Here is a 57,671-nt window from a genome sequence, read left to right on the forward strand (position 1 = left end):
CCACCGCCGCCCTGCGACGAGGAGGGCGCGCAGGCGGTGAGGGACAGCGCGGCCGCGGCGGTGACGGCGGACAGGGTCAGGAGCTTCGTGCGGAGCATGGTGCTCTCCTCTGGTTCGGTGCGGATGGGGTGCGACGGGGGACGGGGTCAGTGCGCGAGGATCTTGCCCAGGAAGTCCTGGGCGCGCTCGTGTCGGGGGTTCGTGAAGAAGGTGTCGGGGTCGGTGTCCTCGAGGATGGCGCCGTCGGCCATGAAGACCACGCGGTCCCCGGCCTTGCGGGCGAAGCCCATCTCATGGGTGACCACGACCATGGTCATGCCGCCCTCGGCGAGCTGGACCATGACGTCGAGGACCTCCTGCACCATCTCGGGGTCGAGGGCGGAGGTCGGCTCGTCGAAGAGCAGGGCCTTCGGCTCCATCGCCAGGGCGCGGGCGATGGCCACGCGCTGCTGCTGCCCGCCGGAGAGCTGGGCCGGCATCTTCCTGGCCTGGGCGGCCACGCCCACGCGCTCGAGCAGCTCCATGGCGTGCCGCTCGGCGTCCGCCCGGCGCTTGCCCTTCACCTTGATGGGCCCGAGGGTCACGTTCTCCAGGATCGACTTGTGCGCGAAGAGGTTGAACGACTGGAAGACCATGCCGATCTCGGCGCGCAGCTGGGCGAGCTGCCTGCCCTCGGTGGGGAGCGGCCGTCCGTCGATCAGGATGCGGCCGCCGTCGTCGTCGATGGTCTCGAGCCGATTGATCGTGCGGCACAGCGTCGACTTGCCGGAGCCGGACGGGCCGAGGACGATCGCCACCTGGCCGCGCGGGATCCGCAGGTCGATCTGGCGGAGGGCGTGGAAGTCGCCGAAGTGCTTGTTGACGCCCTCGAGGACGATCAGGTCATCGCCCGCAGCACCGCGACGGCGCCGCACACCGGCCTCGTCGGGGAGGTGGGCGCCGTGGGGCTGCTCAGGCGTGATCTGCGTCATGCCAGTGGAATATAGCGCACGTCACATCCGGTGCGGTGCGCCGTGGGACGCCGGCCCTGGCGGCCCGCCGGCTCGTTAGGCTGGCGCCATGGCCCCAGACGAGCACCCCCTCGACGGCGACGTCGCCGAACCCGAGCACGTCCGCCGCGGCGGGCAGGTCCTGCGCGGAGAGGCGGAGCGCACCCCCACGTTCGACCAGCTCCTCCTCGACGGCCGGCAGCCCGGCGACGCGACCCAGCCCGCCGCCGACATCGCCTCGACGACGTCCGAGGCCTGGAGGGTGCTGCGCATCCAGGCGGAGTTCGTCGAGGGCTTCGGCACCCTCGCGGGGCTGGGTCCCGCGGTCTCCGTGTTCGGCTCGGCGCGCACGCCCGAGGGCAGCGCCGAGTACGCCCTGGCCCACGAGGTCGGGACCCGCCTGGCCCGGGCCGGGTACACGGTCATCACCGGTGGGGGGCCCGGCACCATGGCGGCCGCCAACCGTGGCGCCCACGAGGCCGGTGGAGAGTCCGTGGGCCTGGGCATCGAGCTGCCGTTCGAGACCGGTCTGAACCCCTGGGTGCACGTGGGGGTGGACTTCCGCTACTTCTTCGTCCGCAAGGTCATGTTCCTCAAGTACGCGCAGGGGTTCATCGTGCTGCCCGGCGGCCTCGGCACCCTGGACGAGCTCTTCGAGGCCCTCACCCTCGTGCAGACCGGCACCGTCACCCGCTTCCCCGTGGTCCTCGTGGACCGCGGCTTCTGGGGCCCGCTCGTGGACTGGATCCGCGGCACGCTCGTGGAGCGCGGCATGATCTCGCCCGAGGACCCGGACCTCGTCCAGCTCGTGGACACGGCCGAGGAGGCCGTCGCGTGCGTGCTCCGCTCGGCGGGGAGGGCCGACGCGTGAGCGGGCCGCAGGGGATCGTTCTCGTGGCCGTGCTCGTCGTCGTGCTGGCGGCCCTGGCCGCCGCCCTCGCGGGCCGGCTCACGCTCCGGGCCGACGACCCGGCCGGGCGGACGCCGGGGCACCCCGTGCTGCTGCCGGAGCGGCCGCGCGCGGCGGATGTCGACCTGCTGCGGTTGGCCGTCGCGGTGCCCGGCTACCAGCGGGACCAGGTGGACGCCGTCCTGCTGCGGCTGCGGGACGCCCTGGCGCAGCGCGAGGACGAGGTGACCGCCCTGCGGGCCCGGGTGGCCGAGCTCGAGGCCGCCGACCCGTCCCGGAGCGATCCGGCGGGGCGTGCCTGAGTCGCGGGCCGGGCTCGGTGCAGGCCATCGTTTGGCGCGAGCACGCGGAATCCGCGATAATGGTGATGTGACCGGCCTCGCGCACGCTCGCGTGCGGGGGCGCCGGAGGCGTCCGGACAGTGCCCGCTCCCGCGGTCGCCGGACGCCGTGACGGGAACATCATCCAGAAGGGAAGTCGCAATGGCCGCCATGAAGCCCCGCACCGGGGACGGTCCCATGGAAGTGACCAAGGAGGGGCGCAGCCTGATCATGCGCGTGCCGATCGACGGCGGCGGCCGTCTCGTGCTGGAGATCAACGCGGACGAGGCCCGCGAGCTCAAGGAGTGCCTCGAGGGCGTCATCCAGGCCTGAGCCCGGACCCCTTCGACGCGGACGCCCCGCGCACCGTCACGGTGCGCGGGGCGTCCGCGTCCCCGGCGACGCCGCGGATCAGCGGCGCACCGCGATCAGCACGCCCGTGCCGGAGGGGACGACGGCGGACAGCCAGTGCTCGTCCTCCCGGATGAGGCGGTCCACCGCCCGGGCGGACACGGTGGACTCGTCGCGCACGGCGGGCCGGGGAACGCGGTCGCCGTCGAGGGCGTCCACCACCACGAGCACGCCGCCGGGGGCGAGCATGCGCGCGGCCTGCTCGACGTCGAACTGACGTGCGGCCGGGTCCCCGTCCACCAGGACCATCTCATAGGCGCCGCTCGTGAGCCGGGGGAGGACGAGCCGGGAGCGCCCCGTGATCATGCGGGTGCGGCTCGTGGGCAGGCGGGCCTCCGAGAACGCCTCGCGGGCCGCGCGCTGTGCCTCCGCGTCCGGGTCCACGGTGGTGAGGACCGTGCGCTCGGGCAGACCGCGCATCAGGGCGAGACCCGAGACGCCGGCGCCCGTGCCCACCTCCACGACCGCCGCGGGGGCACGCGTGGCCGCCAGCACCGTCAACAGGGCCGCCGTCCCCTCACTCACCGGCGGCACCTCCAGCTCGGCGGCGCGCTCGCGGGCGCGCAGGACGACGTCGTCTTCGGTGGCCCGGCTCTCCGACCAGGCCCAGGACGCGTGCTTGACGGTGGGCTGGGGCTGCAGGGCGCTCATGGGTGACTCCGGGACGACGACGGCGGGACCTCGCCCGCGGCACGGGCGACGCGGGCCAGTGTACGGGCCGGCACGCGGCCGCGACCCAGTGTTCTCCCAGGAGGCGGGCCGATGATGGGACACGGCACGAACCGGCTCCCGCCGTGCGGGAGGCCGTTCGCCGGACCGAGGACGCGAGGACCGAGGAGGTGGCCGCATGGGACGTCGACACACCCAGCGCCACATGGACGCCTACCTCGAGGGCTCCCTCCCCGCCGCGTCCCGGGCGCGCATCGCCCGCCACCTGGACCGCTGCCCCGAGTGCCGCGCCACCGTCCAGGCCCGGGCCCGCGTGCTCGACGCCGCCCGCACGGTGCACCAGCGTCCGGCCGGCGCCGTCGTCGCCCCGGTGCTGCGCGCCCGCGGCGTCTCCGGCCGCCTTGTGGTGGGGCTGCTCACCTTCGTCGTCCTGCTCGGCGGGCTGTTCACCGCGGTCTGGGTGGCCGGCGCGCCCCGCACCGCGGCCGTGCGCACGGCCCCGACCCCGACGGACACCGTCGCCCTGCCGGCAGCCGGGACCGCGTCGACGGACCGGCGCGGCACCGTCGCGGAGCTGCGGGGTCAGGGCTGGACGGTGCCCTCCCTCGTGGGGGCCGGCCTGGAGCCGCTCACCGTCGACACCGCCCAGACGGCCGAGGACGTGGAGGTCGTCGTCGGCTGGGGCCGGGACGAGCCGACCGTGACCGTCCGTGAGTGCCGACCCCGGATCGTGGGAGCCACCCCGAAGGGCTGTGCCTCGACCGCGCCCTTGAGCACGGGGGTGCAGGAGCGTCGGCTGGCCGGCGGCGGCGTCTACCGGATCGTCCCGGCGGGGGAGCAGGACGGCTGGACGGCCGAGCTGACCACGCCGCAGGCCTCCTACCGCGTGGAGGCCAGCCTGCCGGACGAGCGCGCCGACGCGGTCCTCACCCACCTGCTGGTCTCCGAGCGGGCACGGGTGCTCGAGCTGGGCGGCGGAGACGCCGTCGAGGAGCGCCTGGAGCGAGGCCTCGAACGCATCGCGGACGCCGTGCCGCGCCCCCGCGGCTGAGCCGCCCCGCCCCCGCGGCTCCGGGCTGTGGGGCGGTGCCGCTCTAGTAGAGTTCGGAGGGTGTTTGGTATCAACGGCAGCGAGTTCATCATCTTGGCGGTGCTCGCGATCGTCATCCTCGGGCCGGAGAAGCTCCCCGAGTACACGCGCGCCTTCACCGACTGGCTGCGCGTCATGCGCGACAAGGCCGAGGGTGCCAAGGCGCAGTTCAAGGAGGAGACCGGCACGGACTTCGACGAGGTGGACTGGCGCAAGTACGACCCCCGCCAGTACGACCCGCGCCGCATCATCCGCGACGCGCTCCGCGAGCCCGCCGGCGGCTCGTCCACGCCCGCGTCCCGCGCGGCGCAGGCGACGGGCATCAGCGCCGAGGACGTGCACGGCGGCCTCACCCGCCAAGACCTGACGGACATGGATCCGCGCACGCTCTTCCGCCGCCCCGCCGGGGCCGGCAGCACCGCCGCCGCGGAGTCCGGCGCCGCCGCCGCACAGACCCGGTCGACCGAGCCCGCCGCGGGGGCGGCAGCCGTGGGCGGTGCCGCCGCAGCCCTGATGGCCTCCGGCCGCGCCGAGGCCCTCACCGAGGAGCGCCCTGCCGCCGTCGAGACCGAACCGGACCCCCTCGAGCTGCTCGGGCTGGCACCCGCCCCCTTCGACGTCGACGCGACCTGACGCCGTCGCGCGCGCCGGCCGGGGCGCCGGCACCCGAGGTCAGCGCGGGGTGACCGGAAGGCGCCGCCCGGCCAGCCCGCGCGGTCGCACGGCCACCCGCTGCGCGATCTGCGTCAGCGCCCGGCCCGCGGGGCTCTCCGGCGCGGACATCACCACGGGTTCGCCGGCGTCGCCGCCCGCGCGCAGCGCCGGGTCCAGGGGAACGGTGCCCAGCAGCGGCACCTGCGTGTCCAGCACCCCGGACAGCCGCTCCGCCACCTCGGCGCCGCCGCCGGTCCCGAACACATCCAGGACGGTGCCGTCTGGCAGGGTCATCGGCCCCATGTTCTCCACGACGCCGGCCACGGTCTGGCCCGTCTGCTCCGCCAGCTGACCGGCGCGCGCGGCCACCTGCGCGGCGGCGTGCTGCGGCGTGGTCACCACGAGCAGCTCCGAGGCGGGCAGCAGCTGCGCCGTCGAGATCGCGATGTCCCCGGTGCCCGGGGGCAGGTCCACGAGCAGGACGTCCAGGTCGCCCCAGTGCACATCCGTGACGAACTGCTCGAGCGCGCGGTGCAGCATCGGCCCGCGCCAGGCCACCGGCCGGTCCGCGTCGAGGAACATGCCGATTGAGATGACCTTCACGTCCCGCACCACGGGGGGCAGGATCATCCGGTCCAGCTTCGTCGGGGTGCCGGTCACGCCCAGGAGCCCGGGGATGGAGTAGCCGTGCACGTCCGCGTCGATCAGGCCGACGGCGAGCCCGCGCGCGGCGAGCGCGACCGCGAGGTTGGCCGTGACCGAGGACTTGCCCACGCCGCCCTTGCCCGAGGCCACCGCGAGGACGCGCGTGAGCGTCCCCTCCCCGAACGGGTTCGTCGGCCGAGTCGCGCGCAGGGCGTCCTGCAGCGCCAGGCGGCGCTCGGGCTCCATGACCCCGACGCGAACGTCCACGGATTCACAGCCGGGCACGACGGCGACGGCGGCGGCCACGTCCGTCTGGATCGTCCCGCGCAGGGGGCACGCGGCGATCGTGAGCAGGACCGCGACCTCGACGACGCCCGGGGCGGTCTCCACGACCGACTCCACCATGCCGAGGTCGGTGATCGGGCGGCGGATCTCGGGGTCCTGGACCGTGGCGAGCCGTTCCAGCACCCGGCGCTCGAGGTCGGTGCGGACCTCGGGCACGGGCAGGCCCAGGGCGCTCATCGGCCGCCCCCGTCCACCGGGCCCGCACCGTCGGCGGGACCGGCCGCCGGACCGGACCCCCCGGCCTCGCGGGCCTCCTGGGCCGCGAGGGTGGCGAGCGTGGTGGTCGTGGGCTCGGCGCCGGCGTCGCCGCGCCGCGCATCCCGGCCGCGGCCCTTGGTCTTCTTGTTCTTGCGGGGCTGGGCCTCGGCGCCCGGGAGGCCGGCGCGCAGCTCCTCCCGGATCTCCTCCCGGATCTCCTCCCGCAGCTCGGCGCGCAGCGCCTCGCGGAGGTCGTCCCTGAGGTCGTCCTGGACGCCGCGCAGCTCGCCGCGCACGAAGTCGCGCGTGGCGACCTCCTGGACGGCCAGCCGCAGACCGGCGATCTCGCGGGTGAGGAACTCGGTGTCGGCGAGGTTGCGCTCGGCGCGGTCACGGTCCTCGCGCAGCGCGACCCTGTCCCGGTCGTCCTGGCGGTTCTGCGCCAGCAGGAGCAAGGGGTGCGGCGTAGGACGCCTGGAGGGAGAGCATGAGCGTGAGCGCGGTGAAGCCGAGCTCGGCGGAGTCGAACCGCCACTCCATCGGGCCGAACGTGTTCCAGCCCAGCCAGGCGGCGCAGAACAGCGTCATCCAGACGAGGAACTGCGGGGTGCCCATGAAGCGGGCGATGCCCTCGGTGGCCTCGCCGAAGGCGTCCGGGTTCGGGGCCAGCCGGGGCACGCGGCGCCCGCTGGCGCTCAGCGGGGTGTCCAGGCCGGTGCCGCGGCCCGGGCGCAGGTCTCGCGCGGTCTGGGTCATGCTCACACCTCCGGTGTCGTGCGGCGGCGGGCCGCGGGGGTCAGGTTGCGGGGCGGGTCTCGGCGTCGTCGAGGTCCATGGCCCGCCAGTCGTCGGGCAGGATGTGGTCGAGCAGGTCGTCCACGCTCACGGCCCCGACGACGCGGTCCTGCTCGTTCACCACGGGGATGCACGTGAGGTTGTAGGTCGCGAGCTCGCGGGTCACATGGGCGATGGGGGCGAGGTCCGAGACGGGCTCGAGGTCCTTGTCCATGATGTTGCCGATCGCCTCCGGCGGCGGGTACCGCAGCAGGCGCTGGAAGTGGACGACGCCGAGGAACCGGCCCGTCGGCGTCTCCAGGGGCGGCCGGGCCACGATCACGAGCGAGGCCAGCGCGGGGGAGATCTCCTGCTGTCGGATGGTCGCCATGGCCTCGGCCACGGTGGCCTCCGGGGGGAGGATGACCGGCACGGGGGTCATGAGCGAGCCCGCGGTGCCCTCCTCGTACTCGAGCAGGCGCCGGACGTCCTCGGCGTCCTCCGGCTCCATGCGTTCGAGCAGCAGCTCCTGCTGGGAGTCGGGCAGCTCGTGGAGCAGGTCCGCCGCGTCGTCCGGGTCCATCTCCTCCAGGACGTCGGCGGCGCGGTCGATGTCCAGCTGGGAGAGGATCTGCACCTGGTCGTCGTCGGGCAGCTCCTGGAGCACGTCCGCGAGGCGTTCGTCCTGCAGCTCGCTGGCGACCTCGACGCGGCGCTTCTCCGACATGTCGTGGAGCATGTCCGCCAGGTCGGCGGGCTTGAGGTCCTCGTGCGCGGCGAGGAAGCTCGTGGCCCCCTGCGGGTCGGCCTGCGCCGTCCAGCGGGCCTCGTCCCAGTTCAGCAGGAGGTGCTCGCCCCGCTGGGCGCGGCCGAAGGGGCCGCGGCCGACGATGCGGCGCACGTACAGGTCCGAGACCAGCCAGTCGCCGTTGCGCTGCTGCTCCAGCCCGATGTCCTCCAGGAAGGCCTCGCCCGACCCGTCGGAGAGGCGCACCTTCCGGTCGAAGAGGTCGGCGGCCACCATCTGCTCGGCGCCACGGCGGGAGAACCGGCGCAGGTTGATCAGCCCGGTCGTGATGATCCGGCCCGAGTCCATGGACGTCACCCGCGTCATCGGGACGAAGACGCGCTTCTTGCCGGGGACCTCGATCACGAGGCCGGTGGCGAACGGGGCTGCGGCGGGGCCGCGGTCCAGCACGACGACGTCGCGCAGCCGTCCCAGGCGGTCGCCGAGGGGGTCGAAGACGTCCAGGCCCAGCAGGCGGGCTACGAAGATCTTGGGGGAGCTCACCGACCCAGCCTACGGCGTGCCGGGCCGCGGCTCCGTGTCCGCGGACGGCGGACCGCCGCCCGCCCGGGCGCCGGGCCGGGCACAATGGGTCCATGTCGTTCATGATGTCCAACCCTCAGCCCGGCGCCGAGCAGGGCCTGCCCCGCGGAGAGCTGCTGGCCACCTACGCCACCTACGCGCAGGCGCGCGAGCAGGTGGACCGCCTCGCCGCCACGGACTTCCCCGTGAGCGCCGTGTCGATCGTGGGCAAGGACCTGCGGGTCGTGGAGCGGGTGCGCGGCCGGCTGAACTACGCCCAGGTGGCGTTGTCCGCGGGAGTGCGCGGCGTGTTCTTCGGTGGACTGATCGGCGTGTTCCTCTACCTGCTGGCCCCCGAGGCCGGCCCGGGGCAGATCCTCACCTCCATGCTGCTGGGCCTGGCGGTGTGGCTGATCTTCGGCGTGATCGGCTTCGCGATGCGTCGGGGCCAGCACGGCTTCGCGTCCTCGCAGGCCGTCGTGCCGACGGCCTTCGACCTCGTGGTCGCGTTCGACCACGCCGCCCGCGCCCGCCAGGAGCTGGGCCTGGGCGGTGCCGCGGCCCCGACGCCGCAGCCGGCCCCGCAGCCGGCGCCCGCCCCCGCCGCGGAGGAGGCCGGGGGCGGGTCCGTGCAGGCCACCCCGGCCGCCGCGCCGTCGTCGGGCGGGTCCCACGCGGCGCCGGCCCCCGGCGGGCCCGAGGCGTCGGCCCGGCCCACTCCGGAGGCGGACACCGCGCCCACCGGCCTGGACCGCTCCTACGGCGTGACCCTGCCCCCGGAGGAGGTCGCCAAGCTCATCGAGGCGCGCGGCGGCCACCCGCCCCGGCCCCAGGACGAACCGCGCGGCTGAGCCCCGTCAGAGGGACCAGGACTCGAGTCGCCGGAGCATGTCGCGCTTCTTGCTCGCATGACCGTGCATCCGGCCCAGGATGTCGCCGAGGACGGTGACGGCGCGGTCGATGTACGGGCCCTTGTTCAGCATCGCGGCCTCGGCCCGCTGCGCCATCGCGGCGTCCGTGATCTCCGCCCGTGAGGGCAGGCCGGTCTTGGCGAGGGACTCGAGGACCTGGGTGGCCCAGATCGCGGGCACGTGCGCGGCCTCACACAGCCACAGGATCTCCTCCTGCAGCTCGGCCATGCGTGCGAAGCCGGCCTCCACCGCCAGGTCGCCCCGGGCGATCATCACCCCGACGTCCCGCCAGCGCATCGCCTCGAGCAGCATCCGCGGCAGCTGCCGGAAGGCCTCCACCGTCTCGATCTTCAGCGTGATGTCCACGTCCGGCGCGTCCTCGGCCTCGAGCGCGTCGATCAGCTGGGCCACGTCCTCGGCCGAGCGGACGAAGGACATGTTCACCATGTCCGCCTGGCGGGCCGCGAACGGGATGTGGGCGAGGTCCTCGTCCGTGAGGGCCGGGATGTCCAGGTGCGTGTCCGGGAAGTTCACGCCCTTCTCCGCCTTGAGCTTCGCCCCGCGCGGGCCGGCCTGGGTCACCTCGAGGGTGATCTCGTCGTCGGACACCGCCGTGATCCGCGCGCCGATCCGCCCGTCGTCGAGGGAGACCCGGTCGCCGACCGCCGCGTCCGCGAACGCCTGCGCCAGGGTGAGGCCGATCCGGTAGGGCGGCGTGTCGACCGCGGGGACCGGCTCGAGCGAGCGGGCCAGCACGATCTCCTCGCCCTCGTGCACGCGCATGGACTGCTCGAGCGGGGGCAGCGGCCCGACCTCGAGCGGCCCGTGCGGCGTCGTCAGCGCCGTGCCCGTCGCCCAGTAGACCGTCTTGTCCGCCTGCACGAGCACGCCCTCGCCGTCCACCTGCTCGACCTCGAGCCTGCGGTGAGCGCCACGCGCGTCGGTCAGCTCGATCTCGTCGCCGCGCTGCAGGACCGCCAGGGTCTTCCCCTCCGGGTCCGCGAGCGGCACGACGACGGCGCCGTCCGGCCGGTCCGCTGTGGCCACGGCGTCGTGGGGCCCGGCGGCGAGCCACACGCGGGAGGGCTCGGTGACGATCCCGGAGGGGTCCCGGGCGGGCTTCACCTTCACGACGCGCGGTCCCGGCTCGATGGGGCCGGTGCGCACCTTCGGCCCGGCCAGGTCCATCGCGACCAGGGGTGCGGGCCGGCCCGCACCGGCACACCGGCGGACCGCCGCGATCATGGCGGCCCACGCCTGCTCGTCGTCGTGGGCGCAGTTCACGCGCGCCAGGTCCATGCCGGCCTCGGCGATCCGGGCCACGAGCTCTGGGTCCGTGGCGGCCTCGGAGGGCATGGTCACCATGATGCGCGCGTCCCGGTCGCCGCGGGCCGGACCGAGCAGGCTCGCCGCGTTGCGGGCGAGGATGGCGCGGCCCTCGGCGGAGGTCAGGGCGTCGTCCTCGGGCGCGGGGGCGGGGTCGCCGTCGAGCGCGCGGGCGGCGGCCAGCACCGCGTCCACGTGGCCCAGCACGCCGGCCTCCATGCGGCCCAGAGAGGACAGTCCGGCGTCGCTCAGCGCCTCCTGCAGGGGCCGCAGGTCGGTGCCGCGCAGGGCGACGTAGTGCACGAGGTTCCGGGCCGAGGCCCGGTGGCGCTCCCGGACGCGGGAGATGAGGTCGGCGTGCTCCGCCTCGGCGGAGAGGAGGCGGTCGCGGAGGGCGGTGAGCTCGGTGGTCAGGTCGATACCCATGGTCCGAACCCTAGGGGCGCCCTCCGCGCCGGATCACGCCTGGAGCCGCGCCATCCAGGCCTCGATCTCGTCCGGGGTGCGGGGGAGGACCGCGGAGAGGTTCTCGGCCCCGTCCTCGGTCACGAGGATGTCGTCCTCGATGCGCACGCCGATGCCGCGGTACTCCTCGGGGACGGCCAGGTCCTCCTCCTTGAAGTACAGACCCGGCTCGATCGTGAAGACCATGCCCGGCTCGAGCACGCCGTCCAGGTAGAGCTCCCGCTTGGCCTGCGCGCAGTCGTGCACGTCGAGGCCGAGGTGGTGCGAGGTGCCGTGGGGCATCCAGCGCCGGTGGTGCTGGCCCTCGTCCGAGAGCGCGACCTCGGCCGAGACCGGCAGCAGGCCCCAGCCGTCGAGGCGGTCGACGAGCACCCGCATGGCCTCGGCGTGGAGCTCGCGGAACCGGATGCCGGGGCGCACGATCGCGAAGGCGGCGTCCGCGGCGTCGAGGACCGCATGGTAGATGCGGCGCTGCACGTCCGTGAACGTGCCGGACACGGGCAGGGTGCGGGTGATGTCCGCGGTGTAGAGGGAGTCGTCCTCGACGCCGGCGTCGAGCAGCAGCAGCTCACCCGGGCGCACGGCGCCCGTGTTGCGGATCCAGTGCAGGATCGTGGCGTTGTTGCCGGAGGCCGCGATCGTGTCGTAGCCCAGGTCGTTGCCCTCGAGGCGGGCGCGGGCGAAGAAGGCGCCCTCGACCACGCGCTCGCCGCGGTCGTGGCCCACGGCGCGCGGCAGGGCCCGCACGACGTCCTCGAAGCCCGCGATCGTGGCGGCCACCGAGGCGCGCATCCGCTCGATCTCCCACGCGTCCTTGACCAGGCGCAGCTCGGAGAGGAACTCGGCGGTCTGGGCGTCGGCCTCGGCCGCGGCGGCCAGGTCCACGCCGGCCTCGGTCCGGACGGCGGCCAGCAGGGCGTCCACGTCCTGGTCGGTCTCGGCCAGCAGCCGCACCGCGGTGCCGTCCGCGGCCACGTTCTTGGTGACGGCGGACTCGAGCTCCTCGAGCCCCGCCGTGCGCAGACCCGTGCGGGCGGCCAGGCCGGCCAGGGTCGGACGGGGGCCGATCCAGAACTCGCCCGAGCGCGAGTCCGCGTAGAACTGCTCGGTGTCCCGGCCGGCCAGGGGACGGAAGTACAGGGTGGCGGTGTGGTCCGTGCCGTCGTCGCCGGCGCCCGGGTCCGTGGGCTCGAGCACGAGCACGGCGTCTGGCTCGTGGTCCACGCCGAGGCCCGTCAGGTGGGCGAACGCGGAGTGCGCGCGGAAGCGGTAGTCGGTGTCGTTCGAGCGGACCTTGAGGCGGCCGGCCGGCACCACGATCCGCTCGCCCGGGAAGCGCGCGGACACGGCGGCCCGCCGCCGGGCGGCGTACGGGGCCGCGGCGTCGGCGTCGGGCAGGGCGTCCGACGACGGCGCCCAGTCGGAGGCCATGAAGTCGCGGAAGGCGTTCGAGGCGGGGCGCTGCGAGCGGTTGTCGACGCGCTCGGCCAGCGGCTGGGGGTTCACCGCGCCGGTGCCGTCGGCGCCCGCCTCGGGGGTGGCGGCGGGCTGGTCGGGGGCGGTCTGGGCGGGGTGCTGTGCGGCATCGGTCATGCCCTCCATCATGGCACCGGTGGGCGCGGGCGGGTCGGGCCGCCGCGCGCGGGTCTCGGTACCATGGCCGCCATGGCCCGCTATGACCTGCACACGCACTCGACCGAGTCCGACGGCACCGAGCCGCCGGCCGACGTGGTGCGTGCGGCGGCGCGGGCCGGGCTGGACGGCCTCGCGCTCACCGACCACGACACGACCGCCGGCTGGGCCGAGGCCGCCCACGCCGCGCGGGAGACCGGGCTGACGCTCGTGCCCGGCATGGAGATGTCCTGCACCTCCGCCGACGGCGTGAGCGTGCACGTGCTCAGCTACCTGCACGACCCCGAGGACCCCGCCCTGCTGCGGGAGGTCGGCCTGGCCCGCGACGCGCGGCTGATCCGGGCGCAGGAGATGGTGCGGCGCCTGGGCGCGGACTTCCCGATCACGTGGGAGCTGGTCCAGGAGCACGCGGCGGAGAACGCGACGATCGGCCGGCCCCACCTGGCCGACGCCCTCGTGACGATCGGGGCCGTCCCGGACCGGTCCGCGGCGTTCCGGGAGATCCTCGCCGGCCGGTCCAAGTACTACGTGCCGCACTTCGCCCCGGACCCGGCCGAGGCGGTCGCGCTCATCCGGGCCGCCGGTGGGGTGCCGGTGTTCGCGCATCCCCGGGCGCGCATGCGGGGCCGCGTGGTGGGCGACGAGGTGTTCGAGCAGATGGCCGAGGCCGGACTGGCGGGGGTCGAGGTCGAGCACCGGGACAACCCGGCGGAGGAGCGCACCTGGCTGCGCGCGTTCGCGGACCGGCACGGACTGTTCGTCACCGGCTCGTCCGACTACCACGGCACCGGCAAGCCCAATCCGATCGGCGAGCACACCACGGGCGCGGAGGTGCTCGCCGAGATCGAGCGGCAGGGCACCGGCACGGCGATCATCCGCGGCTGAGCCCGGACGGCCCGGGCGACGGGGAAGGATCCGTTGCGCGAATGACCCTTCCAGCCGCCGCGCAGGCGGTCAGAAGGGTCATTCGCGCAGAAGATTCCCGGGGCCCGGGAGGGACGGTCAGCCGTCCACGACCTCACCGTTGCTGCGGCGCGTGCGGGTGCGGCCGCCCCGGCGACGACGGGCCTCGGCCCGGGCCTCGGCGCGCTCGGCCCGGCGGGCCTCCGTGAGCTCGACGCCGGCCACCGGCTCCGGCGTCCGGGCCGCGGGGGTCTCGGGGCGTGAGGCGGTGCGCTCGCGGCCCTCGCCGCGACCACGGCCCCGGCCCTCGGCGCGCTGCTCGGCGGGTGCCTCACCACGCCCGCGGCCCTCGGCGCGCGCCTCGTCACGACCGCGAGGAGAACGCTCGGTCCGTTCGCCACGGCCTCCGCCGCGCGCCCGGTCACGGCCCTCGCCGGAGCGCCCGCCCCGGCCTCGGCCGCCGCGCTCGCCGTCACGGGACCGGCCGCCCTCGCGACCCCGTCCGCGGCCGCCGTCGCGCTGCTTCGCCTCGGGTCCGCCCAGGTCCTCGAGCGTCTCGCCCTCGAGGCCCTCGAGCACGCGCTTGGCCTGGGGCAGGCGGCCCTTCGTGCCCTTCGGGATGTCGAGGTCGGAGAACAGGTGCGGGGAGGAGGAGTAGGTCTCCACCGGCTCGGGCTGGCCGAGGCCCAGCGCCTTGTCGATCAGGGACCAGCGCGGCATGTCCTCCCAGTCCACGAGGGTCACCGCCACGCCCTTGTTGCCGGCGCGGCCCGTGCGGCCCACACGGTGCACGTAGGTCTTCTCGTCCTCCGGCGCCTGGAAGTTGAACACGTGGGTGACGTCGTCGACGTCGATGCCGCGCGCCGCGACGTCGGTGGCCACGAGGATGTCCACCTTGCCGTTGCGGAACGCGCGCAGCGCCTGCTCACGGGCGCCCTGGCCGAGGTCGCCGTGCAGCGCGCCGGCCGCGAAGCCGCGCGCCGTCAACTCGTCCGCCACGCGAGCGGCCGTGCGCTTGGTGCGCGTGAAGATGATGGTCCGGCCGCGGCCCTCCGCCTGCAGGGCGCGAGCCACGAGCTCGTCCTTGTCCATGTGGTGGGCGCGGTAGACGAGCTGACGGATGTCCTTCTTCGTCAGGCCCTCGTCCTCCGGGTCCGCCGCGCGGATGTGGGTGGGCTGCGTCATGTAACGGCGCGCCATCGCGACCACGGGACCCGGCATGGTGGCCGAGAACAGCATGGTCTGGCGCACGGCCGGGACGGCGGCGAGCAGGGTCTCGACGTCCGGGAGGAAGCCGAGGTCCAGCATCTCGTCGGCCTCGTCCAGCACCACGGTGTTCACCAGGTCCAGGCGCAGGTGGCGCTGGCGCATCAGGTCGATGAGGCGGCCGGGGGTGCCGACGACGATCTCGACGCCGCGCTGCAGCTCCTCGATCTGCGGCTCGTAGGCGCGGCCGCCGTAGATGGTGGCGATGCGCAGGGGGCGCCGGGCCGCGGCGGCCGTGAGATCGCCGGCCACCTGGACGGCGAGCTCGCGCGTCGGGGCGACGATCAGGGCCTGCGGGGCGCCCGCGGTGCCCTTGGCCTCGAGGCCGTCCCAACCGGGCTCACCCGGGCCGATGGCGCGCTGCAGCGCGGGGATGCCGAAGCCGAGGGTCTTGCCCGTGCCGGTCTTGGCCTGGCCGATGATGTCGTGGCCGCCGAGGGCGACCGGCAGGGTCATGGCCTGGATGGGGAAGGGGTGGACGATGCCCTTGGCCTCCAGGGCCTCGACGATCTTGGGGTGCACCCCGAAGTCGGCGAAGGTCTGCTCGGGGGCCACGGGGGCGGCGTCCTCGGTGACGATGTCCTCCGCGATCTCCGCGACCGTCGGGTCGACGTCGGCGGGGGCGGGGGTGTGCTCGGAGTTCTGGGTCATGGCGACTCGCGTTCCTGGTCGGGCGTCGTCACGGCGGGCGGAAGGCCCGGCTCCGCCGTGCGCGCGGTTCAAGCGGAAGCCGATCGCGAGGCAAGCACGCGGAGCGGCCGACGGGCGGCGCCCCGTGGAACCGGGCCGGGCGCGCCGTGCGAGGCGGGCCGTGCCGGATCCGGCAGGTCATGGTGCCGTCCCGGGCGTCAGGGGCGCGGGCGGCGGGTCAGGGTGATCAGAGAGCGACCGGTCATCCTGGGTCAGCGTGAGCTGTGCGACCAGTCTACCCCCGCGGCCGTGATCGCACCCGAGGCGCGGTCCACGCCCTCGATCCGCACGCGCACCCGGGTGCCCGCCGGGACGCTGCCCGGCACCCGCAGGCTCACGGCCGGGTCGAGCAGCCACACCTCCGTGCCGTCCTTCGCCTCGCGCACCGCGATCCCCTCGAGCTCCGCGCCGACGCGAGACTCGAGCGCCGCCGCCTCCACGAGGTCCGCCGCTGTCCGGCTCGCGGCCGAGGCCCGGCGCGACGAGTCCGCCATGAGGGCGGGCAGCTCGGGCAGGGCGCTGCGGACCCACGCGGGGGCGGGGGCGCCGGAGGCGTGGGCGTGGCACAGGGCCAGGACGAAGCGGTCCACGAGCCGGCGCAGGGGAGCGGTGGCGTGGGCGTAGGGGGCGGCGAGCGCGGCCTGGGCCGGTTCGGCCGGCGGCGTGCGCAGGGCCGGGTCCTCGGCCTGCGCGTCGAAGGCCGTGTACCCGGCGCCGCGGAACAGCCCGGTCGCCGCATGCAGCACCGCCAGGTGCCGTGCGTCGGCCGGGTCGAGGGAACGCAGGTAGGCGCCGTAGTCCTGGCCCTCGTCCCACGGGACGCCCAGGGCGCGCGTGCGCTCTCGGAAGGCGGCGACGGCGTCGGCGTCCGGTGCCGGCATCGTGCGCAGGATCCCGACCCCGGCGGCCAGCATCAGCTCGGCCGCGGCCATGCCGGTCAGCAGGGAGAGCTGGGCGTTGTGCTCCTCCGCCGGCAGCGGCGCCCGGTGCACGAGCTCGTGCGCCCCGTCCTCGGTGACAAGGACCTCCTGGTCCGGCAGGTTCAGGGAGGCGCCGCCGCGGGCGGCCTCCTGCGCGGCCCGCCGTCGGCCCACCTCCGGCAGCAGCGCCAGCGAGTCGCGCACCTCGGCCGGCCACCCCTCGGCGGCGGCCCGGTCCGCGTCGGTGACCCCGGGACGCGGCGTCGCCGGCGCCTGCGCCCCCGGCCGAGCGTCGAGGAAGGCCTGCACCTGCCCGTACGTCAGCTGCGCCCGGGAGCGGACGCGGGCGCGTTCGAGGCCGGTCTCGACGACGGCGCCCGCGGCGTCCAGCAGGAACGTCCACACGAACGCCGGGCGCTCGCGGTCCGGCAGCAGGGAGGCGGCGTCCTCGCTCAACACCTCCGGGTGCAGGGGGACCCGGCCGTCGGGCAGGTAGACGGTCTGGCCGCGGCGGCGGGCCTCGGCGTCCACGGCGCCGCCCGGTGCCACGAAGGCGGGCACGTCCGCGATCGCGTAGCGGACCAGGATGCCGTCGTCGTCGGAGGGGGTCAGGAGCAGGGCCTGGTCCAGGTCCGTGGCGCCGGCGGGGTCCACGGTGACGAACGGCAGGGCCGTGCGGTCCGCGTGGTCCGGGCTCCCGGCCAGGCCCACGTGCACCCCATGCGCGGCCGCCTCCGCCTCGGCCAGGACGGGGGTGGGGAAGGCCGACGGCAGCTCGAGCTCCGTCCGCAGGGCGGCGAGGCGCTCGAGCAGGGCCGGGTCGGCAGGGCCGCGGAGGCCGAGGGCGTGGGAGGACATGGCGATGCTCCTGGGCAAGGGGGCCGAGACGACGCACGCCCCGGCGGATCACCGGGGCGTGCGGGGCGGGTCAGGAGGCGGCGAACCCGAGCGGGCCCGACTTCTTCGCGCCGATCTCCACGAAGCCGATGCGGTCGCCGGGGACGACCACCTGGCGGCCCTTGGCGTCCGCCAGGACCAGCGGGGTGCCGTCGGCGACGGCGGCGTCCACGAGGGAGCGGACCTCGTCCGCCGACTGCTCGCTGTCGATGACGACCTCGCGGCCGACGTGCTGCACACCGATGCGGATCTCCATGGGGAACCTCTTCTCTTCGTCGCGTCCTGTGCGGTCCGCCGTCAGCCTACGGGACCGCTCGGCGGGGTGGACGGGCGCCCACGAGGTTCACCCGCGGGCGAAACGGGCCGGACGGCCGGGTCAGCGCGGCGCGTCGTCCGCGGAGGGCAGCGAGGCGAGGCCGCGCCAGACGAGCGCGTCCACCGTGCGGGCCATCTCGGCGGCGGCGGGGCGGGCGTCGGCGTCGAGCCGGTCCGCCCAGTGGCGGGCGGCGCCCAGGAGATAGCCGACGAGTCCGCGGGAGAGCACCTCGGCCTCGGCCTCGGCTACGGTGGTGTCCGCGCGGATGGTGCGCGCGACCTCGGAGGAGAGCAGCCGGTGGACGGCCTCGCTGCGCGTGCGCACCTCCGGGTCCGCGTCGATGCCGGAGTCGAAGATGAGGCGGTGGGTCCGCTCGGGGGAGGCCATGTACTCGAACACGGCGGCGACGGTGGCCCGCACCCGTTCGCGGTTGTCCCGGCGGGTGTCCATCGCCGCCTCGAGGAGCGCGCGCAGGCTCGCGACCTCGGCGTCCAACAGCTCGAGGAAGAGCTCGTGCTTGCTGGGGAAGTGCTGGTAGAGGACCGGCTTGGAGACCTCGGCCCGCTCGGCGATCTGCTCCATGGAGGCCCCCGCGTACCGCTCGGCGGCGAAGACCGCGCGGGCGCAGTCCAGCAGCTGGCGGCGACGCTCGTGCCGGGGCAGACGACGGCCTCGCCCGGGCTCGTCGGGCGCGGTGGCGGCGGGGTGGGCGGTCACGGGGTCTTCCTGGCGCGGGGCGGGCTCACGCGATGCGCGCGGCGCCGCCGTCGTCCTCGTGCGCGGGGCAGGCCGCCTCGACCGTGCCCACGGCGGGGGCGGGGCGGCCGGGGGCCTCGATCCCGAAGACCGCCTCGAGGGCGTCCTCATAGCGGTCGAGCCGGCCCTCGGCGGCGAGTCGCTTGGCGCGCACGCTGGGTTCGTGCAGGAGCTGGTTCACCATGCGGCGCAGGGCGAACTCCACCTCCTCGGCGGCCGCCGTGCAGCCGTGGCGGGCGCGCACGCGCTCGAGCTCCCGGTCGAGCACGCCGAGGGTGTGGCGGCGCAGGGCCTTGATGGCCGCGTCGGCGCTGCGGCCGCGCTGCGCGGCGCGGTACTCCTCGACGGCGTCGTCCACGAGCGCGCGGGCCTCGGCGACGGCGACCTGGGCCTGCTCGGGGGCGGCCAGCCGCACCGACTCGAGGGTGATGAGGTCGACGTCCGGCAGGTCCGCGACGGCGGGGTCGAAGTCGCGCGAGAGGGCCAGGTCGACCACCGTGAGCGGGCGCCGTCCGCCCTCGCGCAGCTCCTGCAGGCGCTCGGGGCTGATCTGGCGCTCGCCACCGGAGGAGCCGATGATCACGTCCGCCTCGGCGACGGCGCCGGCCACGGCCTCGCCGCCGAGCGCGAGGGCCCAGCCGCCGCGGTCCGCGACGAACTGCTCCGCGCGGCCTGAGGCCGAGTGCACGCCGACGGTGGTCGCACCCCGGTCCGCCAGCTGCGCCAGCGTGGTGCCGGCGTAGGCGCCCGTGCCGATCAGCAGGATGGTGGCCCCGGCCCAGAAGTCGCGCTGGGCCGCGGCGTCGGTGAGACCGCGCAGCTCCTCCGCGAGGTCCAGGGCGACGGAGACGACCGAACGGCCGGCCGCGCCGAGCGCCGTGCGGGAGCCGACGTCCTTGGCCGTGCGCGTGGCGGACTCGAAGAGGCGGACGAGCGGGCCCGAGGCGGTGCCGGCCTCCTGGGCCGCCGTCAGGGCGCGCCGTACCTGACCGGCGATCTCGCGCTCGCCCACCACGGCGGAGTCCAGTCCGGCGCCGACCTCGAAGAGGTGACGGGCCGTGGCGTCGGCGTCGAGCGTGCGGAACGCGGTGTGCACGTCCTCGTCCGGCAGGGAGGTGGAGGCGGCGACGGCGGACAGCAGCCCCGTGCGGGCGGCCTCGACGCCGGCCCCGTCGGCCTCGGCGTAGATCTCCACGCGGTTGCACGTGGCCAGCACGATGGCGCCCGCCGCGCCGCTGCCGGGCAGGGCGGGCCCGACCCCGGTCGCGCCGGCGCTGAGGCGGGCGACCGTGTCCAGGTCCAGGTCATGGTGGGAGGCGACGAGAGAGAAGACAGTCACAGCGGGCCAAGTCTAGCCCCGACCGCCCCGCCCGTCCGGGAAGGCGGGCCTGACCCGGGTGCCGTCGGCCAGTGTGACGGCGCTCACGGAGGACGCGGATGTGCCACCGCGACACGACCGGTGGGACACTGGGGGCATGTCCGCCCTGTCCCAGACCCCCGAGACCCCCGCGGCCGTCCCGGCACTGCCCGCCGAGCACCCGCTGCGCACCGAGGATCCGTCACGCTCGACCGTGGCCAGCCCGCTCCTTCGCGCGCTACGCGGCCAGCGCCCCGACCGCCACCCCGTGTGGTTCATGCGGCAGGCCGGCCGTTCGCTGCCCGAGTACCGCCGGGTGCGCGAGGGGATCGGGATGCTCGACTCCTGCCTCATGCCGGACCTGGTCCGGGAGATCACGATGCAGCCGGTGCGCCGCCACGACGTCGACGCGGCGATCTTCTTCTCGGACATCGTGGTCCCCCTGCGCCTGGCGGGCGTGGACGTGGAGATCCAGCCCGGCGTGGGCCCCGTGCTCGGCCAGGCCGTCCGCACCGCCGACGACGTCGCCGCGCTGCCCGTCCTCGAGGACGCCGCCCTGGACGTCATCCGCGAGGCCGTCGCGGCCACCGTCGCCGAGCTGGGCCCGCGCCCCCTGATCGGCTTCGCCGGTGCCCCCTTCACGCTGGCGGCGTACATGGTGGAGGGCCGTCCCTCCCGCGACCACTTCGGCCCGCGGCGCATGATGCACGCCGACCCCGAGACCTGGGCCGCCCTGGCCGGCTGGGCGGCCACCGTGTCCGGCCAGTTCCTGCGCGCCCAGCTCGAGTCCGGCGCCTCCGCCGCGCAGCTGTTCGACTCGTGGGCCGGTTCGCTCTCGGCGGACGACTACCTCGAGCACGTGCAGCCGCACTCGACGGCGGCCCTCGCCCATGTCGCCGACCTCGCCGGGCCCGGCGTCCCCGACGGCGCCCCGCTCCTGCACTTCGGCACGGGCACCGGAGAGTTCCTGCACCACATGCGTGACGCGGGCGCGACCGCCGTCGGCGTGGACCACCGCCTCACGCTCGCCGAGGCGCACCGCCGTCTCAGCGCGAACCCCGGCCCCGACGGACGCGGCGCCGTGCCCCTGCAGGGCAACATCGACCCGGCCCTGCTCGCCGCCCCGTGGGAGGTCCTCGAGGCCCACGTGCGCGACGTCGTCGCCTCCGGCGCCGTCGCGCCCGGTCACGTCGTCAACCTCGCCCACGGCGTGCCGCCGGAGACGGACGCGGCCGTGCTGACCCGCGTGGTCGAGCTGATCCACTCCCTGCCCGTGCCGGAGCGGGAGGGCCAGGACCCGGCACCGGGGGCCGAGACCGCCGAGCGGGAGGAGCGCGCATGAGCGGCACGGCGCTCGTGGTCGGCGGCGGCATCGCCGGCCTCGTCGCGGCCCACCGACTGTCCGCGGCGGGCTGGGACGTGACCCTCGCCGAGGCCACCTCCGTGCTCGGGGGCGCGGTCTCCCCGCGCTTCCTCGACGTCCCCTCGCACGGCGAGACCGGGGCCCCCGAGACCCAGACCCTCGAACTCGACGGCGGCGCCGAGTCGTTCGCCGTCCGCGGCGCCGCCGTGCGCGCGCTCGTGGAGGAGCTCGGGCTGGGCGAGAAGATCGTCGCGCCCGAGCCCCTCGGCTCGTGGCTGCACGGTCCCGCCGGCCCCGTGCGCGCCCCGCGTCTCGGCATCGTCGGCATCCCCGGCGACCTCGACGCCGAGGACCTCGCCGCCGCCCTCACGCCGGCCGGCCTGGAGCGCGCCCGGCAGGACGCCGAGGCCCCCATGGATCGCTGGGCCGCCGCGCTCGCGGCCGGCGAGCCGGTGACCGTCGCGCAGGTCGTGGCCGACCGCCTCGGCGACGAGGTGCTCGACCGCCTCGTGGCCCCCGTCGTCGCCGGAGTCCACTCGGCCGACCCCGCGGTCGTCGAGCTGGAGCGCGTGGCCCCCGGCCTGCTCGCCGCCGCCGTGGAGCACGGCGGGCTGGCCGCGGGCGTCGCCGCGCTGCGGTCCACCGGGACCCCCGGCTCGCTCGTGGCCGGTCTGGACGGCGGCATGGTCCGCCTCACCGGCCGGCTCGTCGAGGCGCTGCGCGAGGACGGGGCCACCGTCCTGCGCGGTGTCCGGGTGGCCGCCCTGTCCCGCGTGCCCGCCACCGGCGGCTGGTGGGCCCAGATCTCGGACCGGGACGACGAGGTCGTCCGCGGGCTCGACGTGGACCGCGTCGTGCTGGCCGTGGACGGCGTCACCGCCTGGGACCTGCTGGCCCCGCTCTCGGCCGAGGCCCTGGACCCCGACGCCGGCCCCGCCCTCGGCGAGGGCATCGCGCTGGCCACGCTCGTCGTCGAGGCCGCGGGCCTGGACGACGCGCCACGCGGCACCGGAGTGCTGATCGGCGCCGGGACGGACGTGGCCGCCAAGGCCCTGACCCACGTCACCGCCAAGTGGGCGTGGCTGCGCGAGGTCGTCGCGCGTCCGCAGGAGGACGGTGTCGCCCGCCATCCCCACCGCCACGTGCTGCGCCTGTCCTACGGCCGCCAGGGCGGCGGGCCCGAGGCCCTGGGCCATCGCAGCGCGGACGAGGAGCTGCTCGCGCAGGCGCTCGTGGACACGGCGACTCTCACCGGGGTGCCGCTGGCGGAGGAGGACGTCGTCGCCCGCACCGTCACCCGCTGGCGCCGCTCCATCCCGCCGCAGGCCGGCCCCGACCGCGCGAAGGCGGACACGCTGATCGACTGGGCACGGGACGTGCCCGGCCTCGACCTCGTGGGCAGCTGGGTGCACGGCACCGGGCTGGCCGCCGTCGTCGCCGGCGTGGACCGCACCCTCGGCGCCGACGCACCGCCCGCCGGCTGACCTCGCCCCCAGACCACCCCTGACGCAATCGGATCCCAAGGAAGAGGACCATGACCAAGGACAGCACCACCACCCCTGCCGAGGCCGGCAAGGACTGGTTCACCACCTACACCGTGTTCGCCCGCCCGCAGGGCGAGCCAGGCTGGCTGGGACTGGAGGGCCGCGACGCGAAGAAGGCCGCCAAGGAGTTCGACGAGGCCGTCGCGCGGGTGGCCCAGACCGGCGTGACCGTGCGCGGCGTCTACGACGTCTCGGGCATGCGCGAGGCCGGCGACGTCATGGTGTGGATGTACGGCCAGGTGCCCGAGGACCTGCAGGCCGCCATCCGCGAGCTGCGCCGCACCCGTCTGCTCGAGGGCACCACGATGGTGCTCTCGGCCATGGGCGCAGATCGCATGGCCGAGTTCAACAAGGACCACGTCCCCGCCTTCGCCATGGGCCGCAAGGCCCTGAAGTGGCTGTGCTTCTACCCGTTCGTGCGCTCGTACGACTGGTACCTGCTGGACCCGAAGGAGCGGGCCCGCATGCTCCGCGAGCACGGCCAGCTCGGCCAGGACTTCCCGCAGGTGTGGGCGAATACCACCAGCGCGTTCGGCCTGAACGACTGGGAGTGGCTGCTGGGCCTCGAGGCGGACGAGCTGACGGACCTGGTGGACATGATGCGCCACCTGCGCAACAACGAGACCCGCCTGCACGTGCGCAGCGAGGTGCCGTTCTACACCGGACGCCGTCTGGAGACCGCCGAGATCGCGGAGGTGCTGGCCTGATGACTACCGCCCCCGAGCCCCGCGCCGACGCGCCCGTCCACACCGGCCCGGACGCCGGCGTCGCCCCGGCCCTCCGGACGCCCGAGAAGGCCGCCGCCGGCGTCGACTACGACGTGTGCGGCGTGATGGCCCCCAAGGACTACGACGCCCTGCTGCTCGCCTCCTTCGGCGGGCCCGAGGGCCAGGACGACGTGATCCCGTTCCTGCGCAACGTCACGCGCGGGCGCGGCATCCCGGACGAGCGCCTCGAGGAGGTCGCCACCCACTACCGCGCCAACGGCGGCGTCAGCCCCATCAACGCGCAGAACCGCGCGCTGAAGGCGGCCATCGAGGCCGAGCTGGCCGCCCGCGGCCTGGACCTGCCCGTGTACTGGGGCAACCGCAACTGGGAGCCCTACTTCCCGGACACCCTCGCGCGGATGCACGCCGACGGGCACCGCCGCATCCTGACGGTCACCACCTCCGCGTACTCCTGCTACTCCTCGTGCCGCCAGTACCGCGAGGACATGGGCATGGCCATGGAGCAGACCGGCCTGACCGGGAAGGTGGACCTGGACAAGACGCGCCAGTACTTCAACCACCCCGGCTTCATCGAGCCGTTCCGGGACGGCCTGCGCGCGGACCTGGCCTCGCTGCGCGCGGAGCTGGGGGACGACGCGCGGATCCACGTGCTCTTCGCGACCCACTCGATCCCCACCTCCGACGCCGCCGCCGCCGGCCCGCGCGGCCTCGCCGCCGACCTGCGCGCGCAGGCGGGGGCGGAGCCGGGCGATGAGGGTGCGGACGTGTACTCGGCGCAGCACCTCGATGTGGCCCGCGAGATCCTCGCCGGCGTGCCCGAGGCCGCGGACGTGCCGTGGTCGCTCGTGTACCAGTCGCGCTCCGGCCCGCCCTCGGTGCCGTGGCTCGAGCCGGACATCAACGACGCGATGGAGCACCTCGCGGGCGAGGGCGCCGAGACGGACGCGCAGGGGCGCGCCGTGGCGGGCTTCGTCGTCGTGCCGCTGGGGTTCGTCTCGGACCACATGGAGGTGGTCTGGGACCTCGACACCGAGGCCAAGGAGACCGCCGAGGGGCTGGGCGTGGGGTTCCGGCGCAGCCCCACCCCGGGCACCGACCCGCGGTTCGTGGCCGGGCTCGTGGACATCGTGGAGGAGCGGCTGGGCCGGCGCGAGGGTCGCGCCGCGGTCGGCTGCTTCCCGGCGTGGTACGACGTGTGCCGGCCGGACTGCTGCGTCAAGGTGATGCGGGACGGCTCGACGCGGCCGACGACGTCCGCTGTCGACGCCGCCGTGCGCGGGCTGGCCGAGCACGAGGCGGGCGCCGCGGCCCCCGCCGAGGAGGCCTGAGACCGTGACCCCCCTGCGCATTGGCACCCGGGGCTCCGCCCTGGCGACCACGCAGACCAGCCACGTGGCCGACACGCTCACGGAGCGCTCCGGCCTGGCCCACGAGCTGGTGGTGATCCGCACCGAGGGCGACGTCACCACCGGCTCGCTGGCCTCGCTGGGCGGCACCGGCGTGTTCGCCTCGGCGCTGCGGGCCGCCGTGCTCGACGGCGTCGTGGACGCGGCGGTGCACTCGCTCAAGGACCTGCCGGCCGCCCAGCCGGAGACCCTCGAGATCGCCGCGGTGCCGGCCCGGGCCGACCTGCGGGACGCCCTGTGCGCCCGCGACGGCCTCACCCTGGCGACCCTGCCCGAGGGCGCCCGGGTGGGCACGGGCTCGCCGCGCCGCGTGGCCCAGCTCAAGGCGCTGCGCCCGGATCTGGAGCTGGTGGACATCCGCGGCAACGTGCAGACCCGCCTGGCCCGCGTGCCCGGGCTGGAGCAGCACGACGATCACGCCCCGGCCGCCGCGGGTTCGCCCCGCGGTGACCTCGACGCCGTGATCCTGGCCTGTGCCGGGCTCAACCGGCTCGGCCTGGACCACGTGATCACCGAGCGGATCGACCCGGAGGTCATGGTGCCCGCCCCCGGGCAGGGCGCCCTGGCCGTGGAGATCCGGGCCGAGGACGAGTCCTTCCTCGGTCGGGCGCTCCTGGACCCCGAGGCGCCGGTCGGGAGGCTGCACGCCGCCCTCGAGCTGGTCGACGATCGGGACACCCACGTGGCGGTCACCGCCGAGCGGGCCCTGCTGCGCCGCCTCGAGGCCGGCTGCGCCGCGCCGATCGGGGCCGTGGCCCGCGTGACCGACGGCGAGGCCGGCGCGCCGCGCATCGAGATGACCGCGATGGTGGCCGCCCTCGACGGCTCGCGCGTGCTGCGCCGGACCTCGTCCGTGCAGCTCGACCCGGTGCCGACCGACGTGGCCGGCGACCCGGCGGCCGGCGACGAGTGGCTCGAGGACACCCTGTTCGTGGCCGCGGAGGCACTCGGCGTGCACGTGGCCGAGCAGTTCGTGGCCGAGGGCGCCGACCTGCTGCCCGGCACGGTGCGCGGGGTGGACCGGGGCGACGGCGCCCCGCGCCCCGACGACCCGGCCTGAGATGCGCGTCCTGCTCACCCGCCAGCCGGCCCAGGCCGGCGACCTCGAGGCCGGTCTCGCCGGCACCGAGGTGGCGGGGCGGCGGCTGCGGGTCGGCTTCCTGCCGCTGACCGACTTCGCACTGCCCGACGACGACGGCCCCCTGCGCGCGCTGCTCGCGGACTGGGCGGGGGCCGACGGTGATGCGGCCGGGCCGGTGCGCTCGGACGGGTCCCGCTGGCTCGTGGTGACGAGCCCCAACACCGTGCGCGCGCTCAGGGCCGTCGGCTGGGACGGCCATGTCCCGGCGGGCGCGCGGATCGCGGTCACCGGACCGGGCACGGCACGGGTGCTGACCGAGGCGGGCTGCGACGCGGCGCCGTGGCTGCCGCCCGAGGACCGCTCCGCCGAGGGCCTGATCGCCGGACTCGCCGCCCTGCATCCCCGCGGCGCCCGCGCGTGGCTGCCCCAGTCCGATCGGGCCCGGTCCCGCCTCGCCGACGGCCTGCGCGCGGCGGGCTGGGACGTGCGGACCGGGCTCGCCTACCGGACGGTGCCGTATCCGGCGCAGGCCGGCAGGCGGCTGCTCGACGGGGCGGCGGACGAGGGCCGGGGGGACGTCGTGACGCCCGCGCGGCTGGCCGCGGTCGCGGCGGGGACCGCCGTGGTGCTCACCAGCTCGTCCGCGGCGGAGGAGTTCGTGGCCGCGGGTCTGACGCCGCTGGTGGGGGAGCGGGTGCGGCTCGTGGCGATCGGCGCGCCGACCCGGGACACATGCGCGCGGCGGGGTCTTCCCCTGCTCGGGACGGCCCCCACGCCGGATGCGGCCGGAGTGCTGGCCGTGCTGCGCGCTGCGGCCTGAGCCGCCCGTCCGCACTCGAGGCGAGGCTCAGTCGGGGCGGCCGCCGTCCGGGTCGGGCGCGTCGTCCTCCGTCGGCGCCGGGCCGGCGTCGTGCCTCTCGTCCTGCGGCACGCCGGTGGCGGCGGCCATGATGTCCACCCGCGGGCCGCGCAGGATGGCGACCGAGACGTTGGTGAAGCCCGTGTTGGCGAGCAGCTCCGAGGCTTCCTCATCCGTCAGGTCGTACGCGTGCGCGAGCATGCGCACGTTCTCCGTGTAGAAGGCGTGCAGGCGGTCGACGCCGCGCAGGAAGTCCAGAGTGTTCCCCATGCCGGGGAGCCTACCGAACGGGCGTGGTGGGCGGGTGGCCGGCGGGTGAACGGCCGGTGGACCGGCCCGCCGGCCGCGGGGGACGACGGGCCGTGCCGCTCAGCCCTCGGCGCGGCGGCTGCGGCGGCGGACCAGCGAGACCTCCATGGTCCGGCCCTCGGTGCGGGTGCGCAGGTACGGCTGGTCCTCCACGAGGGTGGAGAGCTTGGAGTGTCCGAAGTCGCGCGGGTCGAAGTCCACGTGGGTGCGGCTCAGGTGTTGGCCGATCAGGGACAGCGTGGCCCAGCCGTCGTCGGTGCTCGTGGCGTTGACGGCCTTGGTGAGCGCGGCCTGCAGGTCGATGCGCGGGGCGGCGTCGGCCTCGTCGTGCTCGGGCTCGGCCTCGTCCTGCTCGGGGTCGGCTTCGACCGGCACCTCGGGCGGGGTCGGGTCCTCGGTGACGTCCGACGACGAGGCACGGCGGCCCCGACGGCCGGCTCCGGACTTCGCGTTCGGGGCCTTCCCGTCCTTGCCGGCGGCGGCGTCCCCGGCGGGCGCCTCGGCGGCGGCAGGCGCCTCCTCGGCGGCGGGGGCCTCGGCGTCTGCGTCCGTGGCCTCGGGGGTGTCGGTGGCGTCGGTGGTCTTGGACCCGCGGCCGCGGCCTCGACCGCCGCGGCGGGACCCCGAGCGGCCGGAGCCCTCGGACGCCTTGGCGTTCTCCTCCTTGGCGGGGGTGTCCTCACCGGTCTCGTCGTCGTCGACGTCGTGGTCCGTGGCGGTGCCGAGCAGCTCGAGGTAGATGAACTGGTCCACGGCGTTGCGCAGGGAGGCGGGGGTCTTGCGGGCGCCCAGGCCGATCACGCGCTTGCCGCCCTCGCGCAGGCGGGTGGCCAGGCGCGTGAAGTCGGAGTCGGAGGAGACGAGGGCGAACGCGTCCACGTTGCCCATCCAGAGCAGGTCCATCGCGTCGATGATGAGCGCGGAGTCCGAGGAGTTCTTGCCCACGGTGTAGGCGAACTGCTGGACCGGCTGGATCGCGTGGTGGTTCAGCGCCTTCTTCCAGCCGTTGAGGTTGGTCGTGGTCCAGTCGCCGTACGCGCGCTTGATCGTGGGGGTGCCGTAGGTGGCGAGCTCCTCGAGGATCAGGGGGCGAACTTGGGGGAGACGTTGTCGCTGTCCATCAGGACGGCGATGCGCAGGGATGCGGGGGTGGGTTCGGGCATGTGTCCCACCCTAGTCGGCGGCGGTGCGCCCGTGGCCGGCGGCGACCGGGGTCGCCTCCCGCTCGCCCCGGCGCGGGCGGGGCCGCGAGGCGGCGGCCAGCGTGCCGACGACCAGCCCGACGAGCGCCGGGACCACCCAGCCGAAGCCGACCGCGTAGCCGGGCAGCACCCGGCCGGCCAGGCCCGTCAGGGCGGTGACGGGCGGCGTCGTCGCGAGCGCCTCCGGCAGGGCGCCCAGCAGGTCGAAGAAGGCGGCGAGCCCCGTGCAGGCGACCACCCAGCGGGCCACCGCCGGGCGGTCCCGCACCCAGGCCCAGGCGAGGCCGAGCAGGATGACGACGACGGCGATCGGGTAGAGGAACATCAGCACCGGGACGGACCAGGCGATGATCGCCTCCAGGCCCAGGTTGGCGAGCGCGAAGGACACCACGAGGAAGAGGCCCGCCCACAGCCGGTAGGACCCGGGGAACATCTCCGCGAACATCTCGGCGCACGCCACGATCAGTCCGATGCAGGTCTTCAGGCACGCGACGAAGACGATGGCCGCGATGAGGTACGCGCCCGCCGTGCCGAAGAAGTGGCTCGCGGTGCGGGCGAGGACGTCGCCGCCGTTCGCGGCCTGTGCGAACGCGCCGTGGCTCGTGGCGCCGACGTACGCCAGCGAGGCGTAGACCACGGCCATCGCCGCGCCGCCGAGCAACCCCGCCTTGCCCAGCTCCGCCGCCATGCGGCGCGGACCCGTCACGCCCAGGCGCCGGGCGGCGTCGACGATCACGACCGCGAAGGCGAGCGAGGCGAGCGCGTCCATCGTGGCGTAGCCGTCCAGCAGGCCCCGCACGAGCGCCCCGTCGGCGTAGGCAGGGGTCGGCGAGGGCAGGGCGCCCGTGCTCATCGGGGCCACGACGGCGGCCGCCACCAGGGCGCCGAGCAGGACCAGGAACGCCGGGGTCAGGTACCGCCCCACCCACTCCATGAGCCGGCCCGGACGGAACGCCGCGACCGCGGCGACCGCGAAGAACGCCGCCGTGAAGCCGAGCAGCCGCAGGCCGCCGTCGCCCGCCAGGGGCGCGACACCGATCTCATAGGACACCGTGGCGGTGCGGGGGATGGCGAAGAGGGGGCCGATCGTCAGGTACAGCAGGCATGTGAACGCCACGGCGAAGCGCCGGGAGACGGGCGCCGTCATCTCACGGACCGAGCGCGCCCCCGTCACCGCCGAGGCGACGATGCCCAGGACCGGCAGCCCCACCGCCGTGACGAGGAAGCCGAGCGTGGCCGGCGTGACCGCGGTGCCCGCATCCCGGCCCAGGCCGGCGGGGAAGATCAGGTTGCCCGCGCCGAAGAACAGGCCGAAGACGAGCGAGGCCAGCAGCAGGGTCTGACCGGGGCGCAGACGCGGGGGCATCACGGGCCTCTCGACGGCGGACGGGGCGCCACGACTGTACCCGGCGCGCGGGCTCGTGGAGCGGACTCGTGGAGCGGCGGAGCCACGCCCGGGGAGCGGTCAGCCTCCGCGCCTAGACTGGACGGGTCCCCGAACCAGGAGCGTGTGACCCCGTCATGTCCTTCCCGCTGCACCGTCCCCGGCGTCTGCGCCGGTCCGCCGCGATGCGCCGCCTCGTCGCCGAGACGCGCCTGCACCCCGCCGAGCTGATCCTGCCGGCCTTCATCAAGGAGGGCGCCGCCGAGCCCGTGCCGATCGCCTCGATGCCGGGCGTCGTGCAGCACACCGCGGACTCGCTCAAGGCCGCCGCGGCCGAGGCCGCCGAGCTGGGCCTGGGCGGCATCATGCTGTTCGGCGTGCCGGCCACGCGCGACGCCGTCGGCAGCGCCGCCCTGGACCCGGACGGCGTCCTGAACCGGGCCATCCGGGACGTGAAGGCGGAGGTGGGGGACGGGCTCGTCGTGATGTCCGACCTGTGCCTGGACGAGTTCACCGACCACGGCCACTGCGGCGTGCTCACCGCCGAGGGCGCCGTGGACAACGACGCGACGCTGGAGATCTACGCCCGGATGGGCGTCGCGCAGGCCGAGGCCGGTGCGGACGTGCTCGGCCCCTCCGGGATGATGGACGGCCAGGTCCGCGTGATCCGGGAGGCCCTCGAGGGCGCCGGCCATCACGAGACCGCGATCCTCGCCTACGCCGCGAAGTACTCCTCGGCGTTCTACGGGCCGTTCCGCGACGCCGTCGATTCCCAGCTCACGGGCGACCGCAAGACCTACCAGATGGACGCCGCCAACCGGAGCGAGGCCCTGCACGAGGTCGCCCTCGACCTCGAGGAGGGCGCGGACATGGTGATGGTCAAGCCCGCGATGAGCTACCTGGACATCGTGCGCGACGTGGCGGACATGGCGGACGTGCCCGTCTCCGCGTACCAGATCTCGGGGGAGTACGCGATGATCGAGGCCGCCGCCGCGCACGGCTGGATCGACCGGAAGGCCTCGATCGTCGAGTCCGTGCTCTCCATCCGGCGCGCCGGCGCCGACTCCGTGCTCACCTACTGGGCGGCCGAGCTCGGCCGCTGGATGAAGGAGGGGTCCCTGTGACCGCGTCCCAGCCGACCACCAACGCCGCCGCCTTCGCCGCGGCCCAGGCCGTCATCCCCGGCGGCGTCGACTCGCCCGTGCGCGCCTTCGGCTCGGTGGGCGGCACGCCCCGGTTCATGGCCGGCGCGCGCGGCCCGTACCTGACCGACGTCGAGGGCAACGAGTACGTGGACCTGGTCTGCTCGTGGGGCCCCATGCTGCTGGGCCACCAGCACCCCGAGGTCGTCGAGGCCGTGCACGCCGCCGTGGACCGCGGCCTCGGCTTCGGCACCTCCACGCTGGAGGAGACCGCGCTGGCCGAGCTGATCGCCTCCAAGGTCCCGGTCGAGCGCGTGCGCTTCGTGTCCACCGGCACCGAGGCCACCATGACGGCCCTGCGCCTGGCCCGCGGCGTGACCGGCCGCAACCTGATCGTGAAGTTCGCCGGCTGCTACCACGGCCACTCGGACGGCCTGCTGGCCGCGGCCGGCTCGGGCGTGGCGACCGCCGCCCTGCCCGGCTCCGCGGGCGTCACCGAGGCCGCCGCCTCCGAGACCCTCGTGGTGGACTACAACGACCGCGCCGCCGTCGAGGCCGTGTTCGCCGAGCACGGTGAGCGCATCGCCGCGCTCATCACGGAGGCCGTGCCCTGCAACATGGGCGTCGTGGAGCCCGCCGAGGGCTTCAACGCGTTCCTGCGCGAGATCACCCGCCGCCACGGCGCGCTGCTGATCTGGGACGAGGTGCTCACCGGCTTCCGCGCCACCGCCACGGGCGGCTGGGGCCTGTCCGGACAGCCCGAGGGCTGGACCCCGGACATCTGGTGCTTCGGCAAGGTGATCGGCGGCGGCATGCCCGCGGCCGCCCTGGGCGGCTCCGCCGAGATCATGGACCACCTGGCCCCGCTCGGCCCCGTGTACCAGGCCGGCACCCTCTCCGGGAATCCGGTGGCCATGGCCGCCGGCCACGCCACGCTCTCCCGCGCCGACGAGGCCGTCTACGCGGCCGTGACGCGCGCCTCGGACGCCGTGCGCGAGGGCCTCGTGGCCGCGCTCGACGCCGAGGGCGTGGACCACTCGATCCAGCGGGCCGGCACCCTGTTCTCCCTGGCGTTCGGCACCTCCGGCACCGGCGTGCGGGACTACCGGGACGCCCAGGGCCAGGAGGTCTTCCGCTACGCCCCGTTCTTCCAGTCGATGCTGGCCTCCGGCGTGTACCTGCCGCCGTCCGTGTTCGAGGCCTGGTTCGTCTCCGCCGCCCACGACGACGCGGCGGTCACCCGGGTGCTCGACGCGCTGCCGGCCGCGGCGAAGGCGGCCGCGGCGGCGACGCCCCAGGGCTGAGACCCGGGTGCGGGTCGGGGCCGGGCGCTCAGCGCTCGGCCTCGACCGGCCAGTGGCGCGAGACGGTGGCCTGCGGGTCCTTGCGTCGCAGGTACTGCTCGAAGCTCTGCGCCTGCTCGGCCTTCCAGCGGACCTGCCGCTCGTGCAGGTCCGCCGGCGCGACGCGCAGCTGCTCGTACTGGGCGGCCAGGGCGTCGGCCACCTGGACGGCGGCGAGGGCGTCCGCCGCGGAGGTGTGCGCGTTCTCCAGGGTCACCCCGTAGTGCTCGGACACCGCGGAGAGCGTGCGCTTGCCCTTGCGGAACCGGTCCACCTGCTTGTCCAGCACGAACGGGTCGATCACGGGGCGGGCCTCGAGCGGCGTCAGCCCGTGGCGGCGCGCCTCCCGGTCCATCACCGTGAAGTCGTACACGCCGTTGAACGCCACCACGGGGATGCCCGCGGCGAACAGGTCCCGCAGGGTCTCGGTGATCTCCGTGACACCCTGCGCGGCGGGCATGCCCTCCGCCTGCGCCCGCTCCGTGGTGACGCCGTGGACCTCGGCCGCCTCGGCCGGGATGGGCACGCCCGGGTCCACGAGCCACTCGGCCGACGACGCGGCGCGGCCCTGCTCGTCCACCATCACCAGGGTGGCGGTCACGATCAGCGCGGTGCGCGGATCACGTCCGGTGGTCTCGAGGTCGAAGCCGGCGCGGATGCTCTCATGCCAAGTCACGCGCCTCACGCTACCCGGAGCGGCGGACACGACAGGATGGGGTCGTGACCGATCACCCTGTGCTCCCCGGCGCCCGCCACCGCGACGACGGACCGCTCACCCTCGGCGAGGGGCTCGAGGCGCTCGCCCGTCTGGTCCCGCCCGGACGCGCCGTCAGCTACGGGGGGCTGGCCGGCCTGCTGGGGGTCGGCGGTCCGCGGCAGGCCGGCCGGGCGATGGCCGAATCGAGCCCCGGCACGCCGTGGTGGCGGGTGGTCCGGGCCGACGGCTCGCTGCCTCCGGAGCTGGCCGCGCGGGCCGCCGTCGAGCACGAGCGGGAGGCCATGCCCCGCACCCCGGCCGGGCGCGTGGACCTGCCCCGGGCCCGCTGGGAGCCCGACGACGGCGCCGCGCGGGCGATCCGTGCGATCGCCGACCGTATCGTGTCCGGGCCCGGTGCGAGGATGAGGCCATGACCAGGGAACACGGGGTGGACCCCTTCGACGACGACGCGGCGGCGCCGGAACGGGCCGCTCGGCTGGTGCGCACGGCCGCCGCGCCCGAGGACCGGATCACGCTGACGGACGAGCAAGGAGGCGATCGCCTCGCTCGCCCCCGGGCACGGCGCCGTGCTCGTGCTGGGCGCCCCCGGCACGGGGCGCACCACCGTGGCGGTCGAGTACGCGGCCCGCCGGATCGAGGCGGGGCTGGACCCCGAGTCCCTCCTGCTGCTGGCCCCGAGCCGGGATGCGGCGGCGCGGCTGCGTGACGCGCTGACCCGCCGGCTCGCCGCCGCCGGTCGGGGCACCCGCGCCGTCACCCCCGTGCGGACCTGGTCCTCCTACGCGTTCGACCTGCTGCGCCGTGCCCGCGTCACGGGACCGCTGAGGCATCTGGAGGTCGCCCCCCGGCTGCTCACCGGTGCCGAGCAGGACACGGTGATCGCCGAGCTGCTCGAGGGCTACGCCGCCGGCCTCGCCGCCGCGCCGGACTGGCCGGACGACGTCGCCCCCGCCGTGGAGGCGAGGGGATTCCGCCGTGCGGTCCGCGAGCTCGTGGACCGCATGAGCGAGCTCGGCCTCGAGCCGGGCCGCCTGCAGGAGCTCGGCACCGCCCACGGGCGCCCCGAGTGGGAGGCCGCGGCCGTGCTGCTGCAGGACTACCGGGACCGGATCGACCTGGGCATGGCCGAGGCGTTCGACGCCGCCGGGCTGCTGTCCGCTGCCGTCCGCGTGCTCACCGAGCGGCATCCGGAGGACCCGGAGCGCGACGCCGCGGCGCAGGCGTTCGTGGCGGAGGAGCGGGACCGCCTGGCCGTGCTCGTGGTCGAGGACCTCCACGAGGCCACCCCCGCCGTGCACGACCTGCTCAGCGTGCTCGGCCGCGGGCGGGACGTGTTGCTCACCGCGTCACCGGACACCACCGTGGAGGGCTTCCGCGGCGCCCGGCCCGACCTCCTCGCCCGGTACCCCGAGGTCCTCGACCCCGATCCCGTGCCGGGGGCCGCCCCGCCCGCGTCCCCGGACGGACGCGTCCGGGTGCTGACGCGCGGGCACCGCATGCGCGCCGCGGTCCAGGACGCCTACCTCCGCGTGGCCCGCCGGGTCCGCCAGCGCACCGCCGGCGTCGAACGGACCCGCACCGAGACCGTCCCGGCGGACGGCGACGGCGCCGTCCGGGCGCACGTCGTGCCCACCCGCGCCCACGAGGACCAGCTCGTCCTCGAACGGGTGCTGCGGGTCCACCACGAGGACGGGGTGCCCCTGGACCGGATCCTCGTGGTCGCCCGCTCCGGCTCCCGCGTGGCCGCGCTCGCCCGTCACCTGGAGGCCGAGGGCGTCCCCGTGCTGCGGGACGCCGCCGGGCTCGTGCTGAAGGAGGAGCCCGCCGTCGCGCCCCTGCTCACCCTGCTGGACGCGGCGGGGGCGCTCGCGGAGGATCCGGAGGCCCGGGTCGAGGACGTGCTCGACCCGGACGAGGTCGTGGGACTGCTCACCGGCCGGTACGGGATGGCCAGCGCGCTGCACGTGCGGCGGCTGCGCCAGGACCTGCTGGCCGCCGAGCGGGGCCGGGGCGGCCGGCGCACCTCGGACGCGCTGCTCGCCGCGGCCCTCCTGGACCCGAGCCTGGCCGGCCCCGAGCACGAGCGGCACCGCGCCCTGCGCCGCGTCCACTGGATGCTCCGGGACGGCCTGGAGGCCGCCCGCGCCCCCTCGGCCTCGCCCGAGACCGTGCTGTGGGCGCTGTGGTCCGCCTCCGGTCGGGCCGAGCGGTGGCGTTCGCTCGCGCTGCGGCCCGCCGAGCACGCGAACGACCGCCGCGAGTCCCGCCGTGCGGACGCGGATCTCGACGCCGTCGTCGCCCTGTTCAAGGTGGCCGAGCGCTTCGTGGACCAGTTCCCGGGCGCCTCGCCCGAGTCGTTCGCCGTCTACATGGAGTCCCAGGACCTGCCCGTGGACACCCTGGCCCGCCGGGCCGAGTCCGGCGACGCCGTGCACGTGCGCACCCCGCCGCGGCGGCCGGCCAGGAGTGGGACACGGTGATCGTCGTGGGCCTGCAGGAGGGCGTGTGGCCGAACACCCGGTTGCGCGGCCAGCTGCTCGGCGCCACCGACCTCGTGGACCTCGTGACCCTGCCCGCGGACGCCCCGTGGCCCACGGACCACCGCACCCGGCTGCGCGAGGTCCGCCAGGACGAGCTGCGCATGCTCGCGGCCGCCGTCTCCCGGGCACGGCGCCAGGTGGTCGCCACGGCCGTGCGCTCGCCGGATGAGGGCCCCTCCGACTTCCTCGACCTGGTGGACCCGCCCGAACGGCTGCCCGCCGAGGCGCGCGACGCCGCCGGCGTCCGGCGGCTCACCGCGGTCCCCGACCCGATCACGGCGCCCGCGCTCGTCGGCCGGCTGCGCCGCGTCCTGGAGGCCGGGGACGAGGCGGACGCGGCCGACGGGGCGACACCCCGGGCGGCGGCGGCCGCCGGCCTGGCGGCCCTCGCCGAGGACGGCGTGACCGTCGCGGACCCCCGACGCTGGTGGGGCCTGCTGCCGCTGTCCACCGAGGCTGCGCTCGTCGACCCGAAGCACGAGGTCGTCGCGCTCTCGCCCTCCCGCGTGGAGACGGCCCTGCGCAATCCGCTGGACTGGGTGCTGTACCACGTCGGCGCGAACGCGGGCGGAACCCTCGCCCAGTCCGTGGGCACGCTCGTGCACTCGGTGGCCGAGCACCATCCCGAGGGCATGCCCGAGGACGTGCGTGCCGAACTGGAGCGCCGCCTGCCCGAACTCGGCCTGCCGGAGGGCTGGATCACGGAGATCGAGCACGACCGGGCCCGCGGCCTGGTGGACGCCTACATCGGCTACTGGAGCATCGCCCGGGCGGCCGGGCGTCGGCCCGTGGCCCAGGAGGTGCGGCTCCTCGCGGACCTGACCTGGGGCGGGACCACCGTCCGGATCACCGGCGTCGTGGACCGGCTCGAGGCGGACGCGCAGGGCCGACCCTTCATCGCCGACCTCAAGACCGGCCGCAGCGCGCCCACCGGTGCGGAGATGGCGCGCCAGCCCCAGCTGGCCGCCTACCAGGTGGCCGTCCGCGCCGGTGGTCTGGAGCAGGTCCGGGACGACCCCGCCACCGACCCCGCCCTGCGCGCCGCGCTCGCCGGGCTGGAGCGGCCCACGACGCCGGCCGGCGCGGCCCTCGTCCAGCTCGGCGCCGGCACCCAGAAGACCAAGGTGCAGGACCAGCCGGCCCTCGAGGACGAGGACACCTGGGCGCTCGAGCAGGTGTTCACGGCGGCCCGCCGCACCACGGGGCCGCGCTTCCTCGCCCTCCACGAGGCCGGCGCCCGTCGGTGCGCGCTGCCCTCCGTCTGTCCGCTCTGCTCCGAAGGAAGGCAGGTCACCGAATGGCCCCGCTGACCGGCGATCCCGCCGCCCCGACCGATCGTCCGCGCGTCGAGGACGCGGTCCACTCCCCGGAGGACATCGCGGCGCGGCTGCGGCTGCCCCCGCCCACGCAGGAGCAGGCCGAGGTGGTCACCGCCCCGCTCACTCCGCGCCTGGTGCTGGCCGGCGCCGGATCCGGCAAGACCGCCACCATGGCCGACCGCGTGGTGTGGCTCGTGGCCAACGGGCTCGTGCGCCCGGACGAGGTCCTCGGCGTCACGTTCACCCGGAAGGCGGCCGGTGAGCTCGCCGAGCGGATCAACGGGCGCGTGGACGCCCTGCTGCGCTCCGGCCTCGAGATCCCCGGCTTCGACGGGGAGCCCGAGGACCTGGGCCGCGCCTCGGTGTCCACGTACCACTCCTACGCGGGCGCGCTCGTCAGGGACCACGGCCTGCGGATCGGCGTGGAACCGGAGGCGCGGCTGCTGGGGGGCGCGGACGCCCACCGGCTCATGGGCGCCGTGGTGCGTTCGCATCCGGTGGTCGCGGACACCCTCGGCGTGGCCCCGTCCCGGCTCATCACACAGGCCCTGCGGCTGGCCGGGGACATGGCCGAGCACCTGGTGACCGCGGACGAGGTGCGCGGGTTCCTGGCCCGGCTGGCCGAGCAGGGGAGCGCCCTGCCGCTGCCCCCGCGCGCCAAGACCCCCTCGAAGGAGATCCAGGAGTTCCTGACCGGCCTGGCGGACCGCGCCCTCATGGCGGACCTCGTGGCCCGCTACGACGAGGTCAAGCGCGAGCAGGACGTCATGGACTTCGGCGACCTGCTGCGCCACGCGGCGCGCATCGCCGTCGAGGTGCCGGCGGCCGGCGAGCAGGAGCGCGCGCGGTTCCCCGTGGTGCTGCTGGACGAGTTCCAGGACACCTCCCACGCCCAGATGCGGATCTTCGCCGGGTTGTTCGGCCCGCGCGGCCCCGAGGACGACGCGCCCGGGCTGGGGCACTGCGTCACCGCGGTGGGCGACCCCCACCAGTCGATCTACGGCTTCCGCGGCGCCTCCGCCGGACAGCTCTTCGCCTTCCCGCACGCCTTCCCCCGGCTGGAGACCGGTCCCGGCGGCGCCCCGCGGCGTGTGAACGCGGACGTCTCGCACCTGACGATCGCGTGGCGCAACGAGGAGTCGATCCTGGCGGTCGCCAACGCCGTCGCCGCGCCGCTGAACGCCCACGCCGCCGCGGCGGGCGGCGCGCCGGTGGAGGTGCGCACCCTGCGACCCCGACCGGGCGCGGGGGAGGGCGTCGTCCGGGTGGACCGGTTCGTCACCGCGGAGGAGGAGGCCGCCGACGTCGTCGCCCGCCTCGGCGCCCTCACCGGGTCCGGGCCTGGGGGGACCACCCCGAGCCGCGCCGTCCTGTGCCGCACCCGCGCCCAGTTCGGCCCCGTGCTGGACGCGCTCGACGCCGCCGGCCTGCCCTACGAGGTGCTCGGGCTCTCCGGGCTGCTGGCGCTGCCGGAGGTCGCCGAGGTGCTCGCCGTCCTCCACGTGCTGGCCGACCCCACGCGCAGCGACCAGCTCGTCCGCCTGCTCACCGGCCCGCGCTGGCGCATCGGTGTGGCCGACCTCGAGGTGCTCCAGGAGCGCGCCCGGTTCGTCTCGCGGCTGCGGGCCCAGCGGGCCGCCGGTGGGCGGGAGGACCCCGCCGGGGCTGCCCCGGACGCGGCCCCGGACCGGGACGTGAGCCCCGAGGAGGACGCCGACGCCGCCGCCCTGCTGGAGGCCCTCGACTCCCTGCCCGGGGAGGGGACGGACTGGGTCGGCTCCCGCGGCCGCGGCTTCTCACCCGAGGGCCTGGCCCGGCTGAGGGCCGTCAACGCCGAGCTGCGCCGGCTCTCCACGCGCACCGGGGAGGACCCGGCCGACCTCATCGCGGAGGTGATCCGTGAGACGGGGTTGGACGTCGAGGTGGCCCTGCGGCCCGGCGTCTCCGCGGCCGCGGCCCGGCGGCACTTGAACGCGTTCCAGGACGCGGCCCGCGACTTCGGCGCCGGCACCACGGCGACGGACCTGACGGCGTTCCTGGCCTGGACGGAGTCCGTCCTCGAGCACGAGGACGGCCTCGGCGTCGAGAACGCCGAACCCACCCCCGGCCTGGTCCAGGTGCTCACCGCGCACGCCTCGAAGGGGCTCGAGTGGGACGTCGTCGCGGTCCCCGGCCTGCAGGAGGGCACGTTCCCGTCCACGCGGGCGGACCGCTGGACCAGCCCCGGGGCCGGCGCGCTGCCGTGGCCCCTGCGCGGGGACCGCGCGTCGCTGCCGCAGTGGGACGGCTCGTGGGCCCAGGACCAGCGGGACTGGGTCCAGTCGGCCGGCACCAAGTACAGCTCCAAGGCGGCCCAGGAGGGCAACCCGGACCCCTATGCCGTGGCCGTGGCCGCCCACGCCGAGCGCGAGGAGCGGCGCCTGGCCTACGTCGCGTACACGCGCGCGCGATCCGCCCTGTGGCTGAGCACCTCCCTGTTCAAGGGAGTCAACAAGGAGCCCCTGCCGGCCTCGGCCTTCCTCGAGGAGGTGGCCGGTCTGGCGGGGAGGTGCCCGGCGTCGCGCTCGGCCCCGCCCCCGCCGAGGACGACCTGCCCGAGGCCAACCCCGCCGCGGCCCGGACGCTGGTCGCCCGCTGGCCCTTCGACCCGCTCGACGGCCCGGAGGCCTTCGTCGCCGACCCGGAGGACCCCGAGGACGAGGAACGCTGGCAGCCGCTGCCGCACCGCTCCCGGGCCCGCCGGCACGGGGTGGAGGCGGCCGCCGCGGCCGTGCACGCCGCGGACCCGGCGGCGCTCGGGGACGACCCGGAGCTGGCCCGCCAGGTGGACTGGGTGCTGCTGCGCCGCCGGGACGTCGCCGGGACGGGCGGGGAGACCGCCCTGCCCGAGCACGTCTCCGTGTCCCTCTACGGCGAGCTCGCCGCCGACCCGCAGGCCGTGGCCGAGCAGCTGCGCCGGCCCCTGCCCCGGCCGCCCGCGCACGCGGCGCGACGCGGCACGGCGTTCCACGCGTGGCTCGAGGAGCGCTTCGGGGCCACCGGCATGCTGGACATCGACTCGGCCGAGGACGCCGCGGACCTGTGGGTCGACGAGGCCCTCGACCTCGGCCCGATGCAGGAGTGGTTCCGCTCCTCGCGCTGGGCGGAGCGCACCCCGGCCTTCGTCGAGGCCCCGGTCGAGACGACGGTCGGCGGGATCACGCTGCGGGGCCGGGTCGACGCGATCTACCGCTCCGGCGGGGACCCCCGCCTGCCCTTCGACCCCGAGGCCGACTGGGAGCTCGTCGACTGGAAGACCGGCGCCGTGCCGCGGGGCCGCGACCTCGAGCTCAAGTCGCTGCAGCTGGCCGTCTACCGGCTCGCCTGGTCACGGCTGCACGGGATCCCGCTGGAACGGATCGGGGCCAGCTTCGTGTACGTGGCCCACGGGCAGGAGCGCTCCTTCCCGGACCTGCCGGGGGGGAGGAGGAGCTCGAGCGTCACATCACGGACGCCCTGGCCCGCCGTTGATCGGCCGCACCACCTCGACGGCGGGCAGCGACCCCGTCTCCGGGTCCGCGCTCCTCACGGCCGCGGCCTCCCGGGCGTCCTCCGCCGCATCCCGGGCGTCCTCGGCGGCGTCGGCGGCCGCGTCGGCCTCCGCCTGGCGCGCGGCCGCCTCCTGCGCGGCGCGCACGTCGCCCTCGAGCTCGGCCAGCATGGCCTCCGCCTCGGCGACCATCCCCTCGTCGTGCCGGTCCAGGCCCCGCGTGAGCCACTGGGCGAGGGCGAACTCGGCGAGCAGCGCCGCACGGCGCATCAGGTGGGCGTCGCCGTCGTCGGCGGCCCCCGCGTCGGCCCGCCGGGCCGCGTAGGCGTCGAGGACGCGGTCGGCCAGGTCCGGGTCCGTGGCGGCGGCCAGCCAGGCGACGTCGTCGGCCGGGTCGCCCACGTGCAGGTCCGTCCAGCCCGTCACGCCCACCACGCGGCCGCGTTCGAGGAGCAGGTTGTCCTCGTGCAGGTCACCATGCACGGGCACCGGGGTGAACCGCCACAGGGGCTCTTCCTCCATGGCCTCCTCCCAGCGGCGCAGCAGCAGGGGCGGCACGCGGCCGGAGGTGGCCGCCTGGTCGAGGGCGTGGAGGTGACGCTGCCGGATCTGCTCCGCCGTGTAGGAGGGCAGGTCCGCGTGGTCCACGACGTCCGAGGGCAGCGTGTGGATCGCGGCCAGCACGCGGCCCACGTCCTGCACCGCGGGCTCGCCGAGTCGGGCCAGCTCCTCCAGGGTGACGGGACGCCCGGGCATGTCCTGGTAGACGAAGGTGCGCAGCCCCTCGAGCCGCACCGCGCCCGCCACGGAGGGCGTGCGGAACGGCAGGCCAGCGCGCACCGCCGGGGTCAGGCCTGCCAGCACCTGCAGCTCCGTCTCGAGACGGATGCCCGCCTCCGGGGTGCGGGGCGAGCGGACCCGCCACCGCTGGCCCTCACCGTCCACGACGACGGCGGTCGAGAAGTCCGCGGGGTCGTCCGGGCTCGCCTCCACGGAGACGGGGGCGAGGCCGGGGACGGCCGCGGCGGCCAGGGCTGCAAGACGAAGGGGCTGACGATCCACCCCTCCAGCCTAGGCGCGGAACGCCCGCCCCCGTCGTCGGGCGCACCGGAGACGGGTCGCTAGCCTGGACGCATGGCTTCCTGCCCCCCGTCGTCGTCCGACCTCACCGCCGCACCGCCGCTGGCCCTGCCGCTGGCCCGCGAGGAGCTGGACCGCGGTGCCGTGGCTCGCCTCGACCCGGGCCACCTGGCGGCGGTCTGGGCGCGCGAGGGAACGGAGGTCCTGTGGCTGCAGGGTGGCCGCGCACCCGTCGCGGACGGCCGGCTCGTCTTCACCGCGCCCTCCGGTCCCGTGCCGGCCGAGGCCGCGTATCTGGGCCGCGGCACCGCGGCGGACCGGGGCCCGCACGGGCGGGAGCGCGAGGTGGTCTCCGTCGCCGTCGAGCCGCCGGCGGCCCTGCCGGAGGACGCGGCCACCGCGCTCGCGGACGCCGTGTGGGTCGGCCTCCGCGATGCGGCCGCCGCCCTCAGCGACGCGGACACCGGGCTGTTCGTGGCCGCTGTCGCGAACGCCAACTGGCACGCCACCCACCGCTTCTGCGCGTTCTGCGGCGGCGCCACGGACGTCGAGGCGGCCGGCTGGGTGCGTCGCTGCCGCAACTGCTCCCGGGAGCAGTTCCCGCGCACGGACCCGGCGGTGATCGTGGCCGTCATCGACCCGGCCGGGCGGATCCTGCTGGGCCGCAACGCGGCGTGGCCCGAGGGGCTGTACTCCTGCCTGGCCGGGTTCGTGGAGCCGGGGGAGTCCCTCGAGCACGCGGTGGTCCGGGAGATCGCGGAGGAGTCCGGGATCACGGTGACGCAGCCGCGCTACCGCGGCTCCCAGCCGTGGCCGTTCCCGCGCTCGCTCATGCTCGGTTTCACCGCGCTGGCCCCGGCCGGTGCCGAGCCGGTCCCGGACGGCGAGGAGATCCTCTCCGTGCGCTGGTTCGAGCGGGAGGAGCTCGCGCATCTGGCCCGCGAGGGCGACGTCACCCTGCCCGGGGCTGTGTCCATCGCGCGGGCACTCATCGAGGATTGGTACGGTGGGACGCTGCCCGATGCGCAGACCCTGATCACCTAGGAGGACTCGTCCCGCATGAGCACTCCCGACGAGATCCTCCGCGGCCTCGACCCGGAGCAGCGCCGGGCCGCCACGACCCTGCACGGGCCCGTCTGCATCCTGGCCGGCGCCGGCACCGGCAAGACCCGCGCCATCACGCACCGCATCGCCTACGGCGTGGCCTCCGGCGTCTTCGACCCGCACCGCACCCTCGCCCTGACCTTCACGGCGCGCGCCGCCGCGGAGATGCGCACCCGCCTGCGCGACCTCGGCGTGGCCGGCGTCCAGGCCCGCACGTTCCACTCGGCGGCCCTGCGCCAGCTGCAGTACTTCTGGCCCCAGGCCGTGGGCGGGCCCATGCCCTCGCTGATCGAGAACAAGGTGCGCCTGCTCACGGAGGTCGCCCAGCGCATGCGCATGACCGTGGACCGGGCCGGACTGCGCGACCTCGCCGGCGAGATCGAATGGGCCAAGGTCTCCCTGCACGCCCCCGAGGGCTACGCCGAGGCCGCGAAGGAGCGGGAGATGCCCGCCGGCTGGACCGCCACCACCGTCGCCCGTCTCTACACCGGTTACGAGGAGGCCAAGACAGCCCGGAACATGATCGACTTCGAGGACGTGCTGCTGATCCTCGTGGGGATCCTGTCCACCGAGCCGCAGATCGCGGCCACGATCCGGGACCAGTACCGCGTGTTCGTGGTGGACGAGTACCAGGACGTCTCGCCGCTGCAGCACCGCCTGCTCGACCTCTGGCTCGGCGACCGCGGCGACCTGTGCGTCGTCGGCGACGCCTCTCAGACGATCTACTCGTTCACGGGCGCGACCTCCCGCTTCCTCACCGACTTCCGTGAGCGGTATCCCGCGGCCACGGTGGTCCGTCTCGTGCGTGACTACCGGTCCAGCCCGCAGATCGTGGAGGCGGCCAACCGCCTGCTGGCGGACCGCACCAAGGCGGGGGAGCGGGACCGCACGATGCCGCGCTGGCCCGACCCCCTCGAGCTCGTCTCCCAGCGGCCGGCCGGCCCCGACCTCGTGTTCGCGGAGTGCACCGACGACGAGGCCGAGGCCGGCTGGGTCGCAGACCGGATCGCGGCGCTGATCGACGACGGCGTGCCGGCCTCCGAGATCGCCGTCCTGTTCCGCACCAACGGCCAGTCCCAGGCCTTCGAGACGGCGCTGTCCTCAGCGGGCATCGGCTACCAGCTGCGCGGCGGCGAGCGGTTCTTCTCCCGGCGCGAGGTGCGCGACGGCATCCTGCAGCTGCGGGCCGCCGCCCGCGCGGCCCAGGACCTGACGGGCGACGACGTCACGGACCGGGTGCGGGACGTGCTCTCCTCGCTCGGCTACTCCGCCGAACCGCCGTCGGCCACCGGCGCGGCCCGTGAACGGTGGGAGTCCCTGCACGCCCTCGTCAACCTCGCCGACCAGCTCGCCACGACGCGCGGGGCCGAGTTCACGCTGACCGAGCTCGTGGCCGAGCTCGACGAGCGCGCCCAGCACCAGCACGCGCCGACGGTGCAGGGCATCACCCTGGCCTCGCTGCACTCCGCCAAGGGCCTCGAGTGGGACGCGGTGTTCCTCGTGGGCCTGTCCGAGGGGCTCATGCCGATCTCCTTCGCGGAGACCCAGGCCGAGGTGGACGAGGAACGGCGCCTGCTCTACGTGGGGATCACGCGTGCCCGCCAGCACCTGTCGCTGACGTGGACGCTCTCGCGGGGCACGGGCGGGCGCTCCACCCGGCGGCCCTCCCGGTTCCTGTGGGCCATCGACCCGACCCTCGGCGGCACCCGCGAGCACGCCCCGGCCCGTGGTTCCGCGGCCGGCCCGACGGCGCCGCGGCGCCGGGGTGCGAAGGTCGCCGTGTGCCGCACGTGCGGCAAGCCCCTCGAGACGGGAGCCGAGCGCAAGGTCGGCAGCTGCCTGGACTGCCCCGCCACCTACGACGAGGCCGTGCTCGAGGAGCTGCGCGACTGGCGCACCCGCACGGCCGCCGAGATGCGGATGCCCGCGTTCGTGGTGTTCACGGACGCCACCCTCGTGGCCATCGCCGAGGCCATGCCGAGGACCCCGGCAGAGCTCCTGAAGGTGCCCGGCCTCGGCAAGGCCAAGCTGGAGAAGCACGGACCGGAGCTGCTCGAGCTGCTGCACGGCACCCCGACGGCCTGAGCCGCGGGCCCGCACCCCGTTCCGCCGGCGGCGCCGCCCCCGTCAGAACGCCCAGCCGAGCGCATCCGGGTCGCAGGCGCAGCCGGGCCGGGGGCGGACCTTCACCCGGCGCGTGCGTCCCGTCACCCGATCGGCCCGCAGCACGCCGGGGGCCGGTCCGGTCCGCAGCGCGTCCACGGTCAGCACGGCGGCCCGCAGCGCCGCGAGCCCGTCCACCTGTCCCCGGTGCGCCGACGGGCCGGGCGCCGTCGGGACACCGGGGACGCCCGCCGGGTCCGCGGGCCATCGGCACAGCGGGCACCCGCGCACCCCGGGGGCGCACCATGGTCCGACCGTGACCGCTCTCGGCCCCACCGTGACCGGCAGCAGCGGGTGGTCGGCGGCCAGGGCCTGCGCGGCCAGGTCCGCGTCGAGCACGGACCTCACCGCCACCGTCGCCTGCCCCACGAGCACCGGCACCGGGCCGTGGTGCGCGAAGACGCGCAGCCCGGGGGCCACATCGCCCAGCCGGCGCTCGAGCGCACCCGCCCGGGGCCGACCGAGGTCCCCGGGCAGCAGGCCGGTCCCCAGATCCGCGGCGTCGACGGGCCGCGGATCCCACAGGGCCAGGCGCAGCGCCCCGGCCCCCGCCAGCGCGTGGGCGATCGCCGCGCCCACCGCGTCGAGGCCCGCCACGTGGACGTCCGTCGGCGGGGCCCACGCCCCCGGCTCCAGCGCTGACGCGGCGGCATCATGAGGGACGGTGGTGACGGTCTCGGCGACGGTGCGCACGGCTCTCCTCTCGGCTCGGTGCCTCCCACCCTGCCAGGGCGCTCCCGGACCGCGCCGGATTGTCCACAGCCTGCGGCCCATGCCGGACAATGGCCGGATGCGCCCTGTCCCGCCCGCCCCCGGCCGCCCTCCGCGTGCCGTCCCGGCCGCCCACCGCGGTCCCGCCCGCGAGAGTATCCATCTGGACTGGGAGGGCACGCCCGTGCGGCTCGTGCGCTCCACGGCCCGCACCCGCACCGTCTCGGCGGCGTGGCGCGACGGCCGCCTGCAGGTCAACGTCCCGGCCCGGCTCTCGGCCGCGCAGGAGCGCGAGTGGATCGGCCGGATGGTCGCGAAGGTGGGCGCACGCGGCGGGACGGGGCAGCCGGCGGCCGACCCGGACGGCGGCCCCGCCGACGCTCGCTCCGACGACGCGCTCCTGGCCTGGGCGGGACGGCTCTCGGCGGCGCACCTGGGTGGGCGGGCCCGTCCGGTCTCGGTCACGTGGTCGGCCCGGCAGCGCCGCCGCTGGGGCTCGTGCACGCCGGCCCGCGGCACCATCCGGCTCTCGACGCAGCTGCGCGGCATGCCGGACTGGGTGGTGGCGGCGGTGCTCGTCCACGAGCTGGCCCATCTGCTGGAGTCCGGACACGGCCCGGCCTTCCGACGCCTCGTGGACCGGTACCCGCGCTACGCCGAGGCGATGGCCTTCCTCGACGGGGTGACCTTCGCTGAGGGCCGCGGTCGCACGGCGCCGGACCGGTGGGCGGAGGACGAGGACGCCGGCTGACACGACGGCGGGCGGCCCGCACCCGAGGTGCCGGACCGCCCGCCGTCGTCGTGCCGGGAGGGGCTCAGCCCTCGCGCGGCGCGTCGCCGAAGCCACCCTCGAGGAGCTTGCGCAGCTCGTCGTCGAGGGACTCGGTGCTGGCGTCCGCGGCGGAGCGGCGCCCGGCGTACCCGGCGGGGTCCTCGAGGTCCTCCGCCGTGGGCTGACGCTCGGGATGGCGCCAGATCTCCTCGCGGTACTCCGTGCCGTGCTCGGCCGTGACGTGTTCCCAGAACGCGGCGGCCTCGCGCAGGCGTCGCGGGCGCAGCTCGAGGCCCACGAGGGCGGCGAAGGCCTGTTCGGCCGGGCCACCCGAGGCGCGGCGGCGGTTCATGGTCTCGCGCAGGGCGGCCGCCGACTCGAGGGGGCGCGCGGCCTCGGCGACCACCACGTCCACCCAGCCCTCCACGAGGGCGACGAGCAGCTCCAGCTGGTCCAGCGCGGCCTGCTGGGTGGCGTCCGGGGCGGCGATGAAGGACGCCCCGTCGAACACGGCCTGCAGGGAGCCGGGGTCCATCGGGTCCACCGACTGCGCGGCCCGCTCGATGCCCTCGGTGTCCAGGCGGATGCCCGCGGCGTACTGCTCGACGGCGGCGTACAGGTCCCGCTCGAGCCACGGCGAGTGCAGGAACAGGCGCATGCGTGCGGCCTCGCGCAGGGCCAGGTAGATGCGGATCTGGTCGTCCGGCACCGAGAGCCCGTCGCCGAACTCCTCGATGTTCACGGGGACGAGGGCGAGACGGTGGCCGGCGACGGGCAGGCCGATGTCCGTGCCCGAGAGCACCTCCTTGCCCAGGGCGCCCACGGCGCTGCCGAGCTGCAGGCCGAACATCGTGCCGCCCATGTTCTTCAGCATGGGCTGCAGCCCGCCGAGCAGGGAGGCGTCCATGCCCTCGGGGAGCTGGCCCGGCAGCTGCTGCTCGATGGCCGCGGACATCGCGCGGGACATCGAGACGGCCACGGGCTCGGTGAGCCGGCGCCACTGGTCCATGGTCGCCTCGACCCACTCGGCACGGGACCAGGCCACGCCGACGCTGCCGACGGGCTCGGTCTGCGTGACGCCGTCGAGCCACAGCTCGGCCAGCCGCAGCGCCTCGTCCACCTCGCGTCGCGCGAACGAGCCGACGGCCGGGTCCTCGCCGGCCACGGCCTGGCGGGCGGCCTGCTTCGCCAGAGCCCAGTTCACGGGGCCGTCCGAGCCGGAGCCGGAGCTCATCATCGCCTGGAACTGGGCCATGGCCTGCTGCATCATGGCCGGATTCAGCTGGGACGGGTCGAAGGGCACCCCGCCGGGGCCGCCCAGGCCCTCCATGGCGCGTCGGACTTCGTCCGGGTCGGGGCCCTGGCCGCCGAAGAGCTGCCGCAGCATCTCCTCCAGGGGGTCGCGGCCGTCGTCGGATCCGGGCGTGCGCGCGTCGTTGCTCATGTCTCCAGCGTATCCGCGTCGGCGCGGCGCGCCCGCCCTCCCGACGTCGCGGCGGCGCGGTTCGCCCATGGCGCACGGCGTCGCGCGGGGCAGGCGGGGGTCGCGGCCCCGCGTAGACTGGTGTGACCGTCGCCGCGCGGCCCGTGCCCGGCGGCGAGGACGGCCCGATCAGGACCCCCAGGAAAGACGGTGTCGCGTGCGCGCAGTGCCCTCGAGGACCACCCGCGCCGCCCGCGTGCCCTTCTCCGGATGGCTCGCCCTGGGCAGCGCCGGGCTGGCACTGCTGGCCCCCACCCCCTACATCCTCGAGGGCCCCGGCCCCGCCGTGGACCTGCTGGGCGAACGGGAGGGTCGACCCGTGCTGCGCGTCGAGGGCGGCGAGGCGGACCCGGGTGAGGGGACCCTGCACATGACCACCGTGATGGTCGGGGGTCCTCCCATCGGCACCACCTCCCTGCTCGACCTCGGCCGCGGCCTGACGGACCCCGCCGTGGACGTGGTCCCGCGCGAGCTGATGTATCCCACCGGCGTCACCTCCGACGAGGTCGGCGAGGCCAATTCGGCGGCCATGTCGGACTCCCAGCAGACCGCGACCGCCGCGGCCCTGCACGAGCTCGGACGCGAGGTGCCCCAGCGGCTCGTCGTGCAGCAGCTCGTGCCCGGCGGGCCCGCCGAGGGTGTCCTGCGGGCCGGGGACGAGGTGATCGCCGCCGAGGGACGGCCCGTGGCCGACCTGGAGGCCGTGCGCGCCGCCGTCGGGGCCGCGGGGCCCGACCCGGTCACGCTGACGGTCCGCCGCGACGGCGTGGAGCAGGACCTCGAGGTGCCGGTGGCGGCCGCCCCCGAGGGCGCGCCCCAGCCGTGGCAGATGGGGGCCCTGATCGAGACCGCCTACGACGTCCCGGTGGACGTCGAGCTGACCGTGCCGGACATCGGCGGACCTTCGGCGGGTCTGATGTTCGCGCTCACCGTGATCGAGCGGCTGACCCCGGGGGCGATGACGGGGGGCGCCTCGATCGCCGGAACGGGCACGATCACGGGGGACGGCGTCGTGGGTCCCATCGGCGGGATCCCGCAGAAGGTGCGCGGCGCCGCCGAGGCGGGGGCCACGACGTTCCTCGCCCCCACGGCGAACTGCGAGGAGCTGGCCGGCCGTGTGCCCGAGGGCCTGACGGTGTACCCCGTGGACACGCTGGGCCAGGCCCGCGACATCGTCGAGGCGGTGGCCCGGGGGGAGACCCCGGCCGCCGCCCGGACGTGCGGCTGAGCCGACGCACACCAGGACCACCAGACCACCAGACCACCAGACCGGACGACATGTCCGGGGCGCAGCGCCCCGGGCCGGAGCAGAGCCCCGCGGACGCGGGAGGGAAGAGGACAGAGCAGTGAGCTTCGGACAGGGAGGCGGCGGACCGTTCGGCGGACCGCCCCGTGACGGCGGCGGGACCGCCGGGGGCCAGTCCGGCCCGTTCGGGGCGTTCGGCCCCTTCGGCGGCGCCCCGCGCGGCCCGGGCGACGACGGCGACCGCGGTCCTGGTGGCCCGTTCGGCGGGGGCGGGTCCTCCGCCGCGCGCGGCAGGGGCCGGCCGGGCCGGCCGAGCGCGCTCGTGCTGACCATCATCGCGGTGGCCGTGCTCGTGGGGCTGTTCGTGGTGTTCACGAACGTCTACACGGACGTGCTGTGGTTCTCGCAGCTGGGCTTCACCGAGGTCTTCTGGACCGAGGTCGTCGCCAAGGCCGCGCTGTTCCTGATCGCCGGGCTCGGGATGGCCCTCGCCGTGTGGCTGGCGATCCGCACGGCCTGGCGCCACCGCCCCGCGGACGCGTCCGCGGCCGCGCGGGACTCGCTCAGCCAGGCCCAGCGCCAGCTCGAGCCCATCCGCCGCCTGGTGTTCCTGGGTGTCCCGCTCGTGCTCGGCGTGTTCGCCGGCTCCACCGCGATGAACGGCTGGAACACGGTCCTGCTGTTCCTGAACCAGGTGCCCTACGGCCAGGCGGACCCGGAGTTCGGCCTGGACCTCATGTTCTTCATGGCCACCCTGCCGTTCCTGACGCTCATGGTCGGGTACCTGATCTCGGTGGTCCTGGTCTCCGGCATCACCGGTCTGCTCGTGCACTACCTGTACGGCGCGGTGCGCGTGGAGGAGGGCGGCAGCGTGCGGATCACCCCGGCGGCGCGCGCCCACATCGGCATCACCCTGGCCGTGTTCCTGCTGCTGCAGGGCGTCAACTTCTGGCTCAACCGCTACCGCACCACGCAGTCGCAGACCGGCAACTGGGCCGGCGCGCTCTACACGGACGTGAACGCGGTCATCCCGACGTCGGCGATCCTGGCGGTCACGGCCGTGATCGTGGCCGGCCTGTTCGTGTGGACGGTGGTCTCGGGCCGGTGGCGGCTGTCGCTGATCGGCACCGCGGTCCTGGTCATCACGGCGCTCGTGGTGGGCACGGCGTACCCCTTCATCGTGCAGGAGTACCAGGTGAAGCCGTCCGAGCGCACGCTCGAGTCCCAGTACATCGAGCGGAACATCGCCATGACGCGCGAGGCGTACGGCCTGGACGACGTCGAGGTGACGAACTATGAGGGCGCCACGGACACCGAGGCCGGGGCCCTGGCGGGCGAGGAGGCCAACACGGCCAACGTCCGTCTCATGGACCCGAACCTGATCTCCCAGACCTTCGGGCAGCTCCAGCAGTTCCGTCCGTACTACGCGTTCCCCACCACCCTGCACGTGGACCGCTACGAGGTGGACGGCCAGACGCGGGACACCATCCTGGCGGCCCGTGACGTCAACGTGGACGACATGCAGTCGTGGGTGAACCGCCACACCATCTACACGCACGGCTACGGCATGGTCGTGGCCGACGCCTCCGAGGTCGCGGCCGGCGGCCGGCCCCAGTGGCTGCTCTCCGAGATCCCGACGCGCGGGCCGCTGGCCTCCGACCAGGACTACGAGCCGCGCATCTACTTCGGGCTCAACTCGCCCTCGTACTCGGTGGTGGGTGCGCCCGAGGGCGCGCCGGCCGTCGAACGCGACCGGCCGCAGACGGCCGACTCCCAGGAGGACACGGCGTACACCTTCTCCGGCGACGGTGGCCCCTCGGTGGGCAACCTGTTCAACCGGCTCGCGTACGCGGTGAAGTTCGGCTCGCCCGAGCTGGTGCTGTCCTCGGACGTGAACGAGGCCTCGCAGATCCTCTACGACCGCGACCCGGCCGAGCGCGTCCGCAAGGTCGCGCCCTACCTGACGGTGGACACCGCCCCCTACCCGGCGATCGTCGACGGCCGCGTGCAGTGGATCGTGGACGCCTACACGACCTCGGACCAGTTCCCGTACTCCACCGCCCAGCAGCTGGGCGAGGTCACGGTGGACTCCCTGAGCCAGGGCCAGAACCCGGCGCTCCAGGGCCGGGTGAACTACATCCGCAACTCGGTGAAGGCGACGGTGGACGCGTACGACGGCTCGGTGTCCCTCTACGCGTGGGACGACCAGGATCCGCTGCTGCGGGCCTGGCAGAACGTGTACCCGTCCTCGCTGCGCCCGTACTCGGAGATGAGCGCCGGACTCCTGGACCACGTCCGCTACCCGGAGGACATGTTCAAGGTCCAGCGCGAGCTGCTCGGCCGCTACCACGTGACCGATGCGGACGACTTCTACGAGAACAACGACGCGTGGTCCGTGCCGTCGGACCCCACGCGCGAGGAGGACGTCAAGCAGCCGCCGTACTACATGACGCTGCAGATGCCCGGCCAGGACGAGCCGGCGTTCTCCCTCACCAGCAGCTACATCCCCCAGATCACGGACGGTGCCCAGCAGCGCAACGTGCTCTACGGTTTCCTCTCCGCCGCCGGCGACGCCGGCTCGGGGAGGACGGCGTGAAGGCCGAGGGCTACGGGAAGCTCCGACTGCTCGAGCTGCCGCGGTCCACCACGGTGCCCGGCCCTGGCCAGGCGCAGGCGAACTTCGACTCGAACGCGGACGTCTCGCGGGAGCTGAACCTGCTGCGCCAGGGCGCGTCCGAGGTGCTCAACGGCAACATGATCACTCTGCCGGTGGCCGGCGGCATCCTCTACGTCCAGCCGGTGTACGTCCGCTCCTCGGGCGGCACCACCTACCCGACGCTGCGCAAGGTGCTCGTCTCGTTCGGCGACAAGGTCGGCTTCGCGGACACCCTCCAGGAGGCCCTGGACCAGGTGTTCGACGGCGACTCGGGCGCGGTCACCCCGGAGGAGAACCAGGCGGAGGCGCCCGCACCGGGCGAGGAGCCGTCGGCTCCGGGCACGGTCGAGGAGGAGCTCTCGGCGGCCCTCGAGGAGGCGCAGGACGCCCTGACCCAGGGCCAGGAGCGTCTGGCCGAGGGCGACTGGGCCGGCTACGGCGAGCAGCAGAAGCGTCTCAACGAGGCCCTGAAGCGTGCCACCGCCGCCGACGACGCCCTGGGCGGCGACGCGCCTGCCCAGGAGCAGGCCCCGGCCGAGGCGAGCCCCGCGCCGTCGTCGAGCCCCAGCCCGACGCCGAGCGGCTGAGCCGGCGCCGGCGGGCCGGGCCCGCCGGACCGTCGACGGCGGCCCCGGCCACGCACCGCGCGTGGTCGGGGCCGCCGCCGTCTCGGGGCAGGTGGCCGCCGCATGGCCGCCGGATGGCGGGACGCTGACGCCGATTTGAACTCGACGGAACAGGTGTGTATAGTTCTAGAAGTCGCCGCGGGGTGGAGCAGTTCGGTAGCTCGCCGGGCTCATAACCCGGAGGTCGCAGGTTCAAATCCTGCCCCCGCAACGAGAAGGAGAAGGCCCCCAGCATCTGCTGGGGGCCTTCTCGCATGTCCGGGCCCGGTCGCCCCGGCCCGCCGGCACGGTGCCGGCGGGCGAGCTGACCGCCCTCGGGCGATCGGTGGGGGAGCGTCAGCGGCTCGAGGCCCGGACCGCCTGCTGGGCCGGGGTGCGGCGGCCCGGATCGGTGCGGCGCAGCCAGACGGCAGCGATGATCGCGATGATCGCGATGGCGCCCCAGATGCCGACCACGGCCCAGGACAGGCCCGCGATGAGCAGCAGCGGCACGAAGGACACGGCCGCGATCTCCACGGGCACCACCGGGATGTAGGCCACGCCGAACTGCTCCATGGTCCCGGACTTCAGCTTCGGGTCCACGATGCGCAGCATGGCCACGCCCGTGGCGACGGCGCCGGTGGCCCAGCCCCACGTGAACAGCTGCTTCTCGAACCACGCGTCGGTCATGACGCGCGGCGCCACGACGATCCCCAGGAACAGGGCCAGCGCGAGGCCGATCACGAACAGGAGCAGCAGCGGCTGCCAGTAGTCCACGACCACGGTCGGGGCGATCGCGGCGATGCCACAGACGATGAGGATGTCCGTGGCGGTGCCGGACACCGAGTTCAGCGAGCCCGGGTCGAGGAACTTCGCCGTCTTCGTGGCCTGGAACAGGACGCGGGCGATCAGGCCGAGGAGGAACGCGATCGCGAACGCGGGGATGATCAGCTGGGGACCGTCCTCACCCACGACGCTCGGCCACACGGCCGTGATCCAGGAGACCACGCCGTGCGCGGCCGCCGCGATCATCGCGACCACGCCGACCTGGAAGGCCAGCGACTCCACCGAGGCCGCCGAGAAGGTGTGCCGGCCGATGACCGGGCGTTCCTCCACCTGGTTCAGCACCCCGGTGCGCAGCTCCTCCGGGATGGAGGTCAGGCCCGCGAACTCCCGCGCGTGGCCGCGCTGCGCGCCGATCTTGGCCTGGATGATGCCACCCACCACGCCGACGATCATGCCGACGGTGGCCGAGGTGTAGGCCAGCGAGGTGACGGTCGCATCACCGTTGGCCGCGTACGCCTGGCCCACGGCGGCCGCGGAGCCGAAGCCTCCCGCCCAGCCGGCGAACAGCAGGGCGGCGAACGAGTCGGGCGCGTCGAACAGCGGCTGCAGGAGGACCAGCGTGACGAGGGCGCCGATGGCCACCTGGGAGGAGTAGATCAGCACGCCGTAGGACGCGAACGCGCCCACGGGGCGGCCGATCTTGCGGACGTCGAAGTCGTCGGTGAGCGCGATGCACACGAACACGATGACGATCAGGATCGAGCCGTACGTGCCCAGCTGGGGGCTGAACGGCAGCCAGCCCAGGCCGTTCGGGCCGAGGGCCAGGCCCAGGATGCCCGCGATGACGGAGGCCGGGATCATCAGGGTCTGGAGGGGCGTGATGACGGCACGGGCCAGCGTGCCCACGGCCAGGAGCGCGCCGATGAGGCCGGCGTCGACCAGCACGGACCAGGCCGTGAACTGCTCTTGCATGGGGTTCTTCCTCTGTGCGGGGACGGGGGTGTCCCACGGAGCGTGCCGAGGGACCCCGGGACAGTACCAAAGGAGCGCGGGGGCCGGGGCGCGTCCGGGAGGGGCACCGGGCCGGGGCGCACGAGGACGGCCCGCCGCGCCGGCGTGGGCCGGGCGACGGGCCGTGGGGAGGGGCGGGGTCAGCCGCGCGCGGTGCCGGTCTCCTCGGCGGTCCCCTCGGCCGCGTAGTCGAGGGTCAGGGTCTCATCGGCGTCGACGTCGCCCGAGGTGAGGGCGGCCTGGCCGGCGCCGCCGGCCTTGAGGGCGGCGAGGCGGGCCTCCACCTCGGTCTTCTCGCCGAGGTCCTCGAGGGACTCGAACTGGGCGTCGAGGGAGGAGGCGGCGATCTCCTGCTGGCCGCGCACGCGGGCCTCCTCGCGACGGACCTTCTCTTCGAAGCGGGAGACCTCGGAGGTCGGGTCCAGCAGGTCGATCGACTTCACGGCGTCGGCCACCGCGGACTGGGCGTGGGCGGACTTGGCGCGGGCGGTCAGCTCGTCGCGCTTGGCGACCAGCTGCTGACGCTTGACCTTCATCTGGTCCAGACCGGTCTTCAGGCGCTCCACGATCTCGCGCTGCGAGGCGATGGTCGGCTCCGCGGACTTCGCCTGGCGCTCGAAGTCCATCTGGCGCTCGATGGCCACCTTGGCGAGGTTGTCGAACTTGTCCGCCGAGGCGGTGTCGCCCTTGGTGCGGAAGTCGTCGGCCTTCTGGGAGGCGGCCAGCGCCTTCTGGCCCCAGCTGCGGGACGCGTCCTGGTCCTCGCGGTAGTCGTCCTCGATCATCCGCAGGTTGCCGATCGTCTGGGCGACGGCGGCCTCGGCCTCCGCGATGTTGTTCGTGTAGTCGCGGACCATCTGGTCCAGCATCTTCTGGGGGTCCTCGGCCTTGTCCAGCATCGCGTTGATGTTGGCCTTCGCCAGCGTGCTGATGCGGCCGAAGATGGACTGCTTGACCATGGTGTCTGCCTTTCGTCGGTCTTTCACGTCAGCGCAGACCGTCGGCCTGCGTCCACCCCGTCCCGCGCGTGCGGGCCGGGCCGGCGCCCGGGGCGCCGGAGTTCATGGGGCGGCGGTCAGAAGCCGCCGCCGGAGATGTCGCCGAACCCGCCGAAGTCGCCGCCGCCGAGGCCGCCGCCGTCGAACCCGCCGAAGCCACCGCCGCCCCAGCTGCCGCTGTTCAGGATCGAGTTCATCAGGATGCCGCCGAGCAGTGCGCCGCCGAGGCCGCCGCCGAAGCTGCCGCCCACTCCGGCGCGCGGGCGTGCACCGTACATGCCGCCCACCATGCCGGGGCCGTAGCCGAAGCCCTCGACGTCCGCGCGGGCCAGCTCGCTCGCGCGCTCGGCCAGCTGGGAGGCGCGCTGCGCCTGCTGGAGGGCGGCCACGGGGTCGGTGCGGCCGAGGCTGATCGCCGAACGCAGCGTGTGGTCGGCCTCCGCGAGCCGGGTCCGGGCCTCCGAGCCCACCGCACCGCGCCGGGCGCCGATGAAGTCGGCCGTGCCGTCGATCTGCGCCTGGGCCTGGGCGATCGTGGAGGTGAGCACCTGGGAGGCCTGGCGGGCCTGCTCCCGAGCGTCGCGGACGCCGGCCAGCGGGGTGTTGAGCTGGCGGTGCGCGGCCTCGAGCTGGTGGAGCAGCTGCAGGGGGTCCGGGCGGCCGGCCGCGAGGGCTCGGCGCACCGCGTTCAGGGCGGTCTTCATCCCCGCCACCGGGCCGGCCAGCTCGGGGTTCGACCCGTTGGCCACGAGCGCCTCGGCCTCGGCGACGTCCTGCTCGGACTGGGCGAGGCCCGTCTGCAGGTTGCTCAGCATGGCCCGCAGGGACCCCTCGGCCTTGCCGACCGCCTCGGTGAGCGTGTCCACCTGGCTGAGCGCCTCCTCGGCGGCACGCACGGCCAGCGCCGCCGTGGAGCGGTCCTGGGCGTCCCACGCGCTCCGCGCCTTCGCGACGGCGGTCTCCACGAACTCGAGCCGCTCCCGGGCCTGCGTCGCGTTGTCCGCGACCTCGGCGAGGGCGGACTCCGCGTACTGGCCGTGCAGCGCGGCGATCGCCGACTCGGACTCCTGCACCCGGGACCGCGCCTCGGGCAGGCGGGCGTCGACGCGCTCCAGGGCCTCGGGCACCTGGTTCTCGAGGTCGCGCAGGGAGTCGAACTCCTTCTTGTGCGCCGCGAGGGCCGCACCCACGGCCTCGCTGCGCTGGATGATCTCCTTGAGCCAGGCGCGCTGCTCGGCCTCGGTGTCCGGGATCTCGTCGTCGAGCTGGTGCTGGAGCTGGAACGAGGCCCGCATGTGCTCCTTGGCCCGATCGATGTCCTCGCGGAACGTCGCCACGGACTTCTCCCCGTAGGACGCCTCGGCGAAGCCCAGCTCCTGCTCCGAGGAGCGGATGGCGTCGTCCGCGGCCACGAGCTTCGAGCCGGCCTGGGTGCGCAGCTGCTCCACGCTGAGCTCGTCGAGGGGGTCGCGGCGGGCCTCCTCGGTGCGGCCCCGTTCGACCTCGCCGCCCTGCGTGCGCCTCCGGCTGCGGGCCACGAGCACGCCGCCGCCCACGGCCGCGGCCACCGCACCCGCGCCGAGGACCGCCGTCAGGGCCCCACCGCCGTCGGAGGCGCCCTGGGCCGTGCTCCCGCCGCCCGTGGTGCCGGCTGGCAGGGCGCCGGCCGGATCGTACTCGGCCCCGCTGGCCCCCGTGCCGTCGAGCGTGCCGTCGGCGGCGTCGTCGAGCCCCTGCACCGCGGCGGTGCCCACCGCCAGCCAGTCCGCCGAGCCGGGGTCCGTGCCGATCTTGGACAGCTCCGGGCCCACGTAGGTGCGCGTCACCTGGTTCTGCAGGTTCGCGTCCCCGCCGCTGTCCAGCCCATAGGCGCGCTCCTCGACCGCGATCACCAGGACTGAGTCGTTCGTCCCGAGCCCGCGCTGGCGCGCCACGTCCTGGGCCAGCGTCTGGGCGTCCGTGCTGAACTCATCCACGTAGACGACGTACAGCCCCTGCCCGGTGTCCCGGCGCAGGTCCTGGATCTCCTGGGTCAGCCGCTGCTCATCGGAGGTCGAAAGCACACCGGCCTCGTCCACCACGTATACGCCCGGCGGCACCGCCACGGCGTGCGCGGTGGGTGCCGCCACCAGGAGGCCCAGGCCTCCCAGACCCGCGGCGGTCACGGCGCGCGCCAGACGGCCGACATCGGCGGGGCGGGTGGGCACGGTCATGCGGGGTCTCCTTCGACGGCGGAGGCGAGCCGCCGCACCGGGCGGACCCGCCGGATCCTGGGGTTGAGTGTAGGGCGGCGTGGGAATCGGGCACCAGGGATCCGGCGCGGCCGGGACCGTGGGAGGAGCGGACGTTCGGCCTCTAGGCGGCGTTCAGTCATGCACGCTAGCGTGGACGTGCCCCGGGGCGCGCGTCCGCAAGACGACGGGCGTCTGTGTCGACCGCCCGGGGCCCGACCCGAAGCGAGGACCCCGTGGACCAGACCGCCGCCCCCACCCAGCCCCCCGTGCCGACGGCCCGCACCGTCGCGCGTCCCCGGCCCCAGTCCCGCGCCCGTGCCGGGGCGGGCCTGCTCGCCGCAGCCGTGCTCATGGTGGGGCTCTCCGGTTGCGCGGTCGCGGAGGACGGCGGCGAGGCCGCGTCCGAGGCCGCGAGCTCCTCCTCCTCGCAGGCGACGGACACCTCGGCCGAGGCCGGGGGACAGCCCGTGGCGGACACCGCCGTCGGGAACGCCGCGAGGACCGCGCTGCCCTCCGTGGTGACCATCTCCGCGACGTCGAGCTCCGCCTCCGGTTCCGGTTCCGGGTCGATCCTGGACACGGAGGGGCACATCCTCACGAAC

General features: G+C 75.4%; 45 protein-coding genes, 1 tRNA gene and 4 pseudogenes (2 of these 50 running past the window's edge). 27 read left to right on the forward strand and 23 right to left on the reverse strand.

Annotation, left to right across the window (positions count from 1 at the left end):
- On the reverse strand, positions 1–98 hold the start of the coding sequence (locus POD19_RS07085; RefSeq protein WP_060973724.1) for a glutamate ABC transporter substrate-binding protein. 796 nt of this gene lie to the left of the window's left edge; 98 of the gene's 894 nt are visible here — the first part of the coding sequence; its start codon is at positions 96–98; its stop codon lies beyond the left edge, outside the window.
- 48 nt (positions 99–146) lie between these two features.
- A complete protein-coding gene (locus tag POD19_RS07090; protein ID WP_189338153.1) occupies positions 147–881 on the reverse strand; it encodes an amino acid ABC transporter ATP-binding protein in 735 nt (244 codons plus the stop codon).
- 178 nt (positions 882–1,059) lie between these two features.
- Here POD19_RS07090 and POD19_RS07095 point away from each other — a divergent pair, with 178 nt between their 5' ends.
- The 3 genes from POD19_RS07095 (at position 1,060) to POD19_RS07105 (ending at position 2,552) form a co-directional block, all read left to right on the forward strand.
- A complete protein-coding gene (locus POD19_RS07095) occupies positions 1,060–1,860 on the forward strand; it encodes an LOG family protein (RefSeq protein WP_122054465.1) in 801 nt (266 codons plus the stop codon).
- Entirely contained in the window at positions 1,857–2,201 is a 345-nt protein-coding gene (locus tag POD19_RS07100; RefSeq protein ID WP_122055030.1) for a cell division protein DivIVA, read from the forward strand. Before POD19_RS07095 ends, POD19_RS07100 begins: the two co-directional genes overlap by 4 nt.
- Before the next feature lie 180 nt (positions 2,202–2,381).
- Complete coding sequence (locus POD19_RS07105) at positions 2,382–2,552, forward strand: DUF3117 domain-containing protein (protein ID WP_002855133.1); 171 nt, start codon at positions 2,382–2,384, stop codon at positions 2,550–2,552.
- Between the two features lie 78 nt (positions 2,553–2,630).
- On the opposite strand, the gene POD19_RS07110 is transcribed toward POD19_RS07105, so the two are convergent.
- Positions 2,631–3,281 (reverse strand): O-methyltransferase, encoded by a 651-nt coding sequence (locus POD19_RS07110; protein WP_069941889.1) that lies wholly within the window; start codon positions 3,279–3,281, stop codon positions 2,631–2,633.
- A gap of 196 nt (positions 3,282–3,477) precedes the next feature.
- Here POD19_RS07110 and POD19_RS07115 point away from each other — a divergent pair, with 196 nt between their 5' ends.
- Positions 3,478–4,350: an anti-sigma factor family protein gene (locus tag POD19_RS07115; protein WP_069941888.1), complete on the forward strand. Its 873-nt coding sequence runs from the start codon at positions 3,478–3,480 to the stop codon at positions 4,348–4,350.
- Positions 4,351–4,410: 60 nt separating this feature from the next.
- On the forward strand, positions 4,411–5,022 hold the full coding sequence (locus POD19_RS07120) for a preprotein translocase subunit TatA (protein WP_069941887.1): 612 nt from the start codon (positions 4,411–4,413) through the stop codon (positions 5,020–5,022).
- Positions 5,023–5,061: 39 nt separating this feature from the next.
- Here POD19_RS07120 and POD19_RS07125 read toward each other — a convergent pair whose 3' ends face one another.
- The 3 genes and pseudogenes from POD19_RS07125 to POD19_RS07135 all read right to left on the reverse strand — a co-directional run bounded on the left by POD19_RS07125 (position 5,062) and on the right by POD19_RS07135 (position 8,296).
- On the reverse strand, positions 5,062–6,210 hold the full coding sequence (locus tag POD19_RS07125; RefSeq protein ID WP_340309399.1) for an Mrp/NBP35 family ATP-binding protein: 1,149 nt from the start codon (positions 6,208–6,210) through the stop codon (positions 5,062–5,064).
- Positions 6,207–6,987: pseudogene (locus POD19_RS07130) on the reverse strand (DUF1003 domain-containing protein). Before POD19_RS07130 ends, POD19_RS07125 begins: the two are co-directional and overlap by 4 nt.
- 40 nt (positions 6,988–7,027) lie before the next feature.
- Positions 7,028–8,296, reverse strand: a complete 1,269-nt coding sequence (locus tag POD19_RS07135; protein WP_036339212.1) for a magnesium transporter MgtE N-terminal domain-containing protein — start codon at positions 8,294–8,296, stop codon at positions 7,028–7,030.
- Between the two features lie 92 nt (positions 8,297–8,388).
- Between POD19_RS07135 and POD19_RS07140 the strand changes: the two genes are divergently transcribed.
- The gene (locus POD19_RS07140) at positions 8,389–9,165 is read left to right on the forward strand and encodes a general stress protein (RefSeq protein WP_119217190.1); all 777 of its coding nucleotides are present in this window, start codon (positions 8,389–8,391) and stop codon (positions 9,163–9,165) included.
- 6 nt (positions 9,166–9,171) lie between these two features.
- On the opposite strand, the gene POD19_RS07145 is transcribed toward POD19_RS07140, so the two are convergent.
- Together POD19_RS07145 and POD19_RS07150 are read right to left on the reverse strand one after the other, a co-directional pair.
- Positions 9,172–10,977 (reverse strand): pyruvate kinase, encoded by a 1,806-nt coding sequence (locus POD19_RS07145; protein ID WP_069942062.1) that lies wholly within the window; start codon positions 10,975–10,977, stop codon positions 9,172–9,174.
- 33 nt (positions 10,978–11,010) lie between these two features.
- On the reverse strand, positions 11,011–12,609 hold the full coding sequence (locus POD19_RS07150) for an aminopeptidase P family protein (RefSeq protein ID WP_144818690.1): 1,599 nt from the start codon (positions 12,607–12,609) through the stop codon (positions 11,011–11,013).
- Positions 12,610–12,672: 63 nt separating this feature from the next.
- On the opposite strand from POD19_RS07150, the gene POD19_RS07155 reads away from it, so the two are divergent.
- Positions 12,673–13,533, forward strand: a complete 861-nt coding sequence (locus POD19_RS07155) for a PHP domain-containing protein (protein ID WP_049147253.1) — start codon at positions 12,673–12,675, stop codon at positions 13,531–13,533.
- Positions 13,534–13,650: 117 nt separating this feature from the next.
- On the opposite strand, the gene POD19_RS07160 is transcribed toward POD19_RS07155, so the two are convergent.
- The 5 genes from POD19_RS07160 to POD19_RS07180 all read right to left on the reverse strand — a co-directional run bounded on the left by POD19_RS07160 (position 13,651) and on the right by POD19_RS07180 (position 19,735).
- A complete protein-coding gene (locus POD19_RS07160; RefSeq protein WP_036339221.1) occupies positions 13,651–15,468 on the reverse strand; it encodes a DEAD/DEAH box helicase in 1,818 nt (605 codons plus the stop codon).
- A 251-nt stretch (positions 15,469–15,719) separates the two neighbouring features.
- A complete protein-coding gene (locus POD19_RS07165) occupies positions 15,720–17,285 on the reverse strand; it encodes an RNB domain-containing ribonuclease (protein WP_060973680.1) in 1,566 nt (521 codons plus the stop codon).
- A gap of 70 nt (positions 17,286–17,355) precedes the next feature.
- Positions 17,356–17,580, reverse strand: a complete 225-nt coding sequence (locus POD19_RS07170; RefSeq protein ID WP_002854967.1) for a DUF3107 domain-containing protein — start codon at positions 17,578–17,580, stop codon at positions 17,356–17,358.
- 120 nt (positions 17,581–17,700) lie between these two features.
- Entirely contained in the window at positions 17,701–18,357 is a 657-nt protein-coding gene (locus POD19_RS07175; RefSeq protein WP_036318026.1) for a TetR/AcrR family transcriptional regulator, read from the reverse strand.
- 25 nt (positions 18,358–18,382) lie between these two features.
- Complete coding sequence (locus tag POD19_RS07180; RefSeq protein WP_044659418.1) at positions 18,383–19,735, reverse strand: glutamyl-tRNA reductase; 1,353 nt, start codon at positions 19,733–19,735, stop codon at positions 18,383–18,385.
- 136 nt (positions 19,736–19,871) lie between these two features.
- Here POD19_RS07180 and hemE point away from each other — a divergent pair, with 136 nt between their 5' ends.
- Genes hemE through POD19_RS07210 form a run of 6 tightly spaced genes read left to right on the forward strand, consistent with a single transcriptional unit; the run spans position 19,872 to position 26,695 of the window.
- Entirely contained in the window at positions 19,872–21,095 is a 1,224-nt protein-coding gene (hemE, locus tag POD19_RS07185; RefSeq protein WP_036314314.1) for a uroporphyrinogen decarboxylase, read from the forward strand.
- Complete coding sequence (locus tag POD19_RS07190; protein ID WP_060974089.1) at positions 21,092–22,600, forward strand: protoporphyrinogen/coproporphyrinogen oxidase; 1,509 nt, start codon at positions 21,092–21,094, stop codon at positions 22,598–22,600. The genes hemE and POD19_RS07190 overlap by 4 nt, the downstream gene beginning before the upstream one ends.
- Positions 22,601–22,650: 50 nt before the next feature.
- Positions 22,651–23,367: a hydrogen peroxide-dependent heme synthase gene (gene hemQ, locus POD19_RS07195; RefSeq protein ID WP_036314319.1), complete on the forward strand. Its 717-nt coding sequence runs from the start codon at positions 22,651–22,653 to the stop codon at positions 23,365–23,367.
- The gene (locus POD19_RS07200; RefSeq protein ID WP_036314320.1) at positions 23,367–24,716 is read left to right on the forward strand and encodes a ferrochelatase; all 1,350 of its coding nucleotides are present in this window, start codon (positions 23,367–23,369) and stop codon (positions 24,714–24,716) included. Before hemQ ends, POD19_RS07200 begins: the two co-directional genes overlap by 1 nt.
- Positions 24,717–24,720: 4 nt before the next feature.
- Positions 24,721–25,854, forward strand: a complete 1,134-nt coding sequence (gene hemC / locus POD19_RS07205; RefSeq protein WP_060974088.1) for a hydroxymethylbilane synthase — start codon at positions 24,721–24,723, stop codon at positions 25,852–25,854.
- Position 25,855: 1 nt separating this feature from the next.
- On the forward strand, positions 25,856–26,695 hold the full coding sequence (locus POD19_RS07210; RefSeq protein WP_036314324.1) for a uroporphyrinogen-III synthase: 840 nt from the start codon (positions 25,856–25,858) through the stop codon (positions 26,693–26,695).
- A gap of 27 nt (positions 26,696–26,722) precedes the next feature.
- On the opposite strand, the gene POD19_RS07215 is transcribed toward POD19_RS07210, so the two are convergent.
- The 3 genes from POD19_RS07215 to brnQ all read right to left on the reverse strand — a co-directional run bounded on the left by POD19_RS07215 (position 26,723) and on the right by brnQ (position 29,611).
- Positions 26,723–27,004: a hypothetical protein gene (locus POD19_RS07215; RefSeq protein WP_036314326.1), complete on the reverse strand. Its 282-nt coding sequence runs from the start codon at positions 27,002–27,004 to the stop codon at positions 26,723–26,725.
- A gap of 99 nt (positions 27,005–27,103) precedes the next feature.
- A complete protein-coding gene (locus POD19_RS07220) occupies positions 27,104–28,186 on the reverse strand; it encodes an NYN domain-containing protein (RefSeq protein WP_340309505.1) in 1,083 nt (360 codons plus the stop codon).
- A 30-nt stretch (positions 28,187–28,216) separates the two neighbouring features.
- Positions 28,217–29,611: a branched-chain amino acid transport system II carrier protein gene (brnQ, locus tag POD19_RS07225; protein ID WP_340309400.1), complete on the reverse strand. Its 1,395-nt coding sequence runs from the start codon at positions 29,609–29,611 to the stop codon at positions 28,217–28,219.
- A gap of 155 nt (positions 29,612–29,766) precedes the next feature.
- Here brnQ and hemB point away from each other — a divergent pair, with 155 nt between their 5' ends.
- Both hemB and hemL read left to right on the forward strand, forming a co-directional pair.
- Positions 29,767–30,753: a porphobilinogen synthase gene (gene hemB, locus POD19_RS07230; RefSeq protein ID WP_036339256.1), complete on the forward strand. Its 987-nt coding sequence runs from the start codon at positions 29,767–29,769 to the stop codon at positions 30,751–30,753.
- Complete coding sequence (hemL, locus tag POD19_RS07235) at positions 30,750–32,075, forward strand: glutamate-1-semialdehyde 2,1-aminomutase (RefSeq protein ID WP_036381097.1); 1,326 nt, start codon at positions 30,750–30,752, stop codon at positions 32,073–32,075. Before hemB ends, hemL begins: the two co-directional genes overlap by 4 nt.
- Before the next feature lie 28 nt (positions 32,076–32,103).
- On the opposite strand, the gene POD19_RS07240 is transcribed toward hemL, so the two are convergent.
- A complete protein-coding gene (locus tag POD19_RS07240; protein ID WP_036339262.1) occupies positions 32,104–32,790 on the reverse strand; it encodes a 3'-5' exonuclease in 687 nt (228 codons plus the stop codon).
- A 44-nt stretch (positions 32,791–32,834) separates the two neighbouring features.
- On the opposite strand from POD19_RS07240, the gene POD19_RS07245 reads away from it, so the two are divergent.
- From POD19_RS07245 to POD19_RS07265, 5 genes and pseudogenes are all read left to right on the forward strand, one after another.
- Positions 32,835–33,245: an MGMT family protein gene (locus POD19_RS07245; RefSeq protein ID WP_036314337.1), complete on the forward strand. Its 411-nt coding sequence runs from the start codon at positions 32,835–32,837 to the stop codon at positions 33,243–33,245.
- Positions 33,246–33,398: 153 nt separating this feature from the next.
- Positions 33,399–35,312: a UvrD-helicase domain-containing protein gene (locus tag POD19_RS07250; protein WP_340309401.1), complete on the forward strand. Its 1,914-nt coding sequence runs from the start codon at positions 33,399–33,401 to the stop codon at positions 35,310–35,312.
- Positions 35,313–35,317: 5 nt separating this feature from the next.
- Positions 35,318–36,682, forward strand: coding sequence for a PD-(D/E)XK nuclease family protein (locus tag POD19_RS07255; RefSeq protein WP_340309402.1), 1,365 nt, complete (start codon positions 35,318–35,320; stop codon positions 36,680–36,682).
- Positions 36,670–39,105: pseudogene (locus tag POD19_RS07260) on the forward strand (ATP-dependent helicase); the annotation flags it as partial. The gene POD19_RS07255 and the pseudogene POD19_RS07260, both read left to right, overlap by 13 nt.
- Before the next feature lie 524 nt (positions 39,106–39,629).
- Positions 39,630–40,058 (forward strand): annotated as a pseudogene (locus POD19_RS07265) (PD-(D/E)XK nuclease family protein); the annotation flags it as partial.
- Positions 40,059–40,175: 117 nt separating this feature from the next.
- On the opposite strand, the gene POD19_RS07270 reads toward POD19_RS07265, so the two are convergent.
- Positions 40,176–41,282: a phosphotransferase gene (locus tag POD19_RS07270; protein WP_073117089.1), complete on the reverse strand. Its 1,107-nt coding sequence runs from the start codon at positions 41,280–41,282 to the stop codon at positions 40,176–40,178.
- 72 nt (positions 41,283–41,354) lie between these two features.
- Between POD19_RS07270 and nudC the strand changes: the two genes are divergently transcribed.
- Both nudC and POD19_RS07280 read left to right on the forward strand, forming a co-directional pair.
- A complete protein-coding gene (gene nudC / locus POD19_RS07275) occupies positions 41,355–42,344 on the forward strand; it encodes an NAD(+) diphosphatase (RefSeq protein ID WP_073117090.1) in 990 nt (329 codons plus the stop codon).
- 15 nt (positions 42,345–42,359) lie between these two features.
- Complete coding sequence (locus POD19_RS07280; protein WP_144860185.1) at positions 42,360–44,489, forward strand: ATP-dependent DNA helicase UvrD2; 2,130 nt, start codon at positions 42,360–42,362, stop codon at positions 44,487–44,489.
- Positions 44,490–44,531: 42 nt separating this feature from the next.
- On the opposite strand, the gene POD19_RS07285 is transcribed toward POD19_RS07280, so the two are convergent.
- Entirely contained in the window at positions 44,532–45,260 is a 729-nt protein-coding gene (locus POD19_RS07285; RefSeq protein ID WP_144860188.1) for a ThiF family adenylyltransferase, read from the reverse strand.
- A 97-nt stretch (positions 45,261–45,357) separates the two neighbouring features.
- On the opposite strand from POD19_RS07285, the gene POD19_RS07290 reads away from it, so the two are divergent.
- Positions 45,358–46,029 (forward strand): M48 metallopeptidase family protein, encoded by a 672-nt coding sequence (locus POD19_RS07290; protein ID WP_152743419.1) that lies wholly within the window; start codon positions 45,358–45,360, stop codon positions 46,027–46,029.
- Between the two features lie 64 nt (positions 46,030–46,093).
- On the opposite strand, the gene POD19_RS07295 is transcribed toward POD19_RS07290, so the two are convergent.
- A complete protein-coding gene (locus tag POD19_RS07295; protein ID WP_073117094.1) occupies positions 46,094–47,494 on the reverse strand; it encodes a zinc-dependent metalloprotease in 1,401 nt (466 codons plus the stop codon).
- Positions 47,495–47,690: 196 nt separating this feature from the next.
- Here POD19_RS07295 and POD19_RS07300 point away from each other — a divergent pair, with 196 nt between their 5' ends.
- The 3 genes and pseudogenes from POD19_RS07300 to POD19_RS07310 all read left to right on the forward strand — a co-directional run bounded on the left by POD19_RS07300 (position 47,691) and on the right by POD19_RS07310 (position 52,272).
- On the forward strand, positions 47,691–48,761 hold the full coding sequence (locus POD19_RS07300) for a YlbL family protein (RefSeq protein ID WP_236649698.1): 1,071 nt from the start codon (positions 47,691–47,693) through the stop codon (positions 48,759–48,761).
- A gap of 118 nt (positions 48,762–48,879) precedes the next feature.
- Positions 48,880–52,022 (forward strand): annotated as a pseudogene (locus tag POD19_RS07305) (UPF0182 family membrane protein).
- 176 nt (positions 52,023–52,198) lie between these two features.
- A tRNA-Met gene (locus POD19_RS07310) sits at positions 52,199–52,272 on the forward strand.
- A 125-nt stretch (positions 52,273–52,397) separates the two neighbouring features.
- Here POD19_RS07310 and POD19_RS07315 read toward each other — a convergent pair.
- The 3 genes from POD19_RS07315 to POD19_RS07325 form a co-directional block, all read right to left on the reverse strand.
- Positions 52,398–53,798, reverse strand: a complete 1,401-nt coding sequence (locus POD19_RS07315) for a sodium/glutamate symporter (protein WP_036314362.1) — start codon at positions 53,796–53,798, stop codon at positions 52,398–52,400.
- Positions 53,799–53,977: 179 nt separating this feature from the next.
- Complete coding sequence (locus POD19_RS07320) at positions 53,978–54,796, reverse strand: PspA/IM30 family protein (RefSeq protein WP_002854906.1); 819 nt, start codon at positions 54,794–54,796, stop codon at positions 53,978–53,980.
- Positions 54,797–54,912: 116 nt separating this feature from the next.
- The gene (locus POD19_RS07325) at positions 54,913–57,048 is read right to left on the reverse strand and encodes a TPM domain-containing protein (protein ID WP_340309403.1); all 2,136 of its coding nucleotides are present in this window, start codon (positions 57,046–57,048) and stop codon (positions 54,913–54,915) included.
- A gap of 254 nt (positions 57,049–57,302) precedes the next feature.
- Between POD19_RS07325 and POD19_RS07330 the strand changes: the two genes are divergently transcribed.
- On the forward strand, positions 57,303–57,671 hold the 5' portion of the coding sequence (locus POD19_RS07330) for a S1C family serine protease (RefSeq protein ID WP_051995236.1). It continues 912 nt past the right edge of the window; only the first 369 of its 1,281 coding nucleotides appear in the window; it begins with the start codon at positions 57,303–57,305; the stop codon falls past the right edge of the window.

The organism is Micrococcus sp. GPGPB33, from assembly GCF_037853785.1.
Taxonomy (GTDB): Bacteria; Actinomycetota; Actinomycetes; order Actinomycetales; family Micrococcaceae; genus Micrococcus; species Micrococcus luteus.

Bases quoted from the DNA above. Each gene is read 5' to 3' on its own strand.
- POD19_RS07170 (WP_002854967.1), bottom strand. From the start codon at position 17,580: ATGGAGATCCGCATCGGTGTGCAGCACGTCGGCCGCGAGGTCGTCATC.
- POD19_RS07315 (WP_036314362.1), bottom strand. From the start codon at position 53,798: ATGCAAGAGCAGTTCACGGCCTGGTCCGTGCTGGTCGACGCCGGCCTC.
- POD19_RS07140 (WP_119217190.1), top strand. From the start codon at position 8,389: ATGTCGTTCATGATGTCCAACCCTCAGCCCGGCGCCGAGCAGGGCCTG.
- POD19_RS07320 (WP_002854906.1), bottom strand. From the start codon at position 54,796: ATGGTCAAGCAGTCCATCTTCGGCCGCATCAGCACGCTGGCGAAGGCC.
- POD19_RS07190 (WP_060974089.1), top strand. From the start codon at position 21,092: ATGAGCGGCACGGCGCTCGTGGTCGGCGGCGGCATCGCCGGCCTCGTC.
- hemB (WP_036339256.1), top strand. From the start codon at position 29,767: ATGTCCTTCCCGCTGCACCGTCCCCGGCGTCTGCGCCGGTCCGCCGCG.
- POD19_RS07105 (WP_002855133.1), top strand. From the start codon at position 2,382: ATGGCCGCCATGAAGCCCCGCACCGGGGACGGTCCCATGGAAGTGACC.
- POD19_RS07125 (WP_340309399.1), bottom strand. From the start codon at position 6,210: ATGAGCGCCCTGGGCCTGCCCGTGCCCGAGGTCCGCACCGACCTCGAG.
- brnQ (WP_340309400.1), bottom strand. From the start codon at position 29,611: ATGCCCCCGCGTCTGCGCCCCGGTCAGACCCTGCTGCTGGCCTCGCTC.
- POD19_RS07115 (WP_069941888.1), top strand. From the start codon at position 3,478: ATGGGACGTCGACACACCCAGCGCCACATGGACGCCTACCTCGAGGGC.
- POD19_RS07110 (WP_069941889.1), bottom strand. From the start codon at position 3,281: ATGAGCGCCCTGCAGCCCCAGCCCACCGTCAAGCACGCGTCCTGGGCC.
- hemQ (WP_036314319.1), top strand. From the start codon at position 22,651: ATGACCAAGGACAGCACCACCACCCCTGCCGAGGCCGGCAAGGACTGG.
- POD19_RS07295 (WP_073117094.1), bottom strand. From the start codon at position 47,494: ATGAGCAACGACGCGCGCACGCCCGGATCCGACGACGGCCGCGACCCC.
- POD19_RS07145 (WP_069942062.1), bottom strand. From the start codon at position 10,977: ATGGGTATCGACCTGACCACCGAGCTCACCGCCCTCCGCGACCGCCTC.
- POD19_RS07215 (WP_036314326.1), bottom strand. From the start codon at position 27,004: ATGGGGAACACTCTGGACTTCCTGCGCGGCGTCGACCGCCTGCACGCC.
- POD19_RS07160 (WP_036339221.1), bottom strand. From the start codon at position 15,468: ATGACCCAGAACTCCGAGCACACCCCCGCCCCCGCCGACGTCGACCCG.
- POD19_RS07210 (WP_036314324.1), top strand. From the start codon at position 25,856: ATGCGCGTCCTGCTCACCCGCCAGCCGGCCCAGGCCGGCGACCTCGAG.
- nudC (WP_073117090.1), top strand. From the start codon at position 41,355: ATGGCTTCCTGCCCCCCGTCGTCGTCCGACCTCACCGCCGCACCGCCG.
- hemE (WP_036314314.1), top strand. From the start codon at position 19,872: ATGTCCGCCCTGTCCCAGACCCCCGAGACCCCCGCGGCCGTCCCGGCA.
- POD19_RS07200 (WP_036314320.1), top strand. From the start codon at position 23,367: ATGACTACCGCCCCCGAGCCCCGCGCCGACGCGCCCGTCCACACCGGC.
- POD19_RS07165 (WP_060973680.1), bottom strand. From the start codon at position 17,285: ATGTCCTCCCACGCCCTCGGCCTCCGCGGCCCTGCCGACCCGGCCCTG.
- POD19_RS07155 (WP_049147253.1), top strand. From the start codon at position 12,673: ATGGCCGCCATGGCCCGCTATGACCTGCACACGCACTCGACCGAGTCC.
- POD19_RS07095 (WP_122054465.1), top strand. From the start codon at position 1,060: ATGGCCCCAGACGAGCACCCCCTCGACGGCGACGTCGCCGAACCCGAG.
- POD19_RS07325 (WP_340309403.1), bottom strand. From the start codon at position 57,048: ATGACCGTGCCCACCCGCCCCGCCGATGTCGGCCGTCTGGCGCGCGCC.
- POD19_RS07280 (WP_144860185.1), top strand. From the start codon at position 42,360: ATGAGCACTCCCGACGAGATCCTCCGCGGCCTCGACCCGGAGCAGCGC.
- POD19_RS07290 (WP_152743419.1), top strand. From the start codon at position 45,358: ATGCGCCCTGTCCCGCCCGCCCCCGGCCGCCCTCCGCGTGCCGTCCCG.
- POD19_RS07150 (WP_144818690.1), bottom strand. From the start codon at position 12,609: ATGACCGATGCCGCACAGCACCCCGCCCAGACCGCCCCCGACCAGCCC.